Source organism: Nocardioides eburneiflavus, from assembly GCF_004785795.1.
Lineage (GTDB): Bacteria > Actinomycetota > Actinomycetes > Propionibacteriales > Nocardioidaceae > Nocardioides > Nocardioides eburneiflavus.
On record NZ_SRRO01000001.1, the window covers coordinates 225744 to 281205 of the forward strand.

General features: G+C 72.4%; 57 protein-coding genes (2 of these 57 only partly in view). 20 read left to right on the forward strand and 37 right to left on the reverse strand.

All coding sequences use genetic code 11. The features are described from left to right. The 4 genes in view from EXE59_RS01080 to EXE59_RS01095 are tightly spaced (each overlapping or abutting the next) and all read right to left on the reverse strand, a layout consistent with a single transcriptional unit that may run on beyond the window. Positions 1 to 211 carry the start of a bifunctional uroporphyrinogen-III C-methyltransferase/uroporphyrinogen-III synthase gene (locus EXE59_RS01080; RefSeq protein WP_135837249.1) on the reverse strand. The gene continues 1457 nt to the left of window position 1, outside the view, so only the first 211 of its 1668 coding nucleotides appear in the window; its start codon is at positions 209 to 211; its stop codon lies beyond the left edge, outside the window. After that, positions 208 to 1152 carry a hydroxymethylbilane synthase gene (hemC, locus tag EXE59_RS01085; protein ID WP_135837250.1) on the reverse strand — a complete coding sequence of 315 codons (945 nt, stop codon included), beginning with the start codon at positions 1150 to 1152 and terminating at the stop codon, positions 208 to 210. The genes EXE59_RS01080 and hemC overlap by 4 nt, the downstream gene beginning before the upstream one ends. Then, positions 1149 to 2438, reverse strand: coding sequence for a glutamyl-tRNA reductase (locus EXE59_RS01090; protein WP_135837251.1), 1290 nt, complete (start codon positions 2436 to 2438; stop codon positions 1149 to 1151). The genes hemC and EXE59_RS01090 overlap by 4 nt, the downstream gene beginning before the upstream one ends. Then, on the reverse strand, positions 2435 to 3109 hold the full coding sequence (locus EXE59_RS01095; protein ID WP_135837252.1) for a redox-sensing transcriptional repressor Rex: 675 nt from the start codon (positions 3107 to 3109) through the stop codon (positions 2435 to 2437). Before EXE59_RS01095 ends, EXE59_RS01090 begins: the two co-directional genes overlap by 4 nt. A gap of 434 nt (positions 3110 to 3543) precedes the next feature. On the opposite strand from EXE59_RS01095, the gene EXE59_RS01100 reads away from it, so the two are divergent. After that, positions 3544 to 4986, forward strand: coding sequence for an HNH endonuclease signature motif containing protein (locus EXE59_RS01100; RefSeq protein ID WP_135837253.1), 1443 nt, complete (start codon positions 3544 to 3546; stop codon positions 4984 to 4986). A gap of 86 nt (positions 4987 to 5072) precedes the next feature. Here EXE59_RS01100 and EXE59_RS01105 read toward each other — a convergent pair whose 3' ends face one another. From EXE59_RS01105 to EXE59_RS01125, 5 genes are all read right to left on the reverse strand, one after another. After that, on the reverse strand, positions 5073 to 6419 hold the full coding sequence (locus EXE59_RS01105; RefSeq protein WP_425464498.1) for an IS256 family transposase: 1347 nt from the start codon (positions 6417 to 6419) through the stop codon (positions 5073 to 5075). A gap of 94 nt (positions 6420 to 6513) precedes the next feature. Then, complete coding sequence (locus tag EXE59_RS01110; RefSeq protein ID WP_135837254.1) at positions 6514 to 6918, reverse strand: NUDIX domain-containing protein; 405 nt, start codon at positions 6916 to 6918, stop codon at positions 6514 to 6516. Positions 6919 to 6928: 10 nt separating this feature from the next. Continuing rightward, positions 6929 to 7438 (reverse strand): P-loop nucleotide/nucleoside kinase family protein, encoded by a 510-nt coding sequence (locus EXE59_RS01115; protein WP_135837255.1) that lies wholly within the window; start codon positions 7436 to 7438, stop codon positions 6929 to 6931. A gap of 20 nt (positions 7439 to 7458) precedes the next feature. Next, positions 7459 to 7701: a glutaredoxin family protein gene (locus EXE59_RS01120; protein ID WP_135837256.1), complete on the reverse strand. Its 243-nt coding sequence runs from the start codon at positions 7699 to 7701 to the stop codon at positions 7459 to 7461. Beyond that, on the reverse strand, positions 7698 to 9248 hold the full coding sequence (locus EXE59_RS01125) for a class I adenylate-forming enzyme family protein (protein ID WP_135837257.1): 1551 nt from the start codon (positions 9246 to 9248) through the stop codon (positions 7698 to 7700). The genes EXE59_RS01120 and EXE59_RS01125 overlap by 4 nt, the downstream gene beginning before the upstream one ends. A gap of 31 nt (positions 9249 to 9279) precedes the next feature. Here EXE59_RS01125 and EXE59_RS01130 point away from each other — a divergent pair, with 31 nt between their 5' ends. From EXE59_RS01130 to EXE59_RS23560, 3 genes are all read left to right on the forward strand, one after another. Beyond that, complete coding sequence (locus EXE59_RS01130; RefSeq protein WP_135837258.1) at positions 9280 to 10167, forward strand: HAD family hydrolase; 888 nt, start codon at positions 9280 to 9282, stop codon at positions 10165 to 10167. A gap of 86 nt (positions 10168 to 10253) precedes the next feature. Next, positions 10254 to 11042 carry a sigma-70 family RNA polymerase sigma factor gene (locus EXE59_RS01135; protein ID WP_246056415.1) on the forward strand — a complete coding sequence of 263 codons (789 nt, stop codon included), beginning with the start codon at positions 10254 to 10256 and terminating at the stop codon, positions 11040 to 11042. Positions 11043 to 11121: 79 nt separating this feature from the next. Further along, on the forward strand, positions 11122 to 12342 hold the full coding sequence (locus EXE59_RS23560) for a DUF5667 domain-containing protein (RefSeq protein WP_168218354.1): 1221 nt from the start codon (positions 11122 to 11124) through the stop codon (positions 12340 to 12342). Positions 12343 to 12351: 9 nt separating this feature from the next. On the opposite strand, the gene EXE59_RS01145 is transcribed toward EXE59_RS23560, so the two are convergent. From EXE59_RS01145 to EXE59_RS01175, 7 genes are all read right to left on the reverse strand, one after another. Next, positions 12352 to 13491, reverse strand: a complete 1140-nt coding sequence (locus tag EXE59_RS01145) for a lysophospholipid acyltransferase family protein (protein WP_135837259.1) — start codon at positions 13489 to 13491, stop codon at positions 12352 to 12354. After that, positions 13484 to 14470, reverse strand: a complete 987-nt coding sequence (locus EXE59_RS01150; protein ID WP_135837260.1) for an SDR family oxidoreductase — start codon at positions 14468 to 14470, stop codon at positions 13484 to 13486. Before EXE59_RS01150 ends, EXE59_RS01145 begins: the two co-directional genes overlap by 8 nt. 12 nt (positions 14471 to 14482) lie before the next feature. Next, positions 14483 to 14584, reverse strand: a complete 102-nt coding sequence (locus EXE59_RS01155) for a 30S ribosomal protein bS22 (protein WP_008356322.1) — start codon at positions 14582 to 14584, stop codon at positions 14483 to 14485. Between the two features lie 120 nt (positions 14585 to 14704). After that, the gene (locus EXE59_RS01160) at positions 14705 to 14911 is read right to left on the reverse strand and encodes a helix-turn-helix domain-containing protein (RefSeq protein ID WP_129454864.1); all 207 of its coding nucleotides are present in this window, start codon (positions 14909 to 14911) and stop codon (positions 14705 to 14707) included. A gap of 178 nt (positions 14912 to 15089) precedes the next feature. Continuing rightward, the gene (locus tag EXE59_RS01165) at positions 15090 to 16271 is read right to left on the reverse strand and encodes an acetoin utilization protein AcuC (RefSeq protein WP_135837261.1); all 1182 of its coding nucleotides are present in this window, start codon (positions 16269 to 16271) and stop codon (positions 15090 to 15092) included. Between the two features lie 29 nt (positions 16272 to 16300). Then, positions 16301 to 17101 (reverse strand): pyrroline-5-carboxylate reductase, encoded by an 801-nt coding sequence (gene proC / locus EXE59_RS01170; RefSeq protein ID WP_135837262.1) that lies wholly within the window; start codon positions 17099 to 17101, stop codon positions 16301 to 16303. Positions 17102 to 17160: 59 nt separating this feature from the next. Further along, positions 17161 to 18096 carry a proline dehydrogenase family protein gene (locus tag EXE59_RS01175; RefSeq protein ID WP_246056417.1) on the reverse strand — a complete coding sequence of 312 codons (936 nt, stop codon included), beginning with the start codon at positions 18094 to 18096 and terminating at the stop codon, positions 17161 to 17163. Between the two features lie 83 nt (positions 18097 to 18179). Here EXE59_RS01175 and EXE59_RS01180 point away from each other — a divergent pair, with 83 nt between their 5' ends. Beyond that, positions 18180 to 18560, forward strand: coding sequence for a hypothetical protein (locus EXE59_RS01180; RefSeq protein ID WP_135837263.1), 381 nt, complete (start codon positions 18180 to 18182; stop codon positions 18558 to 18560). Here EXE59_RS01180 and EXE59_RS01185 read toward each other — a convergent pair. The 5 genes from EXE59_RS01185 to EXE59_RS01205 form a co-directional block, all read right to left on the reverse strand. Beyond that, on the reverse strand, positions 18541 to 19278 hold the full coding sequence (locus tag EXE59_RS01185) for an ABC transporter permease (protein WP_135837264.1): 738 nt from the start codon (positions 19276 to 19278) through the stop codon (positions 18541 to 18543). The two genes, EXE59_RS01180 and EXE59_RS01185, sit on opposite strands and share 20 nt — an antisense overlap. 64 nt (positions 19279 to 19342) lie before the next feature. Beyond that, the gene (locus EXE59_RS01190) at positions 19343 to 20062 is read right to left on the reverse strand and encodes an ABC transporter ATP-binding protein (RefSeq protein WP_135837265.1); all 720 of its coding nucleotides are present in this window, start codon (positions 20060 to 20062) and stop codon (positions 19343 to 19345) included. Between the two features lie 124 nt (positions 20063 to 20186). Then, complete coding sequence (locus EXE59_RS01195) at positions 20187 to 20774, reverse strand: TetR/AcrR family transcriptional regulator (protein ID WP_135837266.1); 588 nt, start codon at positions 20772 to 20774, stop codon at positions 20187 to 20189. A 2-nt stretch (positions 20775 to 20776) separates the two neighbouring features. Continuing rightward, positions 20777 to 21571: a sugar phosphate isomerase/epimerase family protein gene (locus tag EXE59_RS01200; RefSeq protein ID WP_135837267.1), complete on the reverse strand. Its 795-nt coding sequence runs from the start codon at positions 21569 to 21571 to the stop codon at positions 20777 to 20779. A 2-nt stretch (positions 21572 to 21573) separates the two neighbouring features. Further along, complete coding sequence (locus EXE59_RS01205) at positions 21574 to 22518, reverse strand: Ppx/GppA family phosphatase (protein WP_135837268.1); 945 nt, start codon at positions 22516 to 22518, stop codon at positions 21574 to 21576. Between the two features lie 121 nt (positions 22519 to 22639). Here EXE59_RS01205 and EXE59_RS01210 point away from each other — a divergent pair, with 121 nt between their 5' ends. The 10 genes from EXE59_RS01210 to EXE59_RS01255 all read left to right on the forward strand — a co-directional run bounded on the left by EXE59_RS01210 (position 22640) and on the right by EXE59_RS01255 (position 31971). Next, positions 22640 to 23422 carry a DUF3109 family protein gene (locus EXE59_RS01210; protein WP_135837269.1) on the forward strand — a complete coding sequence of 261 codons (783 nt, stop codon included), beginning with the start codon at positions 22640 to 22642 and terminating at the stop codon, positions 23420 to 23422. Positions 23423 to 23514: 92 nt separating this feature from the next. Continuing rightward, the gene (locus EXE59_RS01215) at positions 23515 to 24735 is read left to right on the forward strand and encodes an inositol-3-phosphate synthase (RefSeq protein ID WP_135837270.1); all 1221 of its coding nucleotides are present in this window, start codon (positions 23515 to 23517) and stop codon (positions 24733 to 24735) included. Continuing rightward, positions 24699 to 25607 carry an SCO3242 family prenyltransferase gene (locus EXE59_RS01220; protein ID WP_210428841.1) on the forward strand — a complete coding sequence of 303 codons (909 nt, stop codon included), beginning with the start codon at positions 24699 to 24701 and terminating at the stop codon, positions 25605 to 25607. Before EXE59_RS01215 ends, EXE59_RS01220 begins: the two co-directional genes overlap by 37 nt. Next, positions 25604 to 26479 carry a sugar phosphate isomerase/epimerase family protein gene (locus EXE59_RS01225; RefSeq protein WP_246056420.1) on the forward strand — a complete coding sequence of 292 codons (876 nt, stop codon included), beginning with the start codon at positions 25604 to 25606 and terminating at the stop codon, positions 26477 to 26479. The genes EXE59_RS01220 and EXE59_RS01225 overlap by 4 nt, the downstream gene beginning before the upstream one ends. After that, positions 26476 to 27123: an EboA domain-containing protein gene (locus EXE59_RS01230; protein ID WP_135837271.1), complete on the forward strand. Its 648-nt coding sequence runs from the start codon at positions 26476 to 26478 to the stop codon at positions 27121 to 27123. Before EXE59_RS01225 ends, EXE59_RS01230 begins: the two co-directional genes overlap by 4 nt. Continuing rightward, positions 27123 to 28001, forward strand: a complete 879-nt coding sequence (locus EXE59_RS01235) for a TatD family hydrolase (RefSeq protein WP_135837272.1) — start codon at positions 27123 to 27125, stop codon at positions 27999 to 28001. The genes EXE59_RS01230 and EXE59_RS01235 overlap by 1 nt, the downstream gene beginning before the upstream one ends. Positions 28002 to 28006: 5 nt before the next feature. Then, entirely contained in the window at positions 28007 to 29176 is a 1170-nt protein-coding gene (gene eboE / locus EXE59_RS01240) for a metabolite traffic protein EboE (RefSeq protein ID WP_135837273.1), read from the forward strand. A 47-nt stretch (positions 29177 to 29223) separates the two neighbouring features. Then, positions 29224 to 30594, forward strand: a complete 1371-nt coding sequence (locus tag EXE59_RS01245; RefSeq protein WP_135837274.1) for an alkaline phosphatase family protein — start codon at positions 29224 to 29226, stop codon at positions 30592 to 30594. Between the two features lie 58 nt (positions 30595 to 30652). Further along, a complete protein-coding gene (locus EXE59_RS01250) occupies positions 30653 to 31291 on the forward strand; it encodes a VOC family protein (RefSeq protein WP_135837275.1) in 639 nt (212 codons plus the stop codon). Next, positions 31288 to 31971 carry a class I SAM-dependent methyltransferase gene (locus EXE59_RS01255; RefSeq protein ID WP_246056422.1) on the forward strand — a complete coding sequence of 228 codons (684 nt, stop codon included), beginning with the start codon at positions 31288 to 31290 and terminating at the stop codon, positions 31969 to 31971. The genes EXE59_RS01250 and EXE59_RS01255 overlap by 4 nt, the downstream gene beginning before the upstream one ends. Here the strand turns inward: EXE59_RS01255 and EXE59_RS01260 are convergent. Both EXE59_RS01260 and EXE59_RS01265 read right to left on the reverse strand, forming a co-directional pair. Then, positions 31968 to 33011: a LacI family DNA-binding transcriptional regulator gene (locus EXE59_RS01260; RefSeq protein ID WP_246056424.1), complete on the reverse strand. Its 1044-nt coding sequence runs from the start codon at positions 33009 to 33011 to the stop codon at positions 31968 to 31970. The genes EXE59_RS01255 and EXE59_RS01260 overlap by 4 nt on opposite strands. Positions 33012 to 33797: 786 nt before the next feature. Further along, complete coding sequence (locus EXE59_RS01265) at positions 33798 to 34886, reverse strand: IS110 family RNA-guided transposase (protein WP_135837073.1); 1089 nt, start codon at positions 34884 to 34886, stop codon at positions 33798 to 33800. A gap of 135 nt (positions 34887 to 35021) precedes the next feature. On the opposite strand from EXE59_RS01265, the gene radA reads away from it, so the two are divergent. Both radA and disA read left to right on the forward strand, forming a co-directional pair. After that, positions 35022 to 36419, forward strand: coding sequence for a DNA repair protein RadA (gene radA, locus EXE59_RS01270; protein WP_135837276.1), 1398 nt, complete (start codon positions 35022 to 35024; stop codon positions 36417 to 36419). A gap of 116 nt (positions 36420 to 36535) precedes the next feature. Continuing rightward, positions 36536 to 37618 (forward strand): DNA integrity scanning diadenylate cyclase DisA, encoded by a 1083-nt coding sequence (disA, locus tag EXE59_RS01275; protein WP_135837277.1) that lies wholly within the window; start codon positions 36536 to 36538, stop codon positions 37616 to 37618. A 354-nt stretch (positions 37619 to 37972) separates the two neighbouring features. On the opposite strand, the gene EXE59_RS01280 is transcribed toward disA, so the two are convergent. Beyond that, the gene (locus EXE59_RS01280; RefSeq protein WP_135837278.1) at positions 37973 to 38812 is read right to left on the reverse strand and encodes a hypothetical protein; all 840 of its coding nucleotides are present in this window, start codon (positions 38810 to 38812) and stop codon (positions 37973 to 37975) included. Positions 38813 to 38880: 68 nt separating this feature from the next. On the opposite strand from EXE59_RS01280, the gene EXE59_RS01285 reads away from it, so the two are divergent. Continuing rightward, positions 38881 to 39762, forward strand: coding sequence for an HhH-GPD family protein (locus EXE59_RS01285; protein ID WP_135837279.1), 882 nt, complete (start codon positions 38881 to 38883; stop codon positions 39760 to 39762). 29 nt (positions 39763 to 39791) lie between these two features. Here EXE59_RS01285 and EXE59_RS01290 read toward each other — a convergent pair whose 3' ends face one another. From EXE59_RS01290 to EXE59_RS01335, 10 genes are all read right to left on the reverse strand, one after another. After that, positions 39792 to 42365, reverse strand: a complete 2574-nt coding sequence (locus EXE59_RS01290) for an ATP-dependent Clp protease ATP-binding subunit (RefSeq protein WP_135837280.1) — start codon at positions 42363 to 42365, stop codon at positions 39792 to 39794. A 184-nt stretch (positions 42366 to 42549) separates the two neighbouring features. Next, entirely contained in the window at positions 42550 to 42873 is a 324-nt protein-coding gene (locus EXE59_RS01295) for a histone-like nucleoid-structuring protein Lsr2 (protein WP_135837281.1), read from the reverse strand. 97 nt (positions 42874 to 42970) lie between these two features. After that, a complete protein-coding gene (locus EXE59_RS01300; protein ID WP_135837282.1) occupies positions 42971 to 43741 on the reverse strand; it encodes a type III pantothenate kinase in 771 nt (256 codons plus the stop codon). Then, on the reverse strand, positions 43738 to 44643 hold the full coding sequence (gene nadC / locus EXE59_RS01305) for a carboxylating nicotinate-nucleotide diphosphorylase (protein ID WP_135837283.1): 906 nt from the start codon (positions 44641 to 44643) through the stop codon (positions 43738 to 43740). Before nadC ends, EXE59_RS01300 begins: the two co-directional genes overlap by 4 nt. After that, positions 44640 to 46325 (reverse strand): L-aspartate oxidase, encoded by a 1686-nt coding sequence (locus EXE59_RS01310; RefSeq protein WP_135837284.1) that lies wholly within the window; start codon positions 46323 to 46325, stop codon positions 44640 to 44642. The genes nadC and EXE59_RS01310 overlap by 4 nt, the downstream gene beginning before the upstream one ends. Before the next feature lie 9 nt (positions 46326 to 46334). Next, positions 46335 to 46751 (reverse strand): aspartate 1-decarboxylase, encoded by a 417-nt coding sequence (panD, locus tag EXE59_RS01315; RefSeq protein WP_135837285.1) that lies wholly within the window; start codon positions 46749 to 46751, stop codon positions 46335 to 46337. 12 nt (positions 46752 to 46763) lie between these two features. Next, positions 46764 to 47696, reverse strand: a complete 933-nt coding sequence (panC, locus tag EXE59_RS01320) for a pantoate--beta-alanine ligase (RefSeq protein ID WP_135837286.1) — start codon at positions 47694 to 47696, stop codon at positions 46764 to 46766. Then, a complete protein-coding gene (locus EXE59_RS01325; RefSeq protein WP_135837287.1) occupies positions 47693 to 48625 on the reverse strand; it encodes a Rossmann-like and DUF2520 domain-containing protein in 933 nt (310 codons plus the stop codon). The genes panC and EXE59_RS01325 overlap by 4 nt, the downstream gene beginning before the upstream one ends. A gap of 125 nt (positions 48626 to 48750) precedes the next feature. Then, entirely contained in the window at positions 48751 to 49701 is a 951-nt protein-coding gene (locus tag EXE59_RS01330) for a glycosyltransferase (RefSeq protein WP_135837288.1), read from the reverse strand. Further along, complete coding sequence (locus EXE59_RS01335; protein WP_246056426.1) at positions 49698 to 50789, reverse strand: sulfotransferase family protein; 1092 nt, start codon at positions 50787 to 50789, stop codon at positions 49698 to 49700. The genes EXE59_RS01330 and EXE59_RS01335 overlap by 4 nt, the downstream gene beginning before the upstream one ends. 46 nt (positions 50790 to 50835) lie before the next feature. Here EXE59_RS01335 and EXE59_RS01340 point away from each other — a divergent pair, with 46 nt between their 5' ends. Further along, positions 50836 to 51948 carry a glycosyltransferase family 2 protein gene (locus EXE59_RS01340; RefSeq protein ID WP_135837289.1) on the forward strand — a complete coding sequence of 371 codons (1113 nt, stop codon included), beginning with the start codon at positions 50836 to 50838 and terminating at the stop codon, positions 51946 to 51948. A gap of 54 nt (positions 51949 to 52002) precedes the next feature. Here the strand turns inward: EXE59_RS01340 and EXE59_RS01345 are convergent, their stop codons facing one another. The 3 genes from EXE59_RS01345 to EXE59_RS01355 form a co-directional block, all read right to left on the reverse strand. Further along, positions 52003 to 52944, reverse strand: a complete 942-nt coding sequence (locus EXE59_RS01345; protein WP_135837290.1) for an ABC transporter substrate-binding protein — start codon at positions 52942 to 52944, stop codon at positions 52003 to 52005. A 64-nt stretch (positions 52945 to 53008) separates the two neighbouring features. Further along, entirely contained in the window at positions 53009 to 53767 is a 759-nt protein-coding gene (locus EXE59_RS01350) for an ABC transporter permease (protein ID WP_135837291.1), read from the reverse strand. Further along, positions 53767 to 54465, reverse strand: a complete 699-nt coding sequence (locus EXE59_RS01355) for an ABC transporter permease (protein WP_135837292.1) — start codon at positions 54463 to 54465, stop codon at positions 53767 to 53769. The genes EXE59_RS01350 and EXE59_RS01355 overlap by 1 nt, the downstream gene beginning before the upstream one ends. A 3-nt stretch (positions 54466 to 54468) precedes the next feature. Between EXE59_RS01355 and EXE59_RS01360 the strand changes: the two genes are divergently transcribed. Next, on the forward strand, positions 54469 to 55462 hold the 5' portion of the coding sequence (locus EXE59_RS01360) for an ABC transporter ATP-binding protein (RefSeq protein ID WP_135837293.1). Its footprint extends 23 nt past the window's final position; the window shows 994 of its 1017 coding nt (coding positions 1-994); its start codon is at positions 54469 to 54471; the stop codon falls past the right edge of the window.

Sequence of the window (55462 nt, forward strand, 5' to 3'; positions counted from 1 at the left end):
CGACGAGACCGAGGACCGTACGGACCAGGTCGACGTGGCCGGGAGCCTCGGTGACGATCACCTCGGCGGCCTGGAGGAGCTCCACGGCGCGCACGGTCAGCAGGCCCGGGTCACCGGGTCCGCTGCCGACGAACGACACCCAACCCTGGGCCGGGCTGGTCGCGCCCTTGTCCGTCGTGGCAGTGGCCTTGGGGGTCTGTACTCGCGTCATGCGTGCTGCTTCCTCACTGGTGGTGCCGTCATCAGGTCTGCTGCTCCCTCGTCGAGCATGTCGCCCGCGAGACGTGTTCCGAGTCGTACGGCCTCGGTGACCGGGCCGGTCGCGCTCATCCGCACGGAGAGTCCGCCGTCCTCGGAGAGGGCCACGGCACGCAGCCACAGCTCCTCGCCGTCCTCCCCCTCGACCACCTCGGCCAGTGCGCCCAGCGGGGCCGAGCAGCCGGCCTCGAGGGTGGACAGGACCGCGCGCTCGGCCGTGACCGCGGCGCGGGTGGCGGGGTCGTCGAGCTGCGCCAGCGACGCGACGAGGTCGGTGTCGGCGGTGCGGCACTCGATCGCCAGCGCGCCCTGGCCGGGGGCCGGGAGCATCTGGAGCGGGTCGAGGACCTCGGTCACCTCGTCGAGGCGACCGAGGCGGGCCAGGCCGGCGCGGGCCAGGACGACCGCGTCGACCTCGCCCTCGCGGACCTTGCGGATGCGGGTGTCGACGTTGCCGCGGATGCCCTGGAGCTCGAGGCCGAGGCCGAGGGCCGCGAGCTGGCTCACCCGTCGCGGCGAGCCGGTGCCGAGGCGGCTGCCGACCGGCAGCTCGCCCAGGGTGAGGCCGTCGCGGGCGACGACGACGTCGCGCGGGTCCTCGCGCAGGGGGATCGCGGCGAGCGCGATGCCGTCGGCGGGCGTGGTCGGCAGGTCCTTGAGCGAGTGGACCGCCAGGTCGACGCGGCCGTCGAGGAGCGCGTCGCGCAGGGCGCTGACGAAGACGCCGGTGCCGCCCATCGAGGCGAGCGGGGCGCGGTTGACGTCGCCCTCGGTCGAGACCTCGACGAGCTCGACCTCGAGGCCGAGACGCTCGCGGACGAGGTCGGCCACGTGGCCGGACTGCGTCGTCGCGAGGGCCGAGGCGCGGGTGCCGAGGCGGAGCGGAGTGGTCATGACGATCCCCCCTCGGCTCGGGAGATGGCGTCGACCGCGTCGGGGTCGAGACGGAAGAGCTCGGCCAGCGCTGCGGTGTAGGACACAGCGGGCTCCGCGTCGGCGAGCTCCTTGACCCGGACCGTGGGCTCGTGGAGCAGCTTGTCGGCGACGCGGCGCACGGTGTGGAGCACCTCGGCGCGGGTGGCGTCGTCGAGGTCGGGCAGGCGCGAGGCGAGGCGGTCCATCTCGGCGTCGACCACCGAGGTGGCCATCGACCGCAGCGCCACGACCGTGGGCGTCACGCTCGCCTGGCGGCGTACGGCGAGGAACGCGGAGATCTCCTGCCCGACGATGGTGCGGACGTCGTCGACACCGGCGGTGGCCTCGAGGCCGCGCAGCTCCGCGGCGAGCCCGGCGAGGTTGACCAGCTGTACGCCCGGGAGGTCGGCCAGCGAGGGGTCCACGTCGTGGGGCAGGGCGAGGTCGATGACGGTGAGCGGGCGGTCGCTGCCGCCGCGGGCGGTCACGACGTCAGCGAGGCGTACGAGCGGATCGGGCGCACCGGTGCACGAGATGACGATGTCGGCGGTGGCGAGCTCGTCGACGAGCGCGTGGGGCGGCACGGACGTGGCTGCGTACTCGTCGGCGAGCCGCTCGGCGCGGGCCGCCGTCCGGTTGAGCACCGAGATGCTGGCGGCGCCGCTGCGCGAGAGGTGGGCGACGGCCAGCGAGGCCATCGCACCGGCGCCGATGACGAGCGTGCGAGCACCCGCGACGGGCACCGAGCTGCGCTCGAGCGCGGCGGTCACCAGGGAGGGCGCAGCGCGGTCGATGTCGGTCTCGGCGTGGGCACGCTTGCCGACCCGGAGTGCCTGCTGGAAGAGGGCGTTGAGAGCCGGGCCGACGGTGCCGTGCTCCTGGCCGACGCGCAACGCCTCGCGGGTCTGGCCGAGGATCTGGCCCTCGCCGACGACCATCGAGTCGAGGCCCGCGGCGACCTGGAAGAGGTGGGAGACGGCGCCCTCGTCGTAGTGGACGTAGAGGTGCGGCAGCAGCGCCTCGGTGGACTGCCGGGCCTGCGCGACCAGGAGCCCGGAGAGGTCCTCGACGCTGCCGTGGAAGCGGTCGACCTCGGCGTAGACCTCGAGCCGGTTGCAGGTGACGATCGCGGTCGCCTCGGAGACGTGCTCGCCGCTCATCACGTCGGCGATCAGCTTCGCGGTGCCGTCGGCGTCGAGCGCGAGGCGCTCGAGCAGCTCGACCGGCGCGGACTTGTGGGAGATGCCCACGACGAGAACGCTCACGACACGACCTCCGATCCGGGAACGACGGACTTGCGCTGCTCGTGGTAGGCGAGGATCTGGAGCTCGATCGAGAGGTCCACCTTGCGCACGTCGACGCCGTCGGGCACCGACAGGACCGTCGGTGCGAAGTTGAGGATGCTGGTGATGCCGGCCGCGACCATCCGGTCGGCGACGGACTGCGCGGCGACGGCCGGTGTCGCGATGACGCCGATCGACACGGCGTTGTCGGCCACGATCGCCTCGAGGTCCTCGAAGGAGCGCACGTCGAGCCCGGCGACGACCTCCTCGTGGCGGTCCGGGTCGGCGTCGAGCAGCGCGACGACGCGGAACCCGCGGCTGCGGAACCCGGAGTAGTTGGCGAGCGCGTGGCCGAGGTTGCCGATGCCGACGATGACCACGGGCCAGTCCTGGGTCACGCCGATCTCGCGCGCGATCTGGTAGCGGAGGTACTCCACGTCGTAGCCGACGCCACGGGTGCCGTAGCTGCCGAGGTAGGAGAGGTCCTTGCGGAGCTTGGCGCTGTTGACGCCGGCCGACGCCGCGAGCTCCTCGCTCGAGCAGGTCGTCGTGCCGTCGTCGGCGAGGCTGGTCAGGGCACGCAGGTACACGGGAAGCCTGGCGACGGTTGCCTCGGGGATGTCCCGGGCTGAGTCGGGGGTCCGTGCGGTCACAGCTGCTTCTTTCCAGTCCCGCGAATCTCGCGTGACTTCGCCACTGTAGGAGTTTGTGAACGGGAGAACAAAACGAGAACGACGGGCGCTAGCACATGTGAGAAGACCCACCCCACGCGGGGGTCCCACAACTTGCGCGGAGGGTGCCGCAGGGCATATCGGGGTCCGTACGCCCGGCCCGTCTCCGGTGGTCGAGTTGGGAGCGGAGCGAGCGGTCCTCGTCGGTGTTGAGGGCGCTCCCGATCGCTGGCTGAGGTGCAGCTCGGCGAGCTCGGAAACCACCCCAACCCTCGCTGGTCGAGGAGCCCGGCCACCGCTGGTCGAGCAACCCGGGCCACCGCTGGTCGAGGAGGGACGAAGTCCCGTCACGAGACCCTGCTGGCCTTCGGTCCGCGCGAGGGCCGTTGTCGGACCCCACGACTACAATCAAACGCATGATCGAGACACTGGCAGCCGAGGCACGAGAGGTCACAGACGACCTCTCACCCGCCGACCTGCTCGCCACGATCAAGGCCTCCCGCGACCTCGAGAACACCGAGGCCGCCCGCCAGCTCGCTCTCGCCGCCCGCTGGGCGGACCTGCACCCGCCCGAGTCGATCCACACAGCAGCGTCGTTCACGGTCCCGGGGTCCCAGCACGAGGAGCCCATCGCCGGCGACGGTGCTCCGCCGGTGGCGGTGTTCTGTTGCGCCGAGCTCGGCACCACCCTCGGCATCACCACGACCGCGGCGAAGAAGCTCGTCGGCCACGCCCTCGAGCTCCGTCACCGCCTCCCGCGGCTCTGGGCACAGGTCCACGCCGGTGCGGTGCCGGCGTGGCGGGCCCGGGCGATCGCGGACACCACCATCCACTCCACCCCTCCCCTCACGGTCGAGGCGGCCGGGTTCGTCGACGCACAGGTCGCCGCCGTCGCCGGACGCATCGGCACCGCGCAGCTCGACCGCCTCGTCGCCGAGACCATCAAGCGCTACGACCTCGCGACCGCCGACCCCACGCAGGACCCGGAGGACGGCTACCTCGCGGTCGACCCCCGTCACGTCACCGTCGACACCGACGACGTGCACTACGCCGGCACCCTGCGGATCGAGGCCGAGGTCGACCTCGCCGACGCCCTCGACCTCGACCGCGCCCTCGCCCACCACGCCGCCACCCAGCAGGCCCTCGGATCCCTGCTGCCGCTCGACGCCCGACGAGCCAAGGCCCTCGGGGACCTCGCCCGGACGCAGACCGCGCTGGACCTCCTGACCGGGGGGCCGGGACAGGACCGCGTGAGCTCTGGTGCCGACGAGCCGGGCCTGCCGGCCGCCCGTGCGGTCGTGATCCACGCCCACTTCGACGCCTCCTTCTCCGGCGACACCACCGTGTTCGGGCCCACCGGCCGCATGGAGAACGGCCAACGCCTGGTCCTGCTCGAGCAGATCCAGTCCTGGTGCGCCGACACCCGCACCGAGATCACCATCAAGCCCGTCATCGACCTCAACACCCAGCTCACCGCGCAGGCCTACAAGATCCCCGCCGACATCCGCGAACAGGTCCAGCTCCGGGATCGCACCTGCGTGTTCCCGCGATGCACGCGACCCGCACGGCGCTGCGACGTCGACCACATCATCGCCTACGACCACGACGCCGACGCCGAGGGCCGACCCCAACCCGGCCCGACGACCACGAGCAACCTCGCCTGCCTGTGCCGGTTCCACCACCGCCTCAAGACACACTCCCCCTGGCGCTACGAGATGACCGCCCCAGGAGTGTTCGAGTGGACCTCACCCCACGGCCACCGCTACCGCCGCGACCACACCGGCACCACCGACCTCGACCCACCGGATCCGCCGGACCTGGCTGTCCCACCCGGCCTCCCGCGACCACGTCGACGATGACCCCGCCTCACACCCCGCCAGGACGATGACCGGCGGGGCCACAGGCAGGGTCTGTCCGACTAACGGTGTAAGCAGCGGTTCCATTGTTAGAGGTTCTCCGGGGCCGGCATCCGATCGGCGAAGGTGATGGCGAAGGCGTTGAGTGCTGGCTTCCACCTCATCGTCCATCGTGTCTGACCGGTGCCCTTGGGGTCCAGCGACCTGGTGACCATGTAGAGGCACTTCATCGCTGCCTGCTCGGTCGGGAAGTGGCCCCGCACCGTGACCGCGCGACGGTAGCGGGCGTTCAACGACTCGATCGCGTTGGTCGAGCACAGCACCTTGCGGATCTCGGCGTCGTAGTCGAGGAACGGGGTGAACTGCTCCCACGCCGATCGCCACAGGCCACTGATCGCGGGGTAGGGCTTGCCCCACTTCTCGTCGAACTCCTCGAACGCCCGCCAGGCCGCCTCCCGGGTCGGGGCACCGTAGATCGGCTTCAGATCGGTGGCGATCTGTCCCCAGTACTTCTTCGAGGCGTAGCGGAAGGTGTTGCGGATCAGGTGGATCACGCACGTCTGCACAACGGCTTGGCCGTACACCGCTCCGACGGAGTCGGGCAGGCCCTTGAGGCCGTCGCAGATGACGAAGAAGATGTCCTCCACGCCGCGGTTCTTCAGCTCGGTCAGGACCTGAAGCCAGAACTTCGCTGACTCCCCGCCACCGGTGCCGGCCCAGATGCCGAGGATGTCCTTGTGGCCGGCGAGGTCGACACCGATCGCGGCGTAGATCGGACGGTTCCCGACCTGGCCGTCGCGGATCTTGACGTAGATCGCGTCGATGAACACCGCGGCATAGACCTTCTCCAGGGGCCGCGAGGTCCACTCGGCCATCTCGGCCACGACCTTGTCGGTGATCCTCGAGATTGTGTCCTTCGACAGCGAGGCCCCGTAGATCTCGGCGAAGTGAGCGCTGATCTCACCGGTCGTGAGGCCCTTGGCTGCCAGCGACAACACGATCGTGTCGACATCACCGAGGCGTCGTTGGCGCTTGGCCACGATCACCGGGCTGAAGGTGCCATCGCGATCACGCGGGACGGTGATCTTGATCGGTCCGACGTTGTCGGTCAGCACCGTCTTGGTCCGAACCCCGTTGCGGGAGTTCCCGCTGTTGCGGCCGGCGGCCTCGTGCTTGCCATAGCCCAGGTGCTCAGACATCTCCTCGTCCAGCGCCGTCTCGATCACGGTCTTGGTCAGGGCCTTCAACATGCCATCCGGGCCGGTCAACGCGACCCCACGAGACCGCGCCGTGCGGACCAGCTCGCGGGCGATCTCGAGCTCCTCAGCAGATGGCTGAGCAGACCCCTCGAAGCCAGGGTCACCTTCCTGCGCAACGTCCGGCGGTGACACCGCCACATCCTCGGGTGGGCTCACAGAACTCAGTGTTTCGGTCATCGTGACTCCATCTCGCCAACCAGCTGGTCAGCGTGTCGAGCCACTTACACCGTTGTTCGGACAGTCCCCACAGGCACGTCCTGAGTGGCCAGCGCTAATCGGATGCGACGTGGACGGCGCGCAGAATGCCCGGCAGGCTGTCTGGGTGGGCCAACGTCAGGTCGGCGAGCTCGCTCGGCCGGAACCAACGAAGGTCATCGTGCTCGTCCGGTGCTGCATTGACGGGATCGCCCTGCCATCGCGTGACGACGAAGGCGTGCATGTCGAGAGCGGGATCGCAGACGTCCAGCGAGATGGGGCGGGGGTCGTGGATCTGGACCGCGAGCTCTTCACGGCACTCCCGTGTGATGGCTTGACGCGGCGACTCGCTCGGCTCGACATGCCCTCCGACGAGGTCCCAGCAGTCGGGATACCAGCGACGCGATGGGTGCCGGTGCGCCAGCAGCACCAGACCGTCGCGCACGAGCGCAGCGACCGACAGCCGAGTCCGCACGTCCACTACCGGGACCCTATCGGCGCGAAGTCAGCGCCGACCGCACCGCCGCCGCGACCCCTGCCACGTCGACGACCGCGGACGTGTCGACCTCGATGAGCGGTCCGAGCCCCAGTGGAGCCACCTCCGATCCCCAGAGCTCGGACTCCTCACGCAGCCCGTCGAGGTGACGGGGGTCCCTCACCCGGCGCACATAGCGCTCGCGCGCGACCTCGACGGGCACCAGGCAGCGCACCTCGACGACCGGCCCGGGCAGTGACCTCGCGAGCGGCTCCGCGTACGCGTACCAGGTGCTGTCGACGACGGCGGCCGGGCAGCTCCTCGCGACAGCGAGCAGCGCGTGCACCGCGGCACGACCCGGCCGGCGGGACTCCTCGACGTCGGTCGGCGCACCCAGGACGGCCATGAGCGCCTCCTTGACCACGTCCTTGGAGAGGTGCGGGACGCCCAGCTCCGACGCCAGCGCGGTCGACAGCGTGGTCTTGCCCGAGCCCGGCCACCCGCCGACGAGCACGAACCCCCGCATGCCTCGCCCCTTGCCGCTCGTCAACGGGCGAGCGCGGCCCGCAGCCGTGCTGCGTCGACGCGCCAGAAGTCGTGCTGGCGGCCGTCGACCAGGGTCACCGGGATCTCGTCGCGGTAGCGGTCCTCGAGGTCGTCGTCGGTGGTGATGTCGACCTCCTCGTACGCCTCCCCGAGCTCGTCGCACACGGCCGCGATCACGGCCCGGGCGTCGTCGCAGAGGTGGCAGCCCGGCCGGGAGTAGAGGGTGACGCGTGCGGTGGTCACTCCAGCAGCCCCTGGACCCGTCGGCGCTCGAGCCCGCGAAGCCGGCCCTTCTGCACCTTGCCGGTGGCGGTGAGCGGCAGCTCGTCGACGACCTCGATCCGCGACGGCAGCTTGAACCGCGCGAGCCGCACGATCGCGTGGGCCCGGACCGCCTCCTCGAGGTGGGTCATCGGGCGGGACGGGACGACGTACGCCACCACGGCCTCCCCCGTCTCCTCGTCGGGGACGCCGATCACCGCGGCGTCGGCCACGCCCTCGACCTCGCGGATCACGTCCTCGACCTCGGTCGGGTAGACGTTGAACCCGCTGACGATCACCAGCTCCTTGACCCGGTCGACGAGGAAGAGGTCGCCCTCGGCGTCGAGGAATCCGACGTCACCAGTGGCGTACCAGCCGTCGGCGCCCGGGCCGTCGGCCCCGTCGGGCCAGTAGCCGCTGAACAGGTTGTCGCCGCGGACCTGGATCTGGCCGGGGTCCTCGCCCTCGACCTGCCCCCACGTCTCGTCGACCAGGCGCAGCTCGATCCCGGGCAGGGCAGCTCCGACCGAGCCCGCCTGTGGCTTCTTGCTGCACAGCGTGCTCGTCACGACCGGGGCCGCCTCGGTGAGGCCGTAGCCCTGGTGCACGGGGATGCCGGTGATGGCGGTGAACTTCTCGATCACCTCGGCCTCGAGCGGAGCCGAGCCCGAGAGCACCAGCCGGACCGGGCCGAGGCGCTCGCGCAGGTGCTCGTCGGGCAGCCAGTGGGCGAAGACGGGTGGGGCGATCGGCACCACGCTGCACGCCTCGTCGTCGATCAGGTCGAGGACCGCCTGCGGGTCGTAGTGCTCCACGAGCAGCAGCCGCGCGCGGTGGCGCAGCACGCCGCCCAGGACGGCGTTGAGGCCGTAGACGTGGAACAGCGGCAGCACGCCCAGCACGACGTCGTCGCCGTGCATCATCGGTGGCTCGACCGCGGCCACCTGCTCGAGGTTGGCCAGCAGCGCCCGGTGGCTGAGCATCGCCGCGCGCGGCAGCCCGGAGGTGCCGCTGGTGTAGAGCAGGGCGGCGAGCTTCTCGGGGTCCGGCAGCGGGGGCACGGGGCGTACGACGTCGGCTCGCAGGTCGGCAAGGGCGACCTCGCCCTCAGCGGGCGACGTGCCGGTGACGACGACCGTCGGCGCGGCGACGCCCGGTCCCAGCTCGGCGAGCGCGCGGCGTACGACGTCGAGCGCCGTCTCGTCGACGACCACGAGGCGGGTGCCGGAGTCGGCGATCATCCGCGCGAGCTCGCCGGCCGTCGACCTGGGGTTGACCGGCACCGCGACGACCTGGGCACGGAGGACTGCGAGGTAGGTCGTGACGAACTCGATCCGGTTGCCGACGACGATCATCAACCGCTGCCCGGCGCGTACGCCGTGGGCACCCAGACCGGTCGCGAGGCGGGCGACCTCGTCCTCGAGCTGCGTCCACGTGAGCGAGCGTCCGCCGCTCTCGACGAGGGCCTGCCGGTCGGGGACGTCCGCGGCGGCCTCGGCCACCAACGCAGAGATGTCGTTGCGCGGCATGGGCCGATCCTTCCACAGCTAGGCTTGACGGGTGACTCCGTCCGAGCGACCGCGCCGCCTCAACCTGCAGCAGCGCTCGGCCCTCGCGGGCGAGGCCGCGGCGGCGTCGGCGGAGGTCGAGAACGCGCTCCTGACGCCCGTGGACCCCACCGCTGCGGCGTTCTTCGACGTCGACAACACGGTCATGCAGGGGGCGAGCATCTTCCACCTCGCCCGCGGCCTGCACCGCCGCCAGTTCTTCACCACGCGCGAGATCGCCTCGGCCGCCTGGAAGCAGGCCTACTTCCGCATCGTCGGCGTCGAGGACCCCGAGCACGTGGCCGACGCCCGCAACTCGGCGCTGTCCTTCATCGCCGGGCACACCACCGCCGAGCTCGAGGAGCTCGGCGAGGAGATCTTCGACGAGGCGATGGCGCACCGGATCTGGCCCGGCACCCGCGCCCTGGCCCAGCTGCACCTCGACGAGGGCCAGCGGGTGTGGCTCGTCACCGCCGCCCCGATCGAGATCGCCAGCATCATCGCGCGCCGCCTCGGGCTCACCGGCGCGATGGGCACCGTCGCCGAGCACGTCGACGGTGTCTACACCGGCCAGCTCGTCGGAGACCTCCTCCACGGTCCGGCCAAGGCCGAGGCGATCAAGGCACTGGCCGCCCGCGAGGGGCTCGACCTGTCCCGGTGCTCGGCCTACTCCGACTCCAGCAACGACCTCCCGATGCTGTCGATGGTCGGCGACCCCTGCGCGATCAACCCCGACGCCCGGCTCCGCGCCCATGCCCGCGCCCACGGCTGGCGGATCCACGACTACCGCACCGGTCGCAAGGCCGCCCGCGCCGGGCTGGTGGGCGCGGCCGTCGCAGGTGCGGTCACGGGGGCCGTCGCCGCGGGGGTCAGCGTCCGCGGGCGCGGCCGGTCCGCCTGAGGTGTAACTCGAAGTTACTCACGGGTTCACAAGACCCGGCCTCGCCCCTTATCGTGGATGATGCTGCAACCGGGAGGGGACACCGCATGCGGTCATCAGACGACCTTCAGCATGCCTTCGACGAGGGCATGGACGCGCTCCGGCGCGCGGTCCTCGCTGTCCTCTCCCCGCCCCTCGTCACCCAGCCCGCCGGCCACGTCCTGCTCGCCGAGACCGCCACGCCCGGCGCGGCGCCGCTGCCGTCCCCCCGGCACGGACCGTCCGGCTCGAGCCCGGTCGGCGACGAGGACCGGGCGACCTCGTCGGAGGTGGACGGGGCCGAGCGCGAGCGGCTGATCGCGCTGGTCGAGCTGGCCCGAGCCGGCGACAAGGAGGCGTTCGGCCTCCTCTACGACCACTACCACCTGTCGGTCTACCGCTTCCTCTACTACCGCACCCGCTCGCAGACGCTGGCCGAGGACCTCACCTCGGAGACGTTCTTCCGCGCGCTGCGGAGCATGAACAACTTCCGCTGGCAGGGCAAGGACTTCGGCGCCTGGCTGATGACCATCGCGCGCAACCTCACCACGGACCACTTCAAGGCGGGGCGCACCCGCCTGGAGATGACCACCGAGGACATGACGCCGCACGACGACGCCACCGAGGGCCCCGAGGACGCGGTGATCGCGGGGCTCACCAACGAGGTGCTGCTCAAGGCGCTCACCGAGCTGCCGACCGAGCAGCGCGAGTGCCTGATCATGCGCTTCCTGCAGGGCCTGTCGATCGCGGAGACCGCGCTGGCCCTCGACCGCTCCGACGGCGCCGTCAAGCAGCTGCAGCTGCGCGGCGTACGCAACCTGGCCAAGCTGATGCCGGAGGGGTTGAGAGACACGTGACACACCCCGTAACTCCAGCCTCGCCTGACTCGTTCGTCCGTGTGGGAGGAACCACCCGCAGCGAGACAGGACGACAGCGATGACACCCGCCTTCTCGGCACGCCGACGTGCCGACGAGTTCGAGGCACTTCTCTCCCGAGGCCCGGACACCCCGCTCACCGAGCGTGACGCGGAGCGGTTCGCAGCACTTCTCGACGTCGTCGCGGACCTGCGGTCCGTCCCCCGGCCGGCCCCGCGCCCCGAGTTCGTGTCATCCCTGCGCGAGAGCCTGATGGCCGAGGCCGACACCGTGCTGGTCCGCCAGCCCGCCGCGCCGCGCCGGCTGGCGATGCCCACCGGCTCCCGGACGCGCCAGCGCCGCATCGGCGCCCTGCTCGGCGGTGCCGCGCTCGTGGGCTCCGCGGCGACCATGGCGGTCGCCGCCCAGACCGCACTGCCGGGCGAGTCACTGTACGGCGTGAAGCGAGGCATCGAGTCCGCGCAGGTGCGCCTCGCGACCGACGACGCCGCGCGCGGCCGCGTGATGCTGGCGCAGGCCGGCACCCGCCTGACCGAGCTCGAGGAGCTCGCCGCAGGCGACGCCGGGGACCAGCTCGTGGCCGGCACGCTCGACACCTTCACCCGCCAGTCCAGTGACGGCGTACGCACCCTGCTGACCTCCTACGAGGCCACCGGGAGCGACCGCGACGCCCAGGACGCCCGCGACTTCACCGCCTCCAGCATGGACCGCCTCGAGGCGCTCGAGGACCAGCTCCCCGAGAGCGCGCGCGACGAGCTGGTCGCCGCCGGCCGTACGCTCACCGACCTCGACCTCGAGATCAGCAACGCCTGCCCGGCGTGCACCGGCGGCATCACCACGACGCCGGACTTCCTGCTGGCCAGCACGCCGACGGATCTCCTCGCGGGACTCGACGCGGACGCCGTGACGCTCGAGGCGGCCCCGATCTCGGGGCAGGACCTCACCGGCATCACCGTGCCGGAGGAGCTCGACCCACAGCAGCCCGTGCCGACGGCGGGCCTGCCGTCGACCCCCGCGTCGACGCCGACGCTCCCCGTCCCGACGTCGACCCAGCCCACCAAGACCGACCCGACCAAGCCGATCGACGAGGCCACCGGGACCGTCACCGAGACCACCGGCGAGGTCGTCGACGAGCTCGACGACGCGACCGGCGGCGCGCTCGGCGGACTGACGACCGGCATCGACGACGCGACCGGCGGCCTCATCGGCGAGGTGACCGGGACGCTCGGCGACGCCACCGGCGGCACCCTGGACGACGCGACGGGCAACCTGCTGCCCTGACCCCAGGCGCTAGCTGAAGACCCCGTCGCGCTCGCGCAGGAGGTCGAACAGCGTGTGCTGGATGGTCTCGCGCACCTGGTCTGTCACGTTGAAGACCAGCATCGGGTCCTCCGCCTCCGCCGCGTCGTAGGAGTCGGTGCGGATCGGCTCGCCGAACTCGAGGATCCACTTCGACGGCAGCGGCACCATGCCCAGCGGACCGAGCCACGGGAAGAACGGCGTGATCGGGATGTAGGGCACGCCCAGCAACCGCGCGAGCGACGGCACGTTGCCGACGAGGGGATAGATCTCCTCGGCGCCCACGACGGAGAGCGGGATGATCGGTACGCCGGTCCGCAGCGCGGCGGAGACGAACCCGCCCCGGCCGAACCGCTGGAGCTTGTAGCGCTCGCTGAACGGCTTGCCGATGCCCTTGAAGCCCTCGGGCCACACGCCGACCAGCTCGCCGCCGGACAGCATCCGCTCCGCATCCTCGATGCAGGCGAGCGTCGCGCCGCCCTTGCGTGCCAGCGCGCTCACCACGGGGAGCCGGAAGACCAGGTCCGCGCCGAGCGGGCGAAGGAAGCGATCGGCGTGGTCGTGCACGGTCAGCATCGTCATCAGCCCGTCGAGCGGCACCGTGCCGGAGTGGTTGGACACCACCAGCGCCCCACCCTCGGCGGGGATGTTCTCCAGGCCGCGGACCTCCAGGCGGAACCACTTCTCCGCGATCGGGCGCAGCGCGGCCATGAAGAAACGCTCGGTGAGCTCGCGGTCGAAGCCGTAGTCGTCGACCTCGTAGTCGCCCTCCAGCCGCCGGCGTGCGAACGCCATGAGCTCGGCGAGGCGACGCTCCCAGTCGTCACCGAACACCTCGTGCGCAGCGCCCTGGAGCGCCGACAGCCAGTCGCCCACGGGGATCCCGGCCGTGGGCCCGGTCTCCTCGGCGACCTTCTGCCGGGTCGGTCCTGCCGCCGGCTCCGGGCGGGGCGGCGAGGCCTTCGCGGTGGACGCGTCGGGGGGCTTCTTCGCCGCCTTGCGGGCGGACGGCGCCAGGTTGCGGGCGGCCGAGGAGGGCCGAGCGCTGCCGGACCCACGACCGGGCCGGCCTCCGGTGCCGATCGGGATGACGACGGCGTCATCCGCGCCGTTGCGGGCTTCCTCAGGCACGACCGGCCCCTTCCTGGGGGGAGGCACCGGCGGGCGACAGCTCGCGGCAGAAGTCGGCGAACGCCTCAGCGGTGGTGAACCTCGGCTCGAAGCCGAGCTCGCTGCGCATCCGGGTGGTGTCCACACCCCGACCGTAGGTCAGGAACCCCAGCTGCTCGGGCGAGAAGTCCGAGATGCGGGCCTGCCGCATGGTCGCGCCGAGGCGGCCGACGGCGAAGCTCGGCAGCGCGACGGACGGGCGGCCGAGGCGGCGCACGGCCTGGCTCAGCGTCATCAGCCCGTCTCCGGCGACGTTGAACGTGCCGGGGATGCCGGTGATCGCGGCGTGACGCAGGACCCGGAGGAGGTCGTCCTCGTGGAGGAACTGCAGCCGTGGGTCGAAGCCCAGGACGCGGGGCACCACCGGCAGGCGGAAGTAGTTGGTGAGCGGGCTCGACACGTGGGGGCCGACGACGTTGGCCGCGCGGATCGTCGTGACGTCGACGTCGGGGCGCCGGCGCGCGAAGCCGCGCACGTAGCCCTCGATCTCGGCGACGTCCTTGGCGTAGCCCGAGGACGGCAGCCGCTTGGGGCCCATGTCCTCGGTGAACATCGCGGGGTCGCGTGGGCTCGAGCCGTAGACGGTGGTGGTCGACTTCACCACCAGGCGCTCGACGGTCGTCGACTTCTGGCACGCAGCGAGCAGCTGCATGGAGCCGATGACGTTGAGCTCCTTCATCGTCCCGCGGCCACCGGCCGAGCCGGGCGTGGCGATCACGCTCATGTGGACGACGGTGTCGACGTCCTCCTTGGCGAGGACCTTGGCGATGACGGGGTTGCGGATGTCAGCTCGGACGAACGAGACGTCCCCGATGTCGCCCCGTGGCGGGACGACGTCGACCCCGATGACTCGATCGATGGACGGGTCGCCGGCCGCGGCGCGCGCGAAGCGTCGCCCTATGTCCCGGGAGATCCCGGTGACCAGCACGACCCGCCCCATGGTCGAGGGGTGTTACTTGCCGAGCTTGCGGCGCTGGACGCGCGTCTTCTTGAGAAGCTTGCGGTGCTTCTTCTTGGCCATGCGCTTGCGCCGCTTCTTGATGACAGAACCCACGTGGATCAGACCTTTCCTTGCGACCGGCGTCCGCCGGTCGGACCCGCACACCCTACTTGGCAGGGAGGTGGACCGCGGAATCGAGTCGGAGCAGTGGGACCTGATCCGGAGAGGCGGGTGTCAGCCCGCGTTGTAGAAGCTCTTGCGGAGGTACTCGTTGACGTCGTCCTCGGTGACCCGGAACGAGCGGCCGACGCGGACCGCGGGCAGCTCGCCGCCGTGGACGAGCCGGTAGACCGTCATCTTCGAGACGCGCATCTTGGCCGCGACCTCGGCAATGGTCAGGAACTGCGCCTCGGACATGTCGCCAGGGGTGTTCTCAGCCATGGTGTGCACCGATCCTTCTTCGCGGCGACGGCGCCGGCTTCCGCGCCGGCGTCACAGGCGTGCCGCTCTTGGTGAGAATAGGGCTCGCGTGACGCATGGGGAAGAGGAATGCCAGAGAAACTTGTGTGACTGGCGGCGTGTCGGGTTGAACCTTTACCGTGCGAGCACCACACCGTGCTCAGGGCAGCGGGTCGAGGCCGTGCAGCGGGAAGACCTCGGTGCGGGTGGCGTTGATCGCCCGGTCGAGCCAGGCGTCCGGGTCGTAGCCCGCCGACCAGTCGCGGTAGGCCGGCGTACGCCCGTCCGTCATCCGGTGCGGGGCGGTCGCGCCCAGGACCTCGGTGACGTACGCCCGCCAGCCCGGCGGCGTCGCGAGCGCGGGGTCCAGCGGACGGCCTGCGGCGATGGCGAGCAGGTGAGCCCAGGAGCGCGGGACCACGTCGACGATCGAGTAGCCGCCGCCCCCGGTGACCACCCAGCGCCCGCCCGCGACCTCGTGGGCGAGCTCGTGGAGGGCGAGGTAGGCCGCGCGCTGGCCGTCGATGCTCAGCATCATGTGGGCGAGCGGGTCGTTCATGTGGGAGTCGCAGCCGTGCTGGGTGACCAGCACCTCGGGCGCGAACGCACGCAGCACCGGCGGCACGACGGCGTGGAAGGCGCGCAGCCAGCCCGCGTCGGACGTGCCCGGCGGGAGCGCGACGTTGACCGCGGTGCCCTCGGCGCCCGGGCCGCCGGTGTCGGACGGGAAGCCGGTGCCGGGGAAGAGCATCTGCCCGGTCTCGTGCAGCGACACCGTGAGGACCCGTGGGTCGTCCCAGAAGATCTTCTCGACGCCGTCGCCGTGGTGGACGTCGATGTCGACGTAGGCCACCCGCTCGGCGCCGTCGGCGAGCAGCTGCGTGATCCCGACCGCGACGTCGTTGTAGATGCAGAACCCGCTGGCCTTCTCCGGCATGGCGTGGTGCAGGCCGCCGGCGATGTTGACCGAGTGCAGGGACTCCCCGCTCCACACCTGCCGGAACGCCTCGACGGTGGCGCCGACCACGTGGGCGCTGGCGAGGTGCATGTCGGCGAAGACCGGGTCGTCCTCGGTGCCCAGGCCGCGGGACGCGTCCTCGTAGCCGGGCGTCGCGCCGGCCGTCGTCACCGCATCGATCAGTCCCTGGTCGTGCACGGTGGCGATCTGCGCGTCGGTGGCGACGGGCGCGTCCACCAGCTTGATCGACTCCAGCACGCCCAGCTCCTCGGCCAGGCGCATGGTGAGGTCGACCCGTACGGGGGACATCGGGTGCGTCGGGCCGAAGTTGTACTCGCAGAGGGTCTGGTCGAACACGACCGACGTGGGCCCGGAGCACTCCATGTGGCGGACGTTACTCCCACCCGGTGTGGTCAGCTGCCCTCGGCCAGCTCGCGGGACCGGTTGCGTGCGGCCTCCATCGCGGCCAGGAAGGCCGCGCGGACCTTGTGGATCTCCAGCTCGCGCAGCGCGGACGCGGTGGTGCCGCCGGGCGAGGTGACCTGCTCACGCAGGACGACGGGGTGCGTGCCGGTCTCGCGCAGCATCGCGGCCGACCCGACGAGGGTCTGCACGACGAGCTCGGTCGCGGTGGCGCGCGGCAGCCCCAGGTGGACGCCCGCCTCGATCATCGACTCGACGACGAAGAAGATGTAGGCGGGGCCGGAGCCGGAGATCGCGGTGACCGCGTCCATCTGCTTCTCGGGGATGCGGAGCACCTTGCCGGTGGAGGCCAGCAGCGACTCGGCCTCGGCGAGGTGCGAATCGTCGCAGTGCGAGCCGGGCGCGATCGCGGCCATGCCCTCGTCGACGAGCGCCGGGGTGTTGGGCATCACCCGTACGACGGCGACGCCCTCAGGCACGCGCGACTCGATGTAGGCCGTGGTGATGCCGGCGGCCAGCGAGACGAGCAGCTGGCCGGCGCGCAGGTCGGGCGCGATCTCGTCGAGCACGTCGCCCATGTCCTGCGGCTTGACCACGAGCGCGACGGTGTCGGCCTTCGCGGTCGCCTCGCGGTTGGAGACGACGGCGACGCCGTAGCGCTCCTCGAGCTCGCGGGCGCGCTCGGGCCGCTTCTCGCCGACCATCAGCTGGTCGACGCGGCGCCCGGCGCGTACGAGTCCGGAGAGCAGGGTCTCCCCCATCACGCCGGCACCGATGATGGCTGTACTCATGGCTGCAATCTATCGCCCGCCCCGGAGATTTCGACGCGCACGTCCCAGACGCTGTGGTCTCAATTCTTCGAGACGAGCGAGCGCAGGAAGAACGCCAGGTTCTGCGGCTTCTCGGCCAGGCGGCGCATCAGGTAGCCGTACCACTCGGTCCCGTAGGGGACGTAGACCCGCATCGTCTCCCCGGCCGCCGCGAGGCGCTTCTGCTCCTCGGGCCGGATGCCGTAGAGCATCTGGAACTCGTAGGTGCCCGCGCGGCGGCCGAACCGGCTGGCGAGCGAGGACGCGATCTGGATCATCCGAGGGTCGTGGGTGGCGATCATCGGGTAGCCCTGGCCGCCGAGCAGCACCTTGAGGCAGCGTACGTAGGCCTTGTCGACGTCGAGGCGGTCCTGGAAGGCGACGTCCTCGGGCTCCATGTAGGCACCCTTGCACAGCCGGACGCGGGAGCCCTCGTAGGCGAGGGCGCGGCAGTCGGCCTCGGTGCGGTGCAGCATCGCCTGGAGCACGGCGCCGGTCTCGGGGAAGTCCTTGCGCAGCTCGCGCAGGATCGTCAGCGTCGAGTCGGTGGTGGTGTGGTCCTCCATGTCGAGGGTCACCGTGGTGCCGGCGTTGCGGGCGGCGCGGCAGATGTCGCGCGCGTTCTCCAGCGCGACCTTGTGCCCGTTGTCGGAGAGGGACTGGCCGATGGCACTGAGCTTGACCGACACCTCGGCGTGCGGGGCGAGCCCGCGAGCGGCGAGGTCGGCGAGCAGCTCCTTGTAGGCGACGACGGTCGCCTCGGCCTGGGCCACGTCGGTGGTGTCCTCGCCGAGGTAGTCGAGCGTCACCCGCAGGCCGTCGTCGACGAGGCCCTGGGTCGCCGCGACCGCGGTCTCCGTGGTCTCGCCGGGGACGTAGCCGGTGACGATGCCGCTCGAGACGGGCATCGTGGAGACCAGCCGCTTCACCCCCTGGCTGCGGGCGAGGAGCAGGATCGGCTGACGGAGCAACGACATGGCCCGAAGGCTACGCCGATCCGCACGGAACCTTCACACCTCCTCCATCCCTTCCGGCCGGACGCGGGCCTACCGTCGTCTGCATGCCGACCAGCCTCTCCCCGCGCCGCGTGCGCTACGCGATCGCCATGGCCGTGTCCGCCGGCACGGTCCTCTTCCTGCTCCTGGGCATCGTCGCCCTCGGCATCGTCGGTGACGGCGACCGCGACGGGGTCTACCTCGCGGCGCCGGTCGTCCTGCTGCTGGTCGCTGTCGCGACCCGCTTCCGCCCGCAGGGGATGGCGTACGCCCTCGGCGCCGCGGCGCTGACGACCGTGGTCGCGGGCGGGGTGGCCATCGGCATGGTCGCGTCCGACGACGTGGCGGCCTCGGTGCCCGACGTCGTCATGCTGACGGCGATGTACGCCGGGCTGTTCGCGGTCGGCGCCTGGCTGTTCACGCGGGTCAGGGCGTCCGTCGCCTGAGGGTGGCAGCACCGAGTGCCAGCGCCGCGAGCGCGAAGCACGCCACGACCGCCACGTCGCTCCACACCGTCGCCGTGTCGGCGGCACCGACGAGCTCCTGCATCGCGTCGACGGCGTAGGACAGCGGCAGCACGTCGCTGATCGCCTCGAGCACGCCCGGCATCGCCTCGCGCGGGACGAAGAGCCCGCAGAGCAGGATCTGCGGCAGCACGAAGGCCGGCATGAACTGCACCGCCTGGAACTCGGTCGTCGCGAAGGCGCTGACGAGCAGGCCCAGCGCGGTGCCGAGGACCGCGTCGGCGACGGCGACCACGCCGAGCAGCCACACCGGGCCCTGCACGTCGAGGCCGAGGAGCCCGACGCTGACGGCCACGGCCAGCGCCGACTGGACCGCGGCGAGCAGGCCGAAGGCGAGGGCGTAGCCGAGCAGGAAGTCGAGCTTGCCCATCGGCATCGTGAGCAGCCGCTCGAGCGTGCCGGACGAGCGCTCGCGCAAGGTCGTCACGCTCGTCACGAGGAACATGACGATGAAGGGGAACATCGCGAGCAGGCCCGGCCCGAAGCGGTCGAACAGTGCGGCGTCGAGGTCCTCGAACATCCACCACAGCAGGCTGATCAGCACGCACGGCACCACCAGCAGCATCGCCAGGGTGCGGTGGTCGCGGCGGACCTGCCGAAGCACCCGGCCCGCGACGGCGAGCGTGACGCGGGGGTTCACGTCGGGGTCCCTGCGGCGTTGCTCGGGGGAGCGCAGCGGAGGAGAGGAACGGCGTGGGGTGACTTCACGCCACCTCCTCCTTGCCCTCGACGAGGTGGAGGAACGCCTGCTCGACGTCCCGCGCACCGGTCCGCTCGCGGATCTGCTCCGGCGAGCCGTCCGCGATGATCCGCCCCTCGCGCATGAGCAGGAGCCGGTCGCTCCGCTCGGCCTCGTCCATGACGTGGCTCGACACCAGCACGGCCGCTCCTGCCTCGGCGATCCGGTGGAACAGCGCCCACAGGTCGCGGCGCAGCACGGGGTCGAGGCCGACGGTGGGCTCGTCGAGCACCAGCACGTCGGGCGTGCCGAGCAGGGCGACAGCCAGGCTCACCCGGCTGCGCTGGCCACCGGAGAGGCTGCCGACGACCTGGGAGCGGTGGTCGTCGAGCCCGACCGCAGCGACGGCCTCGTCGACCTGGCCGGGGTCGACACCGAGCACGCGGGCGAAGAACGCGAGGTTCTCGGCCACCGTCAGGTCGTCGTAGACGCTCGCCGCCTGGGTGACGTACCCGACCCGGGTCCGCAGGGCGGGGCTGCCGGCCGGCTCGCCGAGCACCTCGACCGTCCCGGACCGGACCCGCTGCGCGCCCACGAGGCAACGCATCAGCGTGGTCTTGCCGCAGCCGCTCGGACCGAGCAGTCCGGTGACCCCCGCGGCGATGTCCAGCGAGATGCCCGGCAGGACCTCGCGGGAGCCGCGTACGACGACCAGGTCGCGTACCTCGACGACGTTTTTCATCATATGTTGAATTGTGCGCGCGTGGCGTCGGCGCGTCAACCCCCGGGGAGCGGTGGCTGAACCACATTCCGGACGCGCGGAATGTGGGTGGCGCACCGCCCGAGGGCGGGACAGAAGAGGACGTACGTCAGGGGAGGTCGCCGGTGAGGTAGTGCTGGATCACCGGACCCACCCGCGCGACCACGTCCTCGGCCGGCATGGTCGCCATCGGGGGCAGGGCGATGAGGTAGCGGGTGACGATGAGCCCGACGACCTGGCTGGCCACGAGCGGGACCCGTACGTCGGGCCGGTCCGCGACGAGCTGGGCGAGGACGGGCCCGACGACGACCGGGATGAACCCCTCCTTGAGCAGCGTCGCGCCGTCCTCGCTGAGCACCGACCGCACCACGGCCAGGAGCCGCACCTGGATCTCGGGGTCGTCCCAGACCGACAGGAACGTCCGGAGCAGCCTCTCCCCCGCGCCGTCGGGACCGAGGGCCACCACCGGAGCGAGGACCTCGCGCGGGTCGACGGGCATCTCCAGCGCGGCGAGGAACAGGTCGTCCTTGGTGCCGAAGTAGTGGTGCACCAGCGCCGGGTCGACGCCGGCGGAGGCGGCAACGGCGCGGATCGTGGTGCCGCGGAACCCCTTCTCGGCGAAGGACGCGCGCGCGGCCGCGAGGACCTCGGCGCGGGTGTCGGGCGCGCCCGGGCGACGACCGCGGGACGCGCGCACGCTCACGGGGTGGTCACTCCGAGGTGCGCCCGCGCGAACTCGAGCGACTCGGCGAGGTCGGCCTCGCGCTCGGCCCGGCTGGCGGCCCGACGGGTGTTGATCTCCAGCACGACGTGGCCCGAGAAGCTCGTCCGTGCGAGGTGGCGCAGGAACTCGTCGGCCTTCATCACGCCGCGACCCGGCACGAGGTGCTCGTCCTTGGCGGACCCGGTGCCGTCGGTGAGGTGGATGTGGCGCAGGCTGTCGCCCATCCGCTCGGCCATCGCGACGACGTCGCTGCGCGCGATGGCGGCGTGGGAGAGGTCGATGGTGGTGTTGGCGTAGCCCTCCGAGCTGGGGTCCCAGCCGGGGAGGTACATCTCCATCCCGCGCCGCGACGACGCCCGCCAGGGATACATGTTCTCGACGGCGAAGGCGATTCCTGTGCGGGCCTCGAGCGACGCGATCCCCTCGACGAACCCTGCGGCGTAGTCCTTCTGCCAGCGGAACGGCGGGTGGACGACCACGACGTCGGCGCCGACCGCCTCGGCCATCTCGGCCGAGCGCTCCAGCTTGCCCCAGGGGTCGGTGCCCCAGACCCGCTGGGTGAAGAGCAGGCACGGCGCGTGGACCGCGCAGACCGGCACCTGGTGGTGCTCGCTGAGCTTCTTGACCGCGTCGACCTGTTGGCTGAGGGCGTCGATGCCGACCATCACCTCGACCGCGTCGTAGCCCAGCTGCGCCGCCCACCCGAAGGCGTGCGCCGTCGACTCGGGGTAGACCGAGGCGGACGAGAGGCCGATCAGCGGGGCGGCCATGCTCAGCGCTGCCTGGTGACGACGGAGATCTGGTCGAGGCGCTCGAGGATGACGCCCTCGCGCAGGGCCCACGGGCAGATCTCGAGCTCGGTGAGCTCGAAGATGTCCATGCAGGCCTCCGCGACGAGCGCGCCGGGGACGATCTGGTGCGTCCGGCTCGGGGAGACGCCCGGCAGGTCGGCGAGCTCCTGGGGCGACAACGCCATGAGCTTCGGGATCCAGCCCGAGAGCGTCTCGAGCTCGAGGACGCGCGGCACGAGGGGACCGTCGCCGCTCGGCGCCGCCCCGCAGATGCGCGCCAGCGAGCGGAACGTCTTGGAGGTGGCTGCCGCGCGGTCCGGTGAGCCGGGGCGCAGCAGGTGCCCGGCATCCCGGGCGATGTCGGCGCGGACCTGACGGCGCAGGTCGCGGACGGCCTGCTCGGACGGCGTGCCGCCGCCGAACCAGGCCTTCGCCATCCGCGCCGCCCCGAGCGGGAGGGACCACGCGACGTCGGGGGCCTCGTCGGTGCCGCCGGCGATCTCGAGCGAGCCGCCGCCGATGTCGAACACGACGAGCCTCCCGGCCGACCAGCCGAACCAGCGACGTACGGCCAGGAAGGTCAGCCGCGCCTCGTCCTCGCCGGACAGCACCTCGAGCGTGACACCGCTGTGCTCCTCGACGTGGGCGAGCACCTCGTAGGAGTTGACGGCGTCGCGCACCGCCGAGGTCGCGAAGCCGAGCATCTCCTCGCAGCCCTTGTCCTCGGCGATCCGCGTCGCCGAGGCGCAGAACTCGGTGAGCGCCTCGATGCCCTGCGGCGTGACCGCACCCTCGTCGTCGAGGTGCTCGGCCAGGCGCAGGGGCTGCTTGTGCGACGAGGCCGGCAGCGGGGCGGCACCGCCGTGCGCGTCCACCACCAGCAGGTGGCCGGTGTTGGATCCGATGTCGAGGACGCCCAGGCGCATGCCCTTCACGCTACTGCCCCGGGTTTCGACACGCTCGCTCATCGCGGGTCCTGAGTGACCGCGAGGGACGAGCGGTTGTATCGAAGGGCGCTGCTCAACCAGCGGGAACTAGGCTCATGCAGTGCCCGAAGTAGACCTGGTGTTCCCCCGCGCGTTCGTCGAGTTCACCGACCCGGCCGACGAGGCGCAGGTCTTCCGGTGCGACCTGACCTGGCTCACCTCGGCCTACATGTGCATCTTCGGCCAGGGCTGCGCCGGGATCTACGCCGACGCCCCCGACGTCGGCTGCTGCACGCTCGGCGCGCACTTCGCCGACAAGGGCGACGAGAAGCGGGTCGCCGGCTTCGTCGCGCAGCTCACCCCCGACGACTGGCAGCTCCACCCCGATCGCCCGGTGAAGAAGTCCGACTGGGTCGAGACCGACGACGACGGCGAGCGCAAGACGCTCGCCGTGGAGCTCGACGGCCAGCAGGCGTGCGTGTTCCACAACCGCACCGACTTCACCAACGCGGACGGCCACGTGGGGGCGGGCTGCGCGCTGCACGGCCTCGCGCTGCGCCAGGGCCGCAACCCGCTGGAGACCAAGCCCGACGTGTGCTGGCAGCTGCCGATCCGCCGCCAGTTCCGCAACGTCGAGCGCCAGGATGGCACGTCGTACACCGAGGTCTCCATCGGCGAGTACGACCGCCGCGGCTGGGGTCCCGGCGGCCACGACCTCGACTGGTACTGCTCGGGCAACACCGAGGCGCACGTCGCCGTCGAGCCGGTCTGGGTCACGCACGAGGCGGAGCTCGTCGAGCTGATGGGGCCCGAGGCGTACGCCGAGCTGAGCCGGCACTGCGAGGCGCACGTCCGCTCGCGATCGGCGCTGGCCCTCCACCCCGCGGACCCGACGCACCCCTGACGCACGCCCGGTCCACCACTTTTGACAGCCAGTCGGACAAAAGTCCGAGCCCCGCCGTTGAAAGTGGCTGTGACGTGCATTACCTTCGAGCGGTGGCCTCCCCCTCCACGTCCTCGGACTCCCCCAGCACGACGCGCGGCACGACGCCCGGCAGCACGCCCGGCACCCTCGGCGTCTGGTTCCTCGGTGCGCGCGGCTCGCTCGCGACCACGGCGACCATCGGGCTCGGCGCCCTCGCCGCCCGCCTGACCGACGAGACCGGGTGCGTCACAGGCCATCCCGACCTCGACCCGCGCGGCCTCGCGTCGTGGGCCGACATCGTCGTCGGCGGCCACGACGTCGACACCGTCCCGCTCGCCAAGCAGGCCGAGCGGCTCGTCGCGGGCGGCGTGGTGCCCGGCATCCTCGCCGAGCGGGTCGCGGGCGAGCTCGAGGCGACCGAGGCACGCCTGCGGCCGGGCGTACGCGCCGGCGAGGCGACCGACCAGCGCGCCGTCGTCGAGCAGCTGGCCGGCGACATCCGCGAGTTCGCCGCCGGGGTGGACCGGGTCGTCGTCATCGACGTCTCCAGCACCGAGGCGCCGCACGACGCCGGCGCCGACGCCGCGACGTGGGCCGACCTCGAGGCGGCCTGGGCCGCGGGGCGCGCGCCCCTGTCCCCGAGCTCGACGTACGCCTGCGCCGCCCTGCTCGCGGGGGCGCCGTACGTCGCGTTCACGCCGAGCCCCGGCATCGACGTCCCCGCCCTGCTGGAGCTCGCCGCCGACCGCGGCCTGCCCTACGCCGGCAGCGACGGCAAGACCGGCGAGACGCTGGTGAAGTCCGCGCTCGCCCCGATGTTCTCCACCAGGGCGCTCGCCGTGCGCTCGTGGACCTCGATCAACCTGCTCGGCGGCGGCGACGGCTCGACCCTGGCCGACCCCGCGGCGCGGGAGAGCAAGACCGGCACCAAGCGCTCCGGCCTCGAGTCGATGCTGGGGCACGACGTCCCCGGCCCGATGCACATCGACTACGTCGAGGACCTCGGCGACTGGAAGACCGCGTGGGACCACGTCCGCTTCGACGGTTTCCTCGGCACCCGGATGACCATGCAGTTCACCTGGGAGGGCTGCGACTCGGCGCTCGCCGCACCGCTCGTCCTCGACCTGGCCCGGCTCACCGGCCGGGCCGTGGCCGCCGGCGAGACCGGTGCCCTGGCCGCCCTCGGGTTCTTCTTCAAGTCGCCGCTGGGCTCGCAGGAGCACCGGCTCGCCCAGCAGTGGGACACCCTGCTCGCGTGGTCGCGGGAGTGCGCCGACCGGGTGTCGCCGTGAAGGTCGGCGACCTCGTCGAGCTGACCCGGGCCCCCGCCGCGTTCTCCATCCCGGGCGACGCCTGGTCCGGTGCCGCGCACGCCGCGGCGTCGGGCACGTCGGCCGGCCGCGGCTGGGCGATGCCGCTCGCCTCGACGTGCCTCTACTGGTCCGGCATGGCCTTCAACGACTGGTGCGACCGCCGCGTCGACGCGGAGGAGCGCCCGGAGCGCCCGATCCCGTCGGGCCGGGTCTCCCCGGGCGCCGCGCTCGCCATCGCGGCCGGACTCGGCGCCGCGGGCCTCGGCATCGCGACCCTCGTCGGCGGCCGGTCCGCGCTGGCCGTCGGCGCCCCGCTCGCACTCATGGTCGTGGCCTACGACGCGGTCGCCAAGGACGCCGCCCTCGGTCCGGTCGCGATGGCCTCCACCCGCGGGCTCGACGTGCTCCTCGGCGCCCACGCCTCCCCCGCGAGCGCGTGGCAGCCCGCCCTCGCCGTCACCGCCCACACGGCCGGGCTCACCTGGCTCAGCCGCGGCGAGGTCCACGGCACCCGGCCGGCGGTCGCCGCCGCCGTCACCGCCGGCACGGTTGCCGTCGCCGCCGCGACCGCACACGTCGCCCACCACGACCGCGAGGCCGGCCGCGCCTCCCGGCTGGCCGGCGTCGGCCTGTCGGCGGCGTACGCCGTGGTCGTGGGCCGCGCCCAGGCGCGTGCCGCACTCGACCCGACCGCGGACGCCGCGCGTACGGCCACCCGCACCGGCATCGGCGGCTTCTCGCTGCTCCAGGGTGCCTGGCTGGCCCGCCGCGGACGCCTCGGCGCCGCCGCCGCGGTCGTCGGCGCAGGTCCCGCCTACCGCGCGCTGTCGAAGCACTGGAGCCCGACGTGAGCGCGGCAGGGCGGGGGCTGCGGCTCGGCTACGGAAGCAACGGCTTCTCCGGCCACCGGTTCCCCGACGCGTGCGCGGTGATCGCGGGGCTCGGCTACGACGGCGTCGCGCTGACGCTGGACCAGCCGCACCTCGACCCGTTCGCCGAGGACGCCGCCGCCCAGACCGCCCGGGCGGCCAAGGCCCTCGCCGACCACGGCCTCGCGGTCCTCGTCGAGACCGGCTCGCGCTACGTCCTCGACCCCTGGCACAAGCACGAGCCCACCCTCGTCAGCGACGGCGACCGCGGCCCCCGGGTCGAGCTGCTCACCCGCGCGGTCCGCATCGCCGCCGACCTCGGCGCCGAGGCGATGTCGTGCTGGTCGGGCGTCCTCCCCGAGGGGACGGGCGCCGAGGAGGGGTGGCGGCGACTCACCGACGGCCTGGGCCCGGTCCTCGACCTCGCCCACGACCTCGGCGTCACCGTCTGCTTCGAGCCCGAGCCCGGCATGCACGTCGACACCGTCGACGTGGCCCTCGAGCTGCGCCGCCGCCTCGGCGAGCCCGAACACCTGCGCCTGACCCTCGACCTGGGCCACCTCGTGTGCAACGAGCCGCGCACCCCGGAGGCGACGATCGCGCTCGCCGGGCACCTGGTCGGCAACGTGCAGGTCGACGACATGGTGCGCGACGTCCACGAGCACCTCGAGCTCGGCAGCGGCACCCTCGACCTCGACGCGGCGCTGCGGGCGCTGCTCGACACCGGGTTCGCCGGCCTCGCCAGCGTCGAGCTCCCCCGCCACTCGCACGCCGCGCCGGCCGTCGCGGCCCGGCAGATGACCGCCCTGCGCGCGTCGCTGGCCCGCCTCGACGAGGAAGCAGCCCGGCCATGACCGAGATCCGCCCGCTGGCCCACCCCGACGCCGTCCGCGCCGCGCTCGACGACGCGGCGCGCGAGCGCCACGACGCCCTCACCGCCGAGGTCGCCGCCGACCCCTCGCGCCTGGGCCGTACGTTCCCCTCCTCCGCCCGGCTGACCGGGAGGGGACCGCTGCCCGGAGTCGAGGGCGTGCTCGTCGAGGACGCCGTACGGGTCGGGCTGGTGCGCGCGGCCGCACGGGGCCTCGACGCCGACGCCCTGCTGGCCGAGCTGCGCGAGCTCTACCGCTACGGCGACAGCGACGAGAAGCGGGCGGTCCTGCACGCCCTCGCCGGGGCCCCGGACGGGATCGACGGCAGCGACGTGCTGCTCGACGCGCTGCGCACCAACGACACCCGGCTGGTCGGTGCGGCCCTGGGCCCGCACAGCGACCGCCTCGACGACGACGCGTGGCGCCAGGGCGTCCTCAAGTGCCTGTTCACCGGCGTCCCGGTCGCCGCCGTCACCGGGCTCGCGTCCCGCGCCGACCACGAGCTCGCCGCGATGGCGCAGCGCTACCGACGCGAGCGCGAGGCGGCCGGGCGCGACGTACCTCCCGACGTGCAGGTCGTGCTCGACGCCTGCGCGGCCGCGACCCCCCAGCAGACGGAGTCCTGATGCGCATCTTCGACCCCCACGTCCACATGGCGTCACGCACCACCGACGACTACGAGGCCATGCACGCAGCCGGCGTGCGCGCCGTCGTCGAGCCGGCGTTCTGGCTCGGCCAGCCGCGCACGAGCGTCGGCTCGTTCACCGACTACTTCGACGCGCTCGTCGGCTGGGAGCGGTTCCGCGCAGCGCAGTTCGGCATCGCCCACCACTGCACGATCGCGCTCAACCCCAAGGAGGCCAACGACCCGCGCTGCGCCGGGGTGCTCGACGTGCTGCCGCGCTACCTCGCCAAGGACGGCGTCGTCGCGGTCGGCGAGGTCGGCTTCGACTCGATGACCGTCGAGGAGGAGAAGGCCTTCGTCCGCCAGCTCGAGCTGGCCGTGGAGTTCGCGCTGCCGGCGATGGTCCACACCCCGCACCGCGACAAGGAGCAGGGCACCCGCCGCACCCTCGAGCTGGTCGCCGACTCCGGGCTGGCACCGGGGATGGTCGTCGTCGACCACCTCAACGAGGTCACCGTCGACCAGGTCGACGACGCGGGCTGCTGGATGGGCTTCTCGATCTACCCCGACACCAAGATGGACGAGCACCGGATGGTGGCGATCCTCCAGCGCCGGGTCGAGCTGGGCCGCGGGGTCGACCGGGTGCTGGTCAACTCGGCCGCCGACTGGGGGCGAAGCGACCCGCTGAAGACCGCGAAGACCGGCGCGGCGATGCTCGAGGCCGGCTTCACCGAGGACGACGTCGACCAGGTGCTCTGGCGCAACCCGGTCGAGTTCTTCGGCCAGAGCGGCCGGCTGCTGCTCGGCGACGACGACGCCGCGGCCGACGCGACCGCCACCTTCGAGGGCAACTCGATCCTCCGCGGCTCGCGGGACTGATCGCGATGCGGCTGCGCCACCCCGACGGGACGGTCGTCCACCTCGGCTACGGCACCAACGTGCTGCCGGCCGAGGACGTCGACGGTCTCGTCCGCCAGGTCGGGACGTACGGCGACCGCCTGCGCCGCCACCTCGACACCGACCGGGTCGGGCTCGGGATGTGGCTCCCGGCCGCGGCCGCGCGGACCCTCGCCGCCGACCTCGGCGCGGTCGAGCGGCTGCGGGAGGCGATCGACGCGCACGGTGTCGAGATCGTGACGCTCAACGCGTTCCCCTACGCCGCCTTCCAGGACGAGGTCGTCAAGAAGCGCGTCTACCACCCGACCTGGGCCGAGCGGGCCCGGCTCGACTACACCCTCGACGTCGCGAGGGTGCTCGCCGCACTGCTGCCCGAGGACGCCGCCCGCGGCAGCATCTCCACGCTCCCGCTCGCCTGGCGCGCGCCGTGGCTGGCCGACCGCCAGTCCCACGCCGAGCTGCACCTCGAGACTCTCGCCGAAGGCCTCGCCGAGATCGAGGCAGGGACCGGGAGGACCGTACGGGTCGCCTTCGAGCCCGAGTCCGGCTGCGTGGTCGAGACGATCGCCGAGGCCGTGGAGCGGCTCGACTCCGTCGACCGCGAGCGCATCGGCGTGTGCCTCGACCTGTGCCACCTCGCCGTCGGCTTCGAGTCCGCAACCGACGCCCTGGCCCGCCTCGACGCGGCAGGACTCGACGTGGTCAAGGTCCAGCCGGCCGCCGCCCTCGTCGTCGACGACCCGGCCGCCCCGGAGGCACGCGCCGCGCTGGCGGCGTACTCCGAGGACCGCTTCCTGCACCAGGTGCGCCAGCGCGCGGGCGACCGCCTCGCCGCCCGCGACGACCTGCCCGACGCGCTCGGGGGCCCGCGCCCGCTCGACGACCGGTCGCCGTGGCGGGTGCACTTCCACGTGCCCGTGCACGCCGACCCCGCCGGCCCCCTGCGCAACAGCCGCGACGAGCTGCGCGACTCGCTGGCCGCGCTGCTCGGCGGCGACACCGCCCGCACCGACCACCTCGAGGTCGAGACCTACACCTGGGGCGTCCTGCCCGACGGCGCCCCCGCCGACGACGACGCGCTGGCCGCCGGGCTCGCCGCGGAGCTGCGGTGGGTGCGCGACGAGCTCGTCGGGCTCGGGCTCACCCCACTCGACTGACCCGCCCCGCACACCCGTCTCGGACCCGCACAGAACAGGACGCCACCGTGGCCCACCCCCAGCTGCTCGTCGTCGACCTCGTCGGCCTCACGCCCGACCTGCTCGCCCACATGCCCCGGCTGCGCCGCCTCGCCGAGCAGGGCTCCCAGGCCACGCTCGAGCCGGTCCTCCCGGCCGTCACGTGCTCGGTGCAGTCGACCTTCCTCACCGGGCTGCCGCCGTCGGGGCACGGCGCCGTCGGCAACGGGTGGTACTTCCGCGAGCTCGGCGAGGTCTTCCTCTGGCGCCAGCACAACAAGCTGGTCGCCGGCGAGAAGGTGTGGGAGACCATCCGCCGCGAGCGCACGGACTACACCGTCGCCAACGTCTGCTGGTGGTACGCCATGGGCGCGACGACCGACTGGACGGTGACGCCCCGGCCGATCTACTACGCCGACGGCAAGAAGGCGCCCGACTGCTACACCCGCCCGCGCGAGCTCCACGACGAGCTGGTCGGCGAGCTCGGCGAGTTCCCACTGTTCACCTACTGGGGACCGACCGCCGCGATCACCTCGAGCGAGTGGATCATCGCGGCCACCCGCCGGCTGATGCCGCGCGCCGACCTCACGCTCTGCTACGTCCCGCACCTCGACTACGACCTCCAGCGGTTCGGCCCGGACTCGCCGGAGGCCGCGCAGGCCGCCCGCGACGTCGACGCCGCCCTGGCCCCCCTGCTCGACGACGCCGAGCGGACCGGCGTGACGGTGCTGGTGCTCTCGGAGTACGGCATCACCGCCGCCGACCAGCCCGTCGACGTCAACCGGATGCTGCGCCGCAACGGCCTGCTGGAGGTCTACACGCAGGACGGCATGGAGTACCTCGACCCGTGGACCTCGCGTGCGTTCGCGGTCGCCGACCACCAGGTCGCGCACGTCTACGTCGACGACCCCGCCGACCTGGAGGCGGTCCGCACGCTGTGCTCGAACCTGCCCGGGGTGGACCAGGTGCTCGACCGCGCGGGCCAAGCGGCGTACGGCCTCGACCACGAGCGCTCCGGCGACCTGGTGCTGGTCGCGGACGAGACCGCCTGGTTCACCTACTACTACTGGCTCGACGACGCGCGGGCGCCCGACTTCGCCCGGGGGGTGGAGATCCACCGCAAGCCCGGCTACGACCCCGCCGAGCTGTTCTTCGACCCGGCGGACCGGGCGGTGAGGCTCAAGGCGGGCCTCACCCTCGCGCGCAAGATGGTGGGCCTCAGGTACGCGATGAAGGTCGTGCCGCTCGACCCCTCGCCCGTCCGCGGCACCCACGGGCGGCTCCCCAAGGAGCCCGCCACCGGTCCGATGCTGGTCTGCAGCCTGCCTGGAGCCGTCGCCGGATCCGTGCCCGCCACGGACGTCCGCGACCTGCTCCTCCGCCTCGCCGGCACCTCTTGACGTCAAGAGACCCGACCCCGGTGTCAGGGCCGCCATCCGGCCGGACCAGAATCTGGTCATGCGCCTGGACCACGTCAGCTTCGCCGCAGGACCTGATGGACTCGCCAGCACCGCCCAGCGCATCGGGGGGCTGCTCGGCACCGACTTCGTCGACGGGGGCATCCATCCCCGCTTCGGCACCCGCAACATGACCCTGCCCCTGGCGGGCGGCATCTACATGGAGATCGTCGAGGTCCTCGACCACCCCGCCAGCGACAAGGCCCCCTTCGGCCAGGCGGTCCGCGCCCGCTCCGCCCTCGGCGGCGGGTGGCTGGGGTGGGTCGTGTCGGTCGCCGACATCGCGCCGATCGAGGCCCGCCTGGGCCGCGAGGCCGTCAAGGGCAACCGGCACCGTCCCGACGGCACCGAGCTGCTGTGGCAGCAGATCGGCGTCAACGGCCTGCTCTCCGACCCGCAGCTGCCGTTCTTCATCCAGTGGCAGTCACCGGCCGAGCTGCACCCCAGCAACGGCGCCACCGGCGACTTCTCGCTGGCCACCCTCGAGATCGCCGGTGACCCGCAGCGCGTCAGCGAGTGGCTCGGCGAGACCGTCGAGGCCCCGCTGGAGGACGTGAAGGTGGAGTGGGTCGCCCCCAACGGCACCCCCGGCATCGTGGCGGTCCAGCTCCAGACCCCCAACGGTCTCGTCCGTATTTGAAGCCCAGACCCAGCCCCAACATCTGGTACACACCCGAGCTCTACGAGCTCGAGAACCGGGCGGCCGACCCGCACGGCCGCATCCTGGCCGCGATGCAGGAGCTCGGCGACTGGTCCGGTCGCGCGATGCTCGACGTCGGCTGCGGCACCGGTTTCCACCTGCCCCTCTGGGCGGAGTCCGCGGCGCACGTCACCGGCGTCGAACCCCATCCCCCGCTGGTGTCCCTGGCCAGGCGGCGCACGAGGCGGCTCAGGAACGTCACCGTGCGCAAGGGCATGGCCGAGTCGCTGCCGGTGCCCGACGCGTCGGTCGACGTCGTGCACGCCCGTTGGGCCTACTTCTTCGGCCCCGGCTCCGAGCCGGGGCTGCGCGAGCTCGACCGGGTGGTACGCCGTGGCGGCACGGCCTTCGTGATCGACAACGACGCGACCCGGTCCACGTTCGGCGGCTGGTTCCGGCGCGGCTACCCGGAGGTGGACCCCGACGCCGTCGAGCGCTTCTGGTCGACGCACGGCTGGAGCCGGCGGGAGATCGACATGGGCTGGTCGTTCGCCACGCGCGCGGACCTGGAGGCGGTCGTACGGATCGAGCTCCCGCCCGAGGCAGCCGAGGAGGCGCTCGCCTCGCACACCGGGACGGAGGTCGACTACGCGGTCAACCTCTGGTGGCGCAGGTTCTAGCTGGACTCGCGGATCGCGAGCGTCGGCTCGAGCAGGACGCCGCGCGTCTCGACGGGCTGGTGCGAGAGCAGCGCGCGCAGGGTCCGCACGATCTCCACCGCCACGTCCTCGAGCGGCTGGCGTACGGAGGTGAGGCCCACGGGGTAGACCTGCGCCACCTGGGAGTCGTCGAAGCCGACCACCCCGATGTCCTTGCCGGGCGCGAGCTGGCGGATCCAGAGCGTGTGCAGCACGCCCATCGCGAGGGTGTCGGACGCGCACACGAAAGCGGTGGGCGCGGACTCGTCGAGCAGGACCGCGGCCGCCTCGGCGCCGCTGTGGACCACGTCCTCGACGCGGGAGGCGAGGCCGGTGGTGGACAGGCCGTTGGCGTGCATCGTGCGGACCCAGCCCGAGCGGCGGTCCTCGCCGATCGGGGAGTCCTTGCGCCAGCCGATCCACGCGATGCGTGTGTGGCCGCGGTCGATGAGGTGCTGGGTGGCCAGCGCGATGCCGGCGGCGCCGTCGACGTCGACCCAGACGTGCCGGGCCTTGTCGTCGTCCCATGGCCGGCCGAACGCGACGAAGGGTGCGCGCTGCTGGCTCAGCCACGCCGCCTGCGGGTTGCCGAGGTAGGTGTCGGTGACGACGAACGCGTCCACCGCCGTCGAGCGGAGCAGGTTGTCGTAGCCGCCGATGGGGTCCTCGTCGTCGCCCGGGAAGAGGAGCACGTGGTAGCCCACCTCCTCGCTGGCCTCGACCAGCGAGTGCACGAAGCGGTCCATCGCGGCGTTGGCGGTGCCCTCCTGCGCCGGCGCGAACCGCAGGCCGATGAGGGAGGACGTACGGGTGCGGAGGTTGCGGGCCGCACGGTTGGGCGAGTAGCCGAGCTCGGCGATCGTCTGGCGGACCCGCTCGAGGGTGTCGGGACGCAGCAGGTCGGGGTTGTTGACCGCGTTGGAGACGGTCTGTCGCGAGACCCCCGCGCGCTCGGCGACGTCGGCGAGGGTGGGCGGCGTGACGGGCAACATGCCACCCGACCGGTGCTCGCTGCGTGCCATGCCCCACTCCCCCTCGATCGCCCTAGATCGATCCAATGAGGGTGAGCATAATCCCCGCCGCGCGCACGACACGCCCGCCCAACGGGTGAAGGGCCCTCGCGAGTATGAGTCGCAAGGGCCCTTCGGTGACCGGATCGTGTGACGACCTCCGGTCGACGGCTCGTCTCCGACGGTCCCCGCGCCTGCGTCACCCAGTCGCGGCAGCCGGTCCGCCGAAGCGTCCCAGCCGGATGGACCCTCGTCCCCGAGCTGCCCCGCCACCCGTTGCCGGGCTGCGTGGGAGAAGTTCTACGCGGTCGTCCGGGCCGTGCGCAAGGGGTTCCGGCGACCGATCTGCTCCTCCACGTCCCGTCCACCGATGGCGGACGTCCCTCCCCAGCGGTGGGGTCGTCCGTCCACAGGATCCGGACGTGATCCACAGCCTGCGGATCGACCTGTGGACAGGTGGTACGGACCGGGCGCGCCGAGGCACAGGTGTCGGTGGGCTCACCTGATATGTAGGTGCCTTCTGTCAAGGGGCATGGCGAGGCGCCCGTCCCCGTTGGTTGCGGGGCGGGCGCCTCTTGCTTCGTCGTCGTCCTCGCCTTGGCGAGCGTGTCTTCGCGACGCGCGGGTCAGACTGATATTCGCGGGTTGGGTACCGCAAGACGGGGTTTCGGCTGGAGCGTTTTCGCGTGTCTAGGGGCGAGCGTCGCCCGGCGTGCGCCGGACTGCTCATAGGTGAATCGCGGGTCGCTCCACGCGCTGCCACCAGGTGTGGTTGGCGACGAAGCAGATCGTGGGGTGTTAGTCCATGACGGCCAGGGACCAGCACCAGCCGGCCAGCTCGCGAGCGATGGCCACGTTGGCGACGTTGTGGGTCTTACGGCGGTCGATGAACTTCACCCACCGCTGGTGCAGACGACGGTTGCCCTCATCGCCGCGGACCCGTGCCTGGGCTGGGGCCAGGTCCCAGCGGTCGCGCAGAGCTTTCCCGACCAGGTAGCGGGCGCGGTGGTGCCAGGCGGCCTCGACCAGGAGCCGGCGCGCGTGGCCGTTGCCGGTCTTGGTGATCGACCCGCGGTTCTTCGACTCCCCCGAGGAGTGCTCGGTGGGGGTGAGACCGACGAAGGTGCCGATGGAGTTGCCGGTGAACCGGTGCCAGTCACCAATCTCGACCGCGAGCCCGAACCCGGTCAGGGTGCTGACCCCACGCAGACAGCCGAGCCGGCGCACGACGGGGGTGAACTCCGAGTCGGCGGCCATCTCCTCGATCGCGGCGTCGAGCCGGTTCCGTCGGGCCTTCACTGCGAGCACGGCCTCGTAGTCGTTGTCGAAGGTCAGCCGGGTCGCGGGCGCGGTCAGCTGGGGAAGCGCCTCGTGGCGCAGCCAGATGTCGTGCTTGCCGGTCCACGCCTGGCCGCCGTAGTAGACGATGCCGTGGCGCAGCAGCAGTTTCGAGAGCCGGTGCCGGGCCCGCATCAGATCGGCGCGGCAGTCCTCCCGGGCCCGGACCAGGTTGCGAGCGGCTTCCTGGTCCGGGGTCGGGATCGACACCGTCGTGATCTCGTCGAGGCGCAGGAGCTTGGCGAGATGGATGGCGTCCTTGGCGTCGGTCTTGACCCGATCACCCGCCGGTTTCTGCAGCTTCGACGGCGCGAGGACCTCGCACCGGATACCGGCAGCGGTCAGGTGCCGGTACAGCCCGAAACCGGTCGGCCCGGCCTCGTAGGCCACCGCCACCGATCCCGGCAAGCCGACCAGCCACGACTCGACATGCTCATAGGACGGGGTCAGCTTCGTCTGGAACAGCTCGCCCGTGACGCCATCGATCGCCGCTGCTGCGACAGATCGGGCGTGCACGTCGAGCCCAACACTCGTACGCTCGGTAAACACCGGGGCCTCCCACAATTGTCGGATAGGCCGAGCAGGCAGCCCCTGCTCGGTAACCCACGAATCTTGTGAGTGAGGCCCCGGCCCGCAACCCCATCACGCCGAAGGGGTCACGTCATACCGTCTAGCGTTGCCCCCATGTCGACGAAGGCCGCCCGGACCCGCTCCTCCTACCGGTGCACCGAGTGCGGGTGGGAGACCGCGAAGTGGGTCGGCCGGTGCGGCGAGTGCCAGGCGTGGGGGTCCGTCGTCGAGGCCGGTGCGCCGACCCTGCGCGCCGCCGCCGGGCCCGTGTCGACCCCGGCCGTGCCGATCGGCCAGGTCGCGACCACCGAGTCCGTCGCGCGCACCAGCGGCGTGCCCGAGCTCGACCGCGTCCTCGGCGGCGGGCTGGTGCCGGGCGCGGCGATCCTGCTCGCCGGCGAGCCCGGCGTCGGCAAGAGCACGCTGCTGCTCGAGGTGGCCGCGCAGACCGCCCGGACCCGCCAGCGCACCCTCTACGTCACCGGCGAGGAGTCCGCCGCCCAGGTGCGCCTGCGCGCCGACCGCACCGGGGGCGTGCACGACGAGCTGTTCCTGGCCGCGGAGACCGACCTCGGGGCCGTGCTGACCCACATCGAGGAGGTGCGCCCCACGCTGCTCGTCGTCGACTCCGTGCAGACCATCGGCGCCTCCGGCATCGACGGCGTGCCGGGCGGGGTCACGCAGGTCAAGGAGGTCGCGGCCGCGCTCATCCGCGTCGCCAAGACCCGCAACATCACCACGATGATCGTCGGCCACGTCACCAAGGACGGCTCGATCGCAGGCCCGCGGGTGCTCGAGCACCTCGTCGACGTGGTCCTCCACTTCGAGGGCGACCGCAACTCCCGCTTCCGGATGGTCCGCGCCATGAAGAACCGCTACGGCCCGGTCGACGAGGTGGGGTGCTTCGACCTGTCCTCCGAGGGCATCCAGGCCGTCACCGACCCGACCGGCCTGTTCGTCGAGCACCACACCCAGGACGTGTCCGGCACCTGCGTGGCGGTCACCATGGAGGGCCGTCGGCCGTTGCTCGCCGAGGTGCAGGCGCTGCTGACGCCGTCCCCGCTGGAGCGCCCGCGCCGTACGGTCTCGGGCGTCGAGTCGTCCCGTGTCGACATGGTGCTCGCGGTCCTCCAGCGCCACGGCGGCCTGCGCATCGCGGGCAGCGACACGTTCGTGGCCACCGTGGGCGGTGCGAAGCTGCACGACCCGGCGGCCGACCTCGCCATCGCCGTCGCCGTCGCCAGCTCCCACCTCGGAGTCCCTCCGCCGCGCGGCGCGGTCGCCATCGGCGAGATCGGCCTCGCCGGCGAGCTGCGCCGGGTCCGCGACCTGCCACAGCGCATCGCCGAGGCGTCCCGGCTCGGCTTCAAGGTCGCGGTGGTCCCTCGCGGTCGCGTGCTGCCCAGCGAGCGCGGCATCCCGTCGCGCCGGGTCGTCGACGGCCTGCGCGTGGTCGAGGTCGACGACGTCGTCGGGGCCCTGCTCACGCTCGACCTCACCCCACCGCTCTAGTCGTCGAGGGACTGCGCAGGTCACGGTCTGCTCACGAAATCGGCGCGGTGGCGCGACTCGCCCCTACACTTCACCGGGGCGCACCGGATCGCCCACGGAGAGCACGGGGAGGGCCGGTGGCAGAGCGCAACGACGAGCAGCTGCGGCTGCGCGCGACCCTGGCCTCGATCGCCCCCGGCACTCCGCTGCGCGACGGGCTCGAGCGGATCCTGCGCGGGCGTACCGGCGCGTTGATCGTGCTCGGCCAGGACAAGACGGTCGAGTCGATCGCGACCGGTGGCTTCACGCTCGACGTCCCGTTCACCGCCACCGGCCTGCGCGAGCTGGCCAAGATGGACGGCGCGATCATCCTCGACAAGGACATCACCCGGGTCCACCGCGCTGCGGTCCACCTGATGCCCGACCACACGATCCCGTCGGAGGAGACCGGCACCCGGCACCGGACGGCGGAGCGGGTGGCCAAGCAGACCGGCCATCCGGTCATCTCGGTGTCGCAGTCGATGCAGATCATCGCGGCCTACGTCGGCGAGATCCGCCACGTCCTCGAGGACTCCGGCAAGATCCTGTCCCGCGCCAACCAGGCGCTCGCGACGCTCGAGCGCTACAAGCTGCGCCTCGACGAGGTCTCCGCCACGCTGTCGGCCCTCGAGATCGAGGACCTCGTCACCGTGCGCGACGTCGCGGTCGTCGCCCAGCGCCTCGAGATGGTCATCCGGATCGCCCGCGAGATCGAGGACTACGTGCTCGAGCTCGGCACCGACGGACGGCTGCTGTCCCTCCAGCTCGAGGAGCTGGTGACCGGGGTCGACGCCGAGCGCGAGCTGGTCGTGCGCGACTACCTCCCCGGCGGCCGTCGCCGCCAGGCCAGCCCGGCCTCCCACCTCGCCGAGCTCGAGGCGCTGTCGCCGACCGAGCTCGTCGACCCGGCCTCGGTGGCCCGCGCGATCGGTCTCGGAGGCGCCGAGCACCTCGACGCAGCCGTGGCACCCCGCGGCTACCGCCTGCTCGCCAAGGTCCCTCGGCTCCCGGCCGCCGTCGTCGACCGCCTCGTCGACCACTTCGGCGGGCTCCAGCAGCTGCTCTCGGCCGGCATCGACGACCTCCAGGCCGTCGAGGGCGTCGGCGAGCTGCGGGCGCGGAGCGTACGCGAGGGTCTGTCCCGCCTCGCCGAGTCGAGCATCACCGAGCGCTACATCTGAGACGCGCAGCCGGCTGCGCGGAACGAGCAGCCGGCGTGGGCGCGGCCAGACCGAGTAGGCCCGCGGCTGAGGTACGAAGCCTCGCAAGGCCGAATCGAGATCTCCCCAGGATGCCGCGGCCATCGAGTCTTCGGCGACCGCGACCGCCGCACATGCGGCGGGCCTGGCCCCCGATCCGTCGATCCGAGGGCCACTACCGCCGCACGTGTGCGGGACGGTCGTACGGGTCGTCGCCGCGCGCCCGTTCGCTACCGACGAGTTGGCGAGTTGGCCAGCTTGTCAAGCCCCGAACCTGCCCCCAAGTCGCCAACTCACGGGTTGGTGGGCCAACTCGTGAGTTGGCGACACGCTCGCTCAGCCAGCGGAGTTGCCGCCGCCGTCCTCACCGGGCGTGTGCGAGGTGTCGCGGTCCTGGTCCTTGCCGCCCTGCTGCTGCGGCTCGGCGGTCTGCGTGACCACCTCGGGCTGACGGGCGACCAGCTCGAACTGCACGTCGGTGCCCTGACCGCCCAGCGCGGCAGCCGAGACGTGGTAGAACCCGACCTTCGCCCAGTCGGTCAGCTTCGAGCACCCCTCGTCGGAGCGCCTCGCGGACCAGGTGACGACGACGGGCGCGTCGACGGCCTGCCGCACCACGACGTCCTGGGCGGGGATCGAGGCCGGGCACTCGCGGCTGCTCCAGATGTAGTCGCTGCCGGACGTGATGGTCACCGTCATGGTCGCCGGCGAGGCCTGCCAGGTGCAGGCCTCGGTGACGACGGTGCGCAGGTTGATCGTGATTGGGATGTCGCCACCTCCGGCGGCCGAGGCGATCGCGGGCGTCGCGACGATGTCGGACGCCTCGCACGGCCCCGTCGGCTCGGCCAGGACCGGCTCGGGGGGTGCGGTCTCCTGCACGAGCTCGTCGCGCTTCTTGCCCTTCCTGCCCTTCTTGCCGTTCTTGCCCTTCGAGCCCTTCTTCCCGGTGCCGGGCGCCACCTCGGACGTCGGGCCGGAGGTCGGCGCTGGTGTGGTCTCGACGGTGGCGCCGGCCTGCGAGGCCGTCCCGCTCGCGCCGTCCGTGGCGTCGGACGAGCCGCCGAGGACGCGGGCGAGCACGACGACGAGCAGCAGGGGGATGCCGAGGACCACGAGGCGCCGGGTCCAGTAGACCCGGGCCGGCAGCGGCCCGCGAGGTCGTACGGTCGTCGCCATGGGGTCAGGCTAGGCAGCGGACGGCCCCTCCCGGCGGAGGCGCACCGGCTCACCTACGATCGCGGGCGATGGACACCCCCGACACCCGTGCACTGCACGACGCCGTGCTCGACTGGTACGACGCCCACGCGCGCGAGCTCCCGTGGCGCGGGGACCACGCGACGCCCTGGTCGGTGATGGTCAGCGAGTTCATGCTCCAGCAGACCCCGGTCGCGCGGGTGCTCCCGGTGCACGCGGCCTGGTTGGAGCGCTGGCCGGCACCCGCCGACCTGGCCGCGGACACGACGGGCGAGGCCGTACGCATGTGGGGCCGGCTGGGCTACCCGCGCCGCGCCCTGCGGCTGCACGCCGCCGCCGCCGCGATCGTCGAGCGTCACGACGGTGAGGTGCCCCGCTCGTACGCCGAGCTGCTCGCGCTGCCCGGCGTCGGCGACTACACCGCCTCCGCCGTCGCCAGCTTCGCCTTCGGGCAGCGGCACGTGGTCCTCGACACCAACGTCCGCCGCGTCCTGGTGCGCGCGGTCTCCGGACGCGAGCTCCCGGCGCCGGCCGTCACCCGCGCCGAGCGTGACGTCGCGACCGCGCTGCTCCCCGACGACGAGGCCACTGCAGCCACCTGGGCCGTCGCGACGATGGAGCTCGGCGCGCTCGTGTGCACCGCGCGCCAGCCGGGGTGCAAGGCCTGCCCCATCGCGAAGAACTGCCGGTGGCGGGCGGCGGGCTTCCCGGCGTACGACGGGCCGCTCCGTCGCGCCCAGGCGTGGGACGGCACCGACCGGCAGTGCCGCGGCCGCATCATGGCGCTGGCGCGCGAGGGCGACTCAGTCTCGGCGGCGCAGGTGGAGGCGGCGTGGCCGATCGCCGACCAGCGCGAGCGGTGCCTGGACGGGCTCGTCGCCGACGGCCTCCTGACGCAGATCACCCCGGGGCGCTGGGCGCTCCCGGGGTGATCTGGTGAAGCCTGGGCCTCAGCTCGTGCTCAGGCCTCGTTGGACTTCGGCACGTCGGTCGGGCCGGCCGAGTCGTCCGGACCGTCACCGACCGGGCCCTCGACGACCGTCTCGAGCGGCGGCATGTCGGGGACGGCGGAGTTCTTCTGGCCGCGGAAGGTGAACTTCGCCTCCGCTCCCTCGCCCTCGACGTCCACCAGCACGATCTGGCCGGGGCCGACCTCGCCGAAGAGCATCTTCTCGGCGAGCACGTCCTCGATCTCGCGCTGCACCGTGCGGCGCAGCGGTCGGGCACCGAGGACCGGGTCGAACCCGCGCTCGGCGAGCAGCGCCTTCGCGGGCTGCGTGAGCTCGAGCGACATGTCGCGGTCCTTCATCCGAAGCTCGACGGCGTCGATCATGTTGTCGACCATCGCCACGATCTGCTCCTGCGACAGCGGCGGGAAGACCACGATCTCGTCGACACGGTTGAGGAACTCGGGGCGGAAGTGCTGCTTGAGCTCCTCCGACACCTTGCTCTTCATCCGCTCGTAGGAGCCCGCTGCGTCGCCCGTCTGGCCGAAGCCGAGGTTGACGCTCTTGGAGATGTCGCGGGTGCCGAGGTTGGTGGTCATGATGATGACGGTGTTCTTGAAGTCAACCACGCGACCCTGGGAATCCGTCAGGCGACCCTCCTCGAGGATCTGCAGCAGGCTGTTGAAGATGTCGGGGTGCGCCTTCTCGACCTCGTCGAAGAGCACCACGCTGAACGGCTTGCGGCGCACCTTCTCGGTGAGCTGGCCGCCCTCTTCGTAGCCGACGTAGCCGGGGGGCGAGCCGAACAGGCGCGACACGGTGTGCTTCTCCGAGAACTCGCTCATGTCGAGCTGGATCAGCGCGTCCTCGTCACCGAAGAGGAACTCGGCGAGCGTCTTGGACAGCCACGTCTTACCGACGCCGGACGGGCCGGCGAAGATGAACGAGCCACCGGGGCGCTTGGGGTCCTTGAGCCCGGCGCGCGTACGGCGGATCGCGCGGGAGAGGGCCTTGACGGCCTCCTCCTGCCCGATGACGCGCTTGTGGAGCTCGTCCTCCATCTTGAGCAGTCGGGTGGACTCCTCCTCGGAGAGCTTGACGATCGGGATGCCCGTGGCGACGGCCAGGACCTCGGCGATCAGCTCCTCGTCGACCTCGGCGATCTCGTCGAGGTCGCCGGCGCGCCACTGCTTCTCACGCTCGGCCCGGCGGGCGGAGAGCTGCTTCTCCTCGTCGCGCAGGCGGGCCGCGGCCTCGAAGTCCTGACCGTCGATCGCCGCCTCCTTGCGCTGGCGCACGTCGGCGATCTTCTCGTCGTACTCGCGGAGGTCCGGCGGCGCGGTCATCCGACGGATGCGCAGTCGCGAACCGGCCTCGTCGATGAGGTCGATGGCCTTGTCCGGGAGGAACCTGTCGGAGATGTAGCGGTCGGCCAGCGTCGCCGCCGAGACCAGCGCCTCGTCGGTGATGGTGACGCGGTGGTGGGCCTCGTAGCGGTCGCGCAGGCCCTTGAGCATCTCGATGGTGTGCGCGATCGAGGGCTCCTGCACCTGGATCGGCTGGAAGCGGCGCTCGAGCGCCGCGTCCTTCTCGAGGTACTTGCGGTACTCGTCCAGCGTGGTGGCGCCGATGGTCTGGAGCTCGCCGCGGGCCAGCATCGGCTTGAGGATGCTGGCGGCGTCGATCGCGCCCTCGGCCGCACCGGCGCCGACGAGGGTGTGGATCTCGTCGATGAACAGCACGATGTCGCCGCGGGTGCGGATCTCCTTGAGGACCTTCTTGAGGCGCTCCTCGAAGTCACCGCGGTAGCGCGACCCGGCCACGAGGGCACCGAGGTCGAGCGTGTAGATCTGCTTGTCCTTGAGCGTCTCGGGCACGTTGCCCTTGACGATGTCCTGGGCGAGGCCGGCCACGATCGTGGTCTTGCCGACGCCGGGCTCGCCGATGAGGACGGGGTTGTTCTTCGTGCGGCGCGACAGGATCTGCATGACGCGCTCGATCTCCTGCTCGCGGCCGATGACCGGGTCGAGCTTGCCCTCGCGCGCGGCCTGGGTGAGGTTCTGGCCGAACTGGTCGAGGACCAGCGAGCTGGACGGCGCCTCGCCGCCGGAGCCGGACGTCTGGGCGCCGGCCGTGGCCGACTCCTTGCCCTGGAAGCCGCTCAGGAGCTGGATGACCTGCTGGCGGACCCGGTTGAGGTCGGCGCCGAGCTTCTGCAGGACCTGGGCCGCGACGCCCTCGCCCTCCCGGATCAGGCCGAGCAGGATGTGCTCGGTGCCGATGTAGGAGTGGCCGAGCTGGAGCGCCTCGCGCAGCGAGAGCTCGAGCACCTTCTTGGCCCGCGGGGTGAACGGGATGTGGCCGGACGGGGCCTGCTGGCCCTGGCCGATGATCTCCTCGACCTGGGCGCGCACGGCCTCCAGGGAGATGTCGAGGGACTCGAGGGCCTTGGCGGCGACGCCCTCGCCCTCGTGGATGAGGCCGAGCAGGATGTGCTCGGTCCCGATGTAGTTGTGGGAGAGCATGCGGGCCTCTTCCTGGGCCAGCACGACAACTCGCCGGGCTCGGTCGGTGAACCGCTCGAACATGTGCGCTCCTCTACGTCTGCGTGGTCCGCCTGCCTCCCGCGGGGACGGGAACGCGAACACTGGGCTCAACGCCCGACCTCAGCCTACGTGTTCCCGCCCACCAGACGAGCCCGTCCGCTGACAGCGAACGGCCCCGGCAGGCGCCGGGGCCGTTCGGTGGCCGTTCGGTGGCCGGGAGGCCGCGTCAGTGGGCGGCGTCGTACGCCTGCTGCACGTCGGCCGAGATGCGGCCCCGCTCCGAGACGTCCATGCCCTGGGCCTTGGCCCACTCGCGGACGTCCTTGGTGTTGGTGGACGACGAGCCGGCGGCCTTGCGACCGCGACGGCCGCCACCGGTGACCTTGCGGGCGTGGCCGACGTAGCCGCTCAGCGCCTCGCGCAGGGCGGCGGCGTTGGCGTCGTTGAGGTCGATCTCGTAGGTGGTGCCGTCGAGGCCGAAGGACACCGTCTCGGTGGCCTCGGTGCCGTCGAGGTCGTCAACGAGAACGATGTTGACCTTTTGTGCCATGGTCTATTCCTTTGCATTCGGCGGTCCCCGTGAATGCGATTGTTGCAGCAATTGCGCAACCTTGCCAAAGGAGTCAGGAAAACCCTGACGCCTCAATTCACGAATTGCGCTCGAATACGAGCCGCAATCCCTGCAGGGTCAACCACGGGGAATGCTCGGTGAAACACGCGCAATCGTCGACGAGGAGGGCAGCCAAATGGCCTGTCGAAATGACCGTGACGTCCTCGACGGGCTCGCCGAGCTCGGCGATCATCCGCGCCACCAGGCCCTCGACCTGCGCCGCGACACCGAAGACCATGCCGCTCTGGAGCGCCTCGACGGTGTTCTTGGCGATCACCGAGCGCGGCCGGACCAGCTCGACCTTGCGCAGCTGGGCGCCACGACGGCCGAGTGCCTCGAGGGAGATCTCGATCCCGGGCGAGATCGCGCCGCCGACGTACTGTCCGGCGCGGTTGACCACGTCGAACGTCGTGGCGGTGCCGAAGTCGACGACGATCGCCGGCCCGCCGAAGAGCGTCGCGGCCGCGAGCGAGTTGACGATGCGGTCGGTGCCGACCTCGCGCGGGTTGTCCATCAGCACCGGGATCCCGGTGCGGACGCCGGGCTCGACCACGATCGAGGGGACGTCGCAGAAGTGCCGATCGAGCATCTCGCGCCACTCGTGCAGGACGGCCGGGACGGTCGCGCACACCGAGATGCCGTCGACGTCGTCCATGCGGTCGGCCAGCAGCCCGCGGATCACGATCGACCACTCGTCGGCCGTGCGGCGCTCGTCGCTGTTGACCCGCCAGTGGGCGGTCACCTCCTCGCCGTCGAGCAGGCCGAGGAACGTGTGGCTGTTGCCGATGTCGGCCGCGAGCAGGCTCATGGGGTGGTCAAGTCCATGCCGATGTCGAAGACCACCACCGAGTGGGTGAGCGCCCCGACGGAGACGAAGTCGACGCCGGTGGCGCCGATGCGGGCGGCCCGCTCCAGCGTGATGCCGCCGCTGGCCTCGAGCGGCACGCGGCCCGCGGTACGGCGTACGGCCTCCGTCATCAGCTCGTCGTCCATGTTGTCGAGCAGGATGCGCTCGGGGGGCTCGGGGAGCGCGAGCAGCTCGTCGAGCTGGTCGAGCGTGGTCACCTCGACCTCGACCGGGAGCCCCGCGAAGCGGCCCCGGATCGCCTCGAGCGCCGGCAGCACTCCCCCGGCCGCGATGACATGGTTGTCCTTGACCATCGCCATGTCCTGGAGGCTGGTGCGGTGGTTGACGCCCCCGCCGCACCGCACGGCGTACTTCTGCAGGGCCCGCAGGCCGGGCAGCGTCTTGCGGGTGTCGAGGACCCGCGTCGGCGAGCCGGCGAGCGCGTCGACCCAGCGCGAGGTCGCCGTGGCGATCCCCGACAGGTGGCACGCGAGGTTGAGGGCGGTGCGCTCCGCGACCAGCATCCGCTGGGTCAGGCCGGTGACGCGCATGACGACGTCGCCCTCCTCGACCCGGGTGCCGTCGGGCCGGCGGTCGGTGACGGTCGCGTCGGCGCCGACCATGAAGAACGCCACCGCCCCGACGCCGAGGCCGGCCACGACGCCTGGCTCACGGGCGGCGAGGACCGCCTCGCCCCGAGCGTCCGGCGGGATCGTCGACTCGCTGGTGGGGTCCACCCGGGGGCGCCCGGGCAGGTCCTCCTCGAGCGCGCGCCGGACGACCTCCCAGACGTGCTCGGGGTCGAGACCGGCCGCCGTGAGCTCGGCGACGAGGTCGGCTGGCACGTCGTCGATGCTCGTCATGCCGGCACCTCCGCGGTGGAAGGGGCCGTCGAGGGATCGGTCGAGGGGGCGTACGTCCACTCCGCCGCGACGGTGCCGTCGGCCTCGAGCCACGAGTCGACGTGACCGGCCTTCGTGTCGTCGCGGTCGGGGTGGTCCTCGCGCCAGTGCGACCCGCGGGTCTCGGTGCGCAGGTCCGCCGCCTCGGCCAGCGCGGTGCTGATCGTCAGCAGGTTGGTCGTCTCCCAGGCCGCCGGCCCGACCTCGGCCTCGCCGTGCTCCAGCGAGCCGAGGAACGCCAACGCCTCGCCGAGGCCGTCAGCCTGCCGGAGCACGCCGACCCGCGTCGTCATCACGTCCTGCATCGCCGGACGCCGCTCGCCGGACACCAGGCCCTCGGGGCGCTCGTCGGCGACGGGCTCGGCCCACGCGCGGAGCTCGCCGGGCAGCACGTCGGCGATGCGGCGGGAGAACACGAGGCCCTCGAGCAGCGAGTTGGAGGCGAGCCGGTTGGCACCGTGGACGCCGGAGCAGGCGACCTCGCCGGTGGCATAGAGGCCGGGCACGCTCGTACGCCCCCAGAGGTCGGTGGCCACGCCGCCCGAGGCGTAGTGCTGGGCCGGCGCCACCGGGATCAGCTCGGTGACCGGGTCGACGCCGTGCTCGCGGCAGACGCGGAGGATGGTGGGGAAGCGACGGCTCCAGAACGCGGCGCCGAGGTGTCGCGCGTCGAGCCACATGTGCGGCCGGCCCGTCTCGATCATCCGGCGGGTGATCGCCTTGGCGACGACGTCGCGGGGCGCGAGGTCGGCGAGCTCGTGCTCGCCCTGCATGAAGCGGGTGCCCTCGAAGTCGACGAGGAACGCGCCCTCGCCGCGGACCGCCTCCGAGATCAGCGGTTGCTGGCCCTGCGACTCGGGTCCGAGCCACATCACGGTGGGGTGGAACTGGACGAACTCCAGGTCGCGCAGCCGGGCCCCCGCACGCATCGCGACGGCCATCCCGTCCCCGGTGGAGACGCTCGGGTTGGTGGACTGGCTGAACACCTGCCCCAGCCCCCCGGAGGCGAGCACCACGGCGCGGCAGTGCACGGCGCCGACACCGTCGTGCTGGCCCTCGCCGAGCACGTGCAGCGTCACCCCGGCGACCCCCCCGTCGGCGGCGCGGAGCAGGTCGACGGCCAGGGCGTGCTGGATGACCTCGATCTCCGGCGCCCGCTCGACCGCGGCGATGAGGGCCCGCTGGATCTCTGCGCCGGTGGCGTCGCCGCCCGCGTGCGCGATCCGGTCCCGGAGGTGGCCGCCCTCGCGGGTCAACGAGAGCTCGCCGTCGGGGTGGTGGTCGAACTGCGTGCCGAGCGCGATCAGCTCGCGGACCGCGTCGGGCCCCTCGGTCACCAGGACGCGTACGGCCTCCACGTCGCACGCACCGGCCCCGGCGACGAGCGTGTCGTGCTCGTGCTGCTCGGGGGTGTCGCCCGGCCCCAGCGCCGCGGCGATGCCGCCCTGGGCCCACTGCGTGGAGCCCGCGGCGAGGACGTCCTTGGTGACGACGAGGAGGTGGAGCGCGGGATCAGCCGCGTGGATGCGGAGCGCGGCGGTGAGCCCGGCGATGCCGGACCCGACGACCACGACGTCGGCGCGAGTGGTCCAGCCGGGAGCCGGCGCGCGGAGGCGACCCGGGACCGGCCGGTGCGATGTCATCCGCGCAGGCTACCGAGCCAGCGCGTCGCCGCGCTCCAGCGTCTCGTCGCCGAAGGTCTCGGCCGGGTCGAAGCCGGTGCCCATGATCGCGTTGTCGGCGTCGACGAACACGACGTGCGGCTTGAGCTCCCTGGCCTCCGCGGTCTCCATCTGGGCGTACGCGATGAGGATGACGACGTCGCCGGGGTGCACGAGGCGGGCGGCCGCGCCGTTGATGCCGATGACGCCCGAGCCGCGCTCCCCGGCGATCGTGTACGTCTCCAGCCGGGCGCCGTTGGTGACGTCGACGATGTGCACCAGCTCGCCGGCGAGCAGGTCGGCCGCGTCGAGAAGGTCCTCGTCGACGGTGACCGACCCGACGTAGTGGAGGTCCGCCTGGGTCACGGTGGCGCGGTGGATCTTGGACTTCATCATGGTGCGCAGCATGGGCTGCTCCTTTCAGGGGGTGGTCGAGGCCGCGAACGCGGTCCCCGCCGGTCGCGCATCGGGGGCGATGCGGTCGAAGACGATGGGCAGGTTGTCGATCAGGCGCGTGGTGCCGACCCGCGCGGCGACGAGGATCCGGCCCTCGCCGGCCTCCGGCGCCTCGCCGAGCTCGGGCGAGGTGAGCGCGAGGTAGTCGAGCTCGAGCCCGTCGGCCACCGCCTCCTCGAGGACCGACATCGCGGCCCAGCGCGCGGCCGGCACGCCGTACGGCGCCCGCTCCTGCGCCGCCCGCAGCGCCCGGCTGAGGGCCGTCGCCACCTGCCGCTGGTCGGCGTCGAGGTAGCGGTTGCGGCTGGACAGGGCGAGGCCGTCGGGCTCGCGCACGGTCTCCGCGCCGACGACCTCGATGCCCAGGCAGAGGTCGCGGACCATGCGGCGGATGAGCACGAGCTGCTGGTAGTCCTTCTGGCCGAAGACCGCGACGTCGGGCCGGACCAGGCCGAAGAGCTTGGCGACGACCGTCAGCACGCCGTCGAAGTGGCCGGGGCGGGACTCGCCGTCGAGGATCGTGGCCAGCTGCCCGGGCGCGACGGTGACGCCGTCGTGGACCGACCCGTGGCTGAAGCCGCCCGGGTACATCTCCTCGACCGCTGGCGCGAACACGACGTCCACCCGCTCGGCCGCGCAGACCTCGAGGTCGGCGTCGAGCGTGCGCGGGTAGCGGTCGAGGTCCTCGGTCGGCGCGAACTGCATCGGGTTGACGAAGATGCTCACCACGACCGGGCCCGACGTGGCGGCGCGGGCCGTACGCATGAGGCTGGCGTGGCCGTCGTGCAGGGCGCCCATGGTGGGCACGAACGCCACGCAGTCGCCGGAGCGGCGGGCGGCGGCGAGCAGGCCGGCGAGCTCCTCGCGGGTGCTCGCGAGGACGGGGGTCGAGGTCATCGACGGCGATCGCTGGTCGAGGAGGGACGGAGTCCCGTCACGAGACCCGACGGCAGGTGCGCCTCGGCCGCCGCGAGGACCCGGAGCATCGCGGACGCGCGGATCGGCAGCAGCCGGCCGTCGGTGACGGCGCGGTCGAGCGTGGCGTGCGCCATCGCGACGTAGGACGGCAGCGTCTGCGGTGCGTCGGCGACGAGGTCGGCGACATGGGCACGGACGGTCTCGACGTCGCCGCGGACGATGGGGCCGGTCAGCGCCGCGTCGCCGTGTGCGAGGGAGTTGTCGAGCGCGGCGGTGAGCAGGGGGCGCAGCGTGGCGGCCGGGTCCTCGGCGCCGGCGGCGGAGAGGATCTCCATGGCCTCGGCGACGAGGGTGACGAGGTGGTTGGCGCCGTGCGCGAGGCCGGCGTGGTAGAGCGTGCGGCGGTCCTCGGGCACCCACATCGCGCGGCCGCCGAGGTCGGCGACGAGCGACTCGGCGAGTGCCCGGTCGGCCTCGTCCGCGGTGACGCCGAAGACGCAGCCGGCGAGCCGGGGCAGGTCGACGTCGGTGCCGGTGAACGTCATGGCGGGGTGCATCGCGACGGTGCGGGCCCCGACGGCCCGGGCGGGCTCGAGGACGGCCAGGCCGTGGCGGCCGCTCGTGTGGACGACCACCTGGCCCTCCCGGATCGCACCGCTCGCGGCGAGCATGGTGACGACGTTGGAGAGCATGTCGTCGGGAACGGTGAGCAGCAGGAGGTCGCAGGCCCGTGCCACGTCGGTGGGCTTCGCGGAGCGTACGCCCGGGAGCAGGGCTGCGATCCGGCCCCGGGAGGCGTCGGACTCGCCCGCGGCGGCGACCACGTCGTGGCCCGCGGCGCGGAGTGCGGCTGCCAGGACGGCGCCGACGCGGCCTGCTCCGACCACGCCGATGTGGTGCTTCGTCATGTCGACCTCTTCGTTTCAGTCCCTCGCGGGTACCGATCTACTGCGATCAACATCGAGCGTACGCCTGCGGATTCCGCGGGGTAACCCGCCGCGGGCGTGACGCACGCCACTTCCCGCCGTCGTGGTCAGGCGCGCAGGTGCAGCCTGGCGTGGTCGGGGTCGTCCACCACGAACGGCCGGGGCGCGCGGGGCAGCCAGGTGTGGGTGACGTGGTCGACCACGTGGACGCCCTCGGGCGACGTGATCTCCACGACCCCCTCGGGGACCTCACCGCTGTGCAGCGCGTTCCAGACCAGCCACTCGCGGCGCTTGCGCCGGTTGCGGATCGACGTGGCGAACGACTCCGGGTTGGTCCAGTGGGCGAACTCGTCGCCGTCGAGCCACTTGAGCTCCACGCACAGCCCCTGCGGCAGCGCGAACATCTCGATGCGCTCGGGAGTCGTACGGATCTCCCACTCCGGCGCCTTGGTGTAGACGTAGTCGGGGCTCATCGGGAAGCCCCACTCCTCGATGTTGCGCAGGCCCAGGTCGAGGAAGGCCCTGCGGTCCGACTCGATGTAGAGCCCGTGGCGCGGGAAGCGGATGACGGCCTCGGCCATCCCGACCTGCCACGAGAGGTCGGCCATCGACACCTCGCCCTCGGTGGTGAGGACCATGTCGCCGTCCCACTTCCACGAGTAGCGGGTGCGGACGTGGGAGAAGCACCAGTTGTAGAAGTAGGCCAGGGAGTGCACGGACCGCTCGTTGACCGCGAGGTGCTCGGCGCCGGCGCGGGCGACCTGGAAGGGGTACGCCTTCAGCGTGAACCGCTCCGACAGCCCGTGCTCGGCTGCGACGCGCAGCGCCTCCTCGCCGGTGCCGTCGTCGGAGCCGTTGTCGACCAGCAGCACATGGTCGCAGGCGCGCAGCAGCGGCGGCAGGACGAACCGCAGGCCGGGAGCCTCGTTCTTGACCCGCAGCACGGCCGTCGCGCCGCGGCGCAGGCCGCCGGGCTGGTTCCAGGGCCAGACGATGTCGAAGTCCTCGTGGCCCTCGAGGTTGGTGAGGCCGTGACCGGAGCCGATCGGGATCGTCACGGCTCGTCCCGCTCGCGGCCGAGCGCCTTGCGCACGCCCCGGCGTACGGAGGGCGGGATCGCGGCGCGTACGTCGTGGGGCACGCGGTCGGCGAGGGACCGCGAGGCGTCGGCGGCCTCGGCCCGCGCGCGGCGACGCGCCTGGTGGCGGGCGTGCTCGGCGGTCGAGCGGCTGATCGCCGCCGCCTCCTCGTAGAGGTCGACGTACTCCGCGCGGAGCTCGTCGAAGGTCCCGTGCGCCGCCGGGGTGTCGCCGCCCTCGTCGGCCAGCTTGTTGAGCTCGTCCCACGTGGCGCCGGTGAGCTCGTGGAGCCGCCGGGGCAGCCCGAGGTCGTCGAGGGTGGAGGTGACCCGGCGCAGGTGCGGGTCGATGAAGCGGTGCACCTCGCGGATCTGGTCGCTGCGGGTGTGGATGATCGTCTGGAGGTCGAGGGCGTGGCCGAGCGCCGTGGTGGTCTTGACCCAGTCGGTGAGCAGGTCCTCGTAGCGGACGAAGACCCGTCCCCCGTCACCTTCCGCGGGCCGGGTGGCGCGCTCGGTGTGCAGCAGCATGTTGACCCAGCTGGCCGCGAGGTGGGCCGACCCGAGCTTGTTGGCGTAGTACTTCTGCTTCGAGCCGACGACCTCGGCCGGCGGGCGCAGCATCGTGGCGAAGACCGGCGTGGCGCCCGTACGGATCGCGGCGACGCGCCAGAGTCCGAGGAACCAGCTCAGCCTCGGGTCCTTGATGACGAGCTCGGGGTGCTCGGCGAAGTGCGGCTCCAGCCACTCGCTGACCCTGATGCGGGCGGGCTCGCGGGTGCAGATGCGGCCCGTGTCGAACCACGCCTCGGGACGGCTGTCGCTGACCTGGACCAAGGCCTCGGCGAGCCACTCGTCGTGCACGTCGACGACCCACTGCGGCTCACTGAAGCCGCGGGGGTTGGAGTCGTCCGGCGGCACCTCCGGCAGCGGGACGTGCATGCCGAGCCGCGACACGATGCCCGCGAGGGTGCTGGTGCCGCTGCGGCCGGCGCCGGCGACGAAGAGCACCTTGCGCGGCACTCCGTCGGGGTTCATCTCGTCGATGGCTCTCGGCTGCTCGGTCACGGCGGGCAGCCTACCGGCGAGCGTTCATGTCCTAGGGTCCCGCCGTATGAGACGCCTCCTCCGTCGCGCTCCCCTCGTCGGTGTCGTCATCCCCGCGTGGGGGGTCGAGGACTACCTCGACGACTGCGTCCGCTCGCTCCTCGCCCAGACGCACCGCCGCTGGGAGGCGGTGATCGTCGACGACGGCGCCACCGACCGGACCGGCGAGGTCGCCGACGACTGGGCGCGGCGCGACAACCGGATCAGCGTCGTGCACTCCGTCAACGGCGGTCTCGGCGCCGCCCGCAATCTCGGCACCTCCCACGTGCGCGGCGACTACCTCGCGTTCCTCGACTCCGACGACGTGCTGCCCCCGACGGCGTACGCCGACCTGGTGGGCGCGCTCGAGGAGTCGGGCTCCGACTTCGCGACCGGCTCGATCGTGCGCTGGGAGGGCGACGCGCTGGTCGAGCCGCCCTGGATGCGCCGGCTGCACCGCCCGCTGCGCGGCGCGCGGGTGGAGGACCGGCCGGAGATCCTCGGCGATGTCTTCGCGTGGAACAAGGTGTGGCGCCGCTCCGCCTGGGACGGCGCCGGGCTCGCGTGGCCCGAAGGCGTCCGCTACGAGGACCAGCCGACCACGACCCGGGCCTTCCTCGGCCAGAGGTTCGACGTCCTCGACGAGGTCGTCTACCGCTGGCGGATCCGCGAGGGCTCGATCACCCAGACCCGGGCGGCCTCCGTGCGTGATCTCGCGGACCGCTGGGAGACCAAGCGGATGTCGCTCGCGGCCGTGCGGGCGCACGGCTCCGCCGAGGTCGAGGAGGTGTTCGTCGACCGGGTGCTCGCCGGCGACCTGTGGCGCTACTTCCTGCTGGTGCCGGGGTGCACGCCCGAGTGGTGGCGGCTGCTGCGCTCCGGCGTGCTGGAGCTGTGGGGCCAGCGCTCGTTGGTGCACAGCGGGCTGCCACCGGTGCACCGGCTCGCGGGCTGGCTCGTCGAGCAGGACCGTCGCACCGAGGTCGCCTCGCTCATGGAGTGGGTCGCCACCCTCGAGGGCCCGGCGCCCCGCGTCCAGGACGTCCAGACGGGCGCGTGGCGGCTGTCGGTGCCCCACGCGGTGCTCGACGAGACCACCGTGGCCCCGGAGGCACTGGCGCTCCGGGACCACGAGGTGTGACGAGCAGTCGCGACCGACGCAGGAGGTCGCGACTCGGCGTGCCGAAACCCGTGACTAGATGAGGCCCTCGGACTCGAGGAACTCCCGGGCGACGTCGGCCGGCTGCTCGCGGTCGATCTGGACGCTGACGAGCAGCTGCCCGAGCGTGTCGTTGTCGAGCGCGGCCATCAGGTCGTTGAGCGGGCCCTCGACGTCGGGGTTGTCGGCGAGGAACTCGGTCGACACCGCCGGGATGAGGTTCTGGGCGGGCTGGATGCCGAGGTCGTCCTCGAGCAGGAGCAGGCCCTGCTCCTCCAGCGTCCCGTCGAGCGTGCTGGTCTGGCCGAGCTGGGCCTCTCCGTCGAGGACCGCCTGGAACGTCTCGGTGGACGCGTAGCCCAGCGGCTCGAGGGTGACGTCGATGCCGTAGGTGTCGACGAGGCCCTTCTCGCAGTCGGTGCGGCCCTTGCAGTCGGGTGCGGCCGCGAGCGTGACGGACTGGCCCTCGAGGTCGGAGAGCTTGGTGACGCCCTCGGCGTCGGAGAGCGCCTGGGTGGTGAAGTACCCGTTGGCGGAGAACGCCTCGGAGGGCTCGAGCAGGGTGATGCCCTTCTCCTCGAGCAGGTCGGCGCCGGCGTCGATGGTCTCCTGGGCGTCGCTGGTCGACAGCGGCTCGGCGTCGGGGCCGTTGGCGTCGGTGTTGAGCTGGTCGACGATGCCGGCGACGTACTCCGGGGCGATCTGGACCGCGTCGGGCATCTCGTTGAGGTAGACGGGACGGGTGTCGACGAGGCGGGTCTCGACCTCGTAGCCCTGGGCCTCGAGGACCTGCTGGTACATCGCGGTGACGAGGGCGGCCTCGTCGAAGGCCTGGGAGCCGATGACGACGGAGGTGCCCTCGCCCGAGCCCGAGGTGGGCTCGTCGTTCTCGGCCGCGAGGTCGTCGCCGGCGCAGCCGGCCAGCAGGGCGGTGAGGGCCAGCCCGGTCACCGCCAGCAGCGGACGTCGTACGTGCATGAGTGTCAACCTTCTGTGTCCCGCGGCCGTGGCCGCGCGTGTCCGGTGATGCGAGCGGGTCCGCTCAGCTCCCGGTGGGAGCCTCCTCCACCGTAGCCGGGGCCGCCGACAGCGACTCCCCACCACGGGGTGACGGCGCGCTCGGCATGGGGTCGACCGCTCGCTGCACCGCGGCCGCGGCGACCTCGAGCAAGAGCGCCACGAGCGCCACGACCACCGCCCCGGCCATGCCCTGGGCGTAGTCGTTGCGGGCGAAGCCCTCGGTGATGATGCGCCCCAGCCCGGGCCCGGCCACGAGCGCGGCGATGGTGGCGGTCGCCCACACCTGCACCAGCGCGAGGCGTACGCCGGAGGCCACCACCGGCAGCGCGAGCGGCAGCTCCACGCGCCAGAAGCGCTGCGAGCGCGACATCCCCATGCCGTCGGCGGCCTCCTGCACGTCCGAGGGCACCTCGCGCATCCCGACGTAGCCGTTGGTGATGAGCGGGGGCAGCGCGAAGAGGACGAGGGCGATCAGCGTCGCGAGGCCGGCACGGCCGTACGGACCGAAGTCGCCCGAGCCGGGCCAGTCCGCCGCCACCAGCAGGGCCAGCAGCGCGAAGGTCGGGACGGCACGGCCCACGTTGGACACGTTGACGGCGAGGAAGCCGCCGCGCCCGAGGTGACCGAGCCACAGGGCGAGCGGCAGCCCGAGCAGCATGGCCGCGGCGAGCGCGGTCGCGGTGAGCAGCAGCTGCTCGAGCAGCCTCGCGACGAGGCCACCGGCGCCGGTCCAGCTGTCGGCGTCGAGCAGGTACTGCCAGGTCTCGGCGAACAGCTCCATCAGCGCAGCCCCGCCGTCCACGGGGTCAGGACCCGTTGCAGCACGACCAGGATGACGTCGAGCGCCACTGCCAGCACCACGCACAGCACGGCGGCGGTCATCAGCTCGGCGCGGAAGTCCCGCTGCACGCCGTGGGCGATGAGGTCGCCGAGGCCGCCGTACGCCACCAGCGTCCCGACGGTCGTGAGGGCGATCGTCGACACCGCGGCGACCCGGAGGCCCGCCATCGCCACGGGCAGCGCGAGGGGCATCTCGATGCGGGTCAGCATCCGCGCCCGTCCGTAGCCCAGCCCGGTGGCCGCCTCGCGCACCTCGTCGGGCACCGAGCGGAGTCCGTCGAGGAGCGCGCGGACCAGGATCGTCAGGGCGTACAGCCCGAGGCCGATCACCACTGTCGCCGCCGAGAGGCCGGTGAACGGGACGAGGAGCGGCAGCAGCGCCAGCGACGGCACGGTGTAGACGCCGGTGCTGAAGCCAAGGACCGCGGACTCCAGGCGCGGCACCCGGCGGGCCACGAGCGCGAGCGGGAGGGCGATGGCGAGCCCGAGGGCCAGCGCGGCCAGCGTGATGAGGACGTGCTCGACGAGCGCGTCGGTGATCTGCTCGTGCCGGTCCTCGACGTACTGCCAGCAGAACCACTCGTTGACGAACCGGCTGTAACAGCTCGGCCCGGTGTCCGCAGCGGCAAGTAGGGTCACCGCATGGACGCTACCGCCTCGTCGGCGAGCACGACCTCACCCGAGTCGGCGGGCGCCGACAGCATGATCCGGCTCGAGGGGGTCGGCAAGACCTACCCCGACGGGACTGTGGCGGTCCACGAGCTCGACCTCGACGTCGCGCGCGGCGAGATGGTCTGCCTCGTCGGTCCGTCGGGCTGCGGCAAGTCCACGACGCTGAAGATGATCAACCGGCTGATCGAGCCGACGACCGGCCGGATCTGGCTCGACGGCCAGGACGTCACCGACGTCGACCCGGTGGAGCTGCGCCGCGGCATCGGCTACGTCATCCAGCAGATCGGGCTGTTCCCCCACCAGCGCATCGAGCAGAACGTGATGACCGTGCCGCTGCTCTACGGCGAGTCGAAGGCCACTGCCCGCGAGCGCGCCCACGAGCTGCTGGCCACGGTCGGCCTCGACCCCGAGCAGTACGCCCGCCGCTACCCCCACGAGCTCTCCGGCGGTCAACGCCAGCGCGTCGGCGTGGCACGCGCGCTCGCCGCCAACCCGCCCGTGCTGCTGATGGACGAGCCGTTCGGCGCCGTCGACCCCGTGGTGCGCGGGCGCCTCCAGGACGAGTTCCGCCGACTCCAGGCCGAGCTCGGCAAGACCGTGGTGCTCGTGACGCACGACATCGACGAGGCGATCCGGATGGGCGACCGGGTGGCCGTGTTCGCCGCCGGCGGCCGCCTCGCCCAGTACGCCACCCCGGGCGAGCTGCTCGCCCGTCCCGCCGATGAGCAGGTGGCCGACTTCGTGGGCTCGGGCGGCCTGCGCACGCTCACCGTGACGCGGCTGCGCGAGGAGCACCTCGAGCCGCTCGACGGCGTCTCGACCGGCGACCTGGGCGCGGCGATCGACATCGACTCCTCGCTCGAGGACGCGCTCGCCGCGATGCTGCGCGATGACAAGCCGATGGTCGGCGTGCGCCGCGGACCGACCTTCCTCGGCGTGCTCACGCCCGCCGGGGTGCACCGGG

Bases quoted from the DNA above. Each gene is read 5' to 3' on its own strand.
- hemC (WP_135837250.1), bottom strand. From the start codon at position 1,152: ATGACCACTCCGCTCCGCCTCGGCACCCGCGCCTCGGCCCTCGCGACG.
- EXE59_RS01100 (WP_135837253.1), top strand. From the start codon at position 3,544: ATGATCGAGACACTGGCAGCCGAGGCACGAGAGGTCACAGACGACCTC.
- EXE59_RS01105 (WP_425464498.1), bottom strand. From the start codon at position 6,419: ATGACCGAAACACTGAGTTCTGTGAGCCCACCCGAGGATGTGGCGGTG.
- EXE59_RS01115 (WP_135837255.1), bottom strand. From the start codon at position 7,438: ATGCGGGGGTTCGTGCTCGTCGGCGGGTGGCCGGGCTCGGGCAAGACC.
- EXE59_RS01125 (WP_135837257.1), bottom strand. From the start codon at position 9,248: ATGCCGCGCAACGACATCTCTGCGTTGGTGGCCGAGGCCGCCGCGGAC.
- EXE59_RS01135 (WP_246056415.1), top strand. From the start codon at position 10,254: ATGCGGTCATCAGACGACCTTCAGCATGCCTTCGACGAGGGCATGGAC.
- EXE59_RS23560 (WP_168218354.1), top strand. From the start codon at position 11,122: ATGACACCCGCCTTCTCGGCACGCCGACGTGCCGACGAGTTCGAGGCA.
- EXE59_RS01150 (WP_135837260.1), bottom strand. From the start codon at position 14,470: ATGGGGCGGGTCGTGCTGGTCACCGGGATCTCCCGGGACATAGGGCGA.
- EXE59_RS01160 (WP_129454864.1), bottom strand. From the start codon at position 14,911: ATGGCTGAGAACACCCCTGGCGACATGTCCGAGGCGCAGTTCCTGACC.
- EXE59_RS01165 (WP_135837261.1), bottom strand. From the start codon at position 16,271: ATGGAGTGCTCCGGGCCCACGTCGGTCGTGTTCGACCAGACCCTCTGC.
- proC (WP_135837262.1), bottom strand. From the start codon at position 17,101: ATGAGTACAGCCATCATCGGTGCCGGCGTGATGGGGGAGACCCTGCTC.
- EXE59_RS01175 (WP_246056417.1), bottom strand. From the start codon at position 18,096: ATGTCGTTGCTCCGTCAGCCGATCCTGCTCCTCGCCCGCAGCCAGGGG.
- EXE59_RS01180 (WP_135837263.1), top strand. From the start codon at position 18,180: ATGCCGACCAGCCTCTCCCCGCGCCGCGTGCGCTACGCGATCGCCATG.
- EXE59_RS01190 (WP_135837265.1), bottom strand. From the start codon at position 20,062: ATGATGAAAAACGTCGTCGAGGTACGCGACCTGGTCGTCGTACGCGGC.
- EXE59_RS01200 (WP_135837267.1), bottom strand. From the start codon at position 21,571: ATGGCCGCCCCGCTGATCGGCCTCTCGTCCGCCTCGGTCTACCCCGAG.
- EXE59_RS01205 (WP_135837268.1), bottom strand. From the start codon at position 22,518: ATGCGCCTGGGCGTCCTCGACATCGGATCCAACACCGGCCACCTGCTG.
- EXE59_RS01230 (WP_135837271.1), top strand. From the start codon at position 26,476: ATGACCGAGATCCGCCCGCTGGCCCACCCCGACGCCGTCCGCGCCGCG.
- EXE59_RS01235 (WP_135837272.1), top strand. From the start codon at position 27,123: ATGCGCATCTTCGACCCCCACGTCCACATGGCGTCACGCACCACCGAC.
- eboE (WP_135837273.1), top strand. From the start codon at position 28,007: ATGCGGCTGCGCCACCCCGACGGGACGGTCGTCCACCTCGGCTACGGC.
- EXE59_RS01250 (WP_135837275.1), top strand. From the start codon at position 30,653: ATGCGCCTGGACCACGTCAGCTTCGCCGCAGGACCTGATGGACTCGCC.
- EXE59_RS01260 (WP_246056424.1), bottom strand. From the start codon at position 33,011: ATGGCACGCAGCGAGCACCGGTCGGGTGGCATGTTGCCCGTCACGCCG.
- radA (WP_135837276.1), top strand. From the start codon at position 35,022: ATGTCGACGAAGGCCGCCCGGACCCGCTCCTCCTACCGGTGCACCGAG.
- EXE59_RS01280 (WP_135837278.1), bottom strand. From the start codon at position 38,812: ATGGCGACGACCGTACGACCTCGCGGGCCGCTGCCGGCCCGGGTCTAC.
- EXE59_RS01285 (WP_135837279.1), top strand. From the start codon at position 38,881: ATGGACACCCCCGACACCCGTGCACTGCACGACGCCGTGCTCGACTGG.
- EXE59_RS01290 (WP_135837280.1), bottom strand. From the start codon at position 42,365: ATGTTCGAGCGGTTCACCGACCGAGCCCGGCGAGTTGTCGTGCTGGCC.
- EXE59_RS01295 (WP_135837281.1), bottom strand. From the start codon at position 42,873: ATGGCACAAAAGGTCAACATCGTTCTCGTTGACGACCTCGACGGCACC.
- EXE59_RS01300 (WP_135837282.1), bottom strand. From the start codon at position 43,741: ATGAGCCTGCTCGCGGCCGACATCGGCAACAGCCACACGTTCCTCGGC.
- nadC (WP_135837283.1), bottom strand. From the start codon at position 44,643: ATGACGAGCATCGACGACGTGCCAGCCGACCTCGTCGCCGAGCTCACG.
- EXE59_RS01310 (WP_135837284.1), bottom strand. From the start codon at position 46,325: ATGACATCGCACCGGCCGGTCCCGGGTCGCCTCCGCGCGCCGGCTCCC.
- panD (WP_135837285.1), bottom strand. From the start codon at position 46,751: ATGCTGCGCACCATGATGAAGTCCAAGATCCACCGCGCCACCGTGACC.
- panC (WP_135837286.1), bottom strand. From the start codon at position 47,696: ATGACCTCGACCCCCGTCCTCGCGAGCACCCGCGAGGAGCTCGCCGGC.
- EXE59_RS01325 (WP_135837287.1), bottom strand. From the start codon at position 48,625: ATGACGAAGCACCACATCGGCGTGGTCGGAGCAGGCCGCGTCGGCGCC.
- EXE59_RS01340 (WP_135837289.1), top strand. From the start codon at position 50,836: ATGAGACGCCTCCTCCGTCGCGCTCCCCTCGTCGGTGTCGTCATCCCC.
- EXE59_RS01345 (WP_135837290.1), bottom strand. From the start codon at position 52,944: ATGCACGTACGACGTCCGCTGCTGGCGGTGACCGGGCTGGCCCTCACC.
- EXE59_RS01350 (WP_135837291.1), bottom strand. From the start codon at position 53,767: ATGGAGCTGTTCGCCGAGACCTGGCAGTACCTGCTCGACGCCGACAGC.